This window comes from Corynebacterium sp. HMSC068G04, assembly GCF_001814885.1.
GTDB lineage: Bacteria > Actinomycetota > Actinomycetes > Mycobacteriales > Mycobacteriaceae > Corynebacterium > Corynebacterium hiratae.
Genome location: NZ_KV818328.1, coordinates 1 through 55778, shown reverse-complemented (window position 1 = coordinate 55778; position 55778 = coordinate 1). Strand labels below are relative to the sequence as shown.

Annotated in this window: 54 protein-coding genes, 1 tRNA gene and 1 pseudogene (1 of these 56 running past the window's edge); 29 read left to right on the top strand and 27 right to left on the bottom strand. The window is 61.3% G+C overall.

Annotated elements, in window-relative coordinates:
* The 4 genes from glpR to HMPREF2993_RS06425 all read right to left on the bottom strand — a co-directional run.
* A protein-coding gene (gene glpR / locus HMPREF2993_RS06440) for a divisome protein SepX/GlpR (RefSeq protein ID WP_049154213.1) crosses the window boundary here: on the bottom strand, positions 1 to 572 show its start. Its footprint begins 679 nt before the window's first position; the window shows 572 of its 1251 coding nt (coding positions 1-572); the start codon lies at positions 570 to 572; its stop codon lies beyond the left edge, outside the window.
* 216 nt (positions 573 to 788) lie between these two features.
* On the bottom strand, positions 789 to 1505 hold the full coding sequence (locus tag HMPREF2993_RS06435; protein ID WP_083318712.1) for a GNAT family N-acetyltransferase: 717 nt from the start codon (positions 1503 to 1505) through the stop codon (positions 789 to 791).
* 17 nt (positions 1506 to 1522) lie between these two features.
* Entirely contained in the window at positions 1523 to 2815 is a 1293-nt protein-coding gene (glp, locus tag HMPREF2993_RS06430; RefSeq protein ID WP_070510397.1) for a molybdotransferase-like divisome protein Glp, read from the bottom strand.
* A gap of 88 nt (positions 2816 to 2903) precedes the next feature.
* Entirely contained in the window at positions 2904 to 3833 is a 930-nt protein-coding gene (locus HMPREF2993_RS06425) for a UTP--glucose-1-phosphate uridylyltransferase (protein ID WP_046646956.1), read from the bottom strand.
* Between the two features lie 70 nt (positions 3834 to 3903).
* On the opposite strand from HMPREF2993_RS06425, the gene HMPREF2993_RS06420 reads away from it, so the two are divergent.
* From HMPREF2993_RS06420 to mscL, 3 genes are all read left to right on the top strand, one after another.
* Positions 3904 to 4470 (top strand): 5-formyltetrahydrofolate cyclo-ligase, encoded by a 567-nt coding sequence (locus HMPREF2993_RS06420; RefSeq protein WP_070701578.1) that lies wholly within the window; start codon positions 3904 to 3906, stop codon positions 4468 to 4470.
* 68 nt (positions 4471 to 4538) lie between these two features.
* Positions 4539 to 5183 (top strand): SAF domain-containing protein, encoded by a 645-nt coding sequence (locus HMPREF2993_RS06415; protein ID WP_070701576.1) that lies wholly within the window; start codon positions 4539 to 4541, stop codon positions 5181 to 5183.
* A gap of 376 nt (positions 5184 to 5559) precedes the next feature.
* Positions 5560 to 5988 carry a large conductance mechanosensitive channel protein MscL gene (gene mscL, locus HMPREF2993_RS06410; RefSeq protein WP_070510406.1) on the top strand — a complete coding sequence of 143 codons (429 nt, stop codon included), beginning with the start codon at positions 5560 to 5562 and terminating at the stop codon, positions 5986 to 5988.
* 91 nt (positions 5989 to 6079) lie between these two features.
* Here the strand turns inward: mscL and HMPREF2993_RS06405 are convergent, their stop codons facing one another.
* The 7 genes from HMPREF2993_RS06405 to HMPREF2993_RS06375 all read right to left on the bottom strand — a co-directional run bounded on the left by HMPREF2993_RS06405 (position 6080) and on the right by HMPREF2993_RS06375 (position 11739).
* A complete protein-coding gene (locus tag HMPREF2993_RS06405; protein ID WP_046646960.1) occupies positions 6080 to 6346 on the bottom strand; it encodes a hypothetical protein in 267 nt (88 codons plus the stop codon).
* The gene (locus tag HMPREF2993_RS06400; RefSeq protein WP_046646961.1) at positions 6346 to 6939 is read right to left on the bottom strand and encodes a MogA/MoaB family molybdenum cofactor biosynthesis protein; all 594 of its coding nucleotides are present in this window, start codon (positions 6937 to 6939) and stop codon (positions 6346 to 6348) included. Before HMPREF2993_RS06400 ends, HMPREF2993_RS06405 begins: the two co-directional genes overlap by 1 nt.
* Before the next feature lie 110 nt (positions 6940 to 7049).
* Positions 7050 to 8576 (bottom strand): S1C family serine protease, encoded by a 1527-nt coding sequence (locus tag HMPREF2993_RS06395; protein WP_070701574.1) that lies wholly within the window; start codon positions 8574 to 8576, stop codon positions 7050 to 7052.
* Between the two features lie 132 nt (positions 8577 to 8708).
* Entirely contained in the window at positions 8709 to 10319 is a 1611-nt protein-coding gene (locus HMPREF2993_RS06390) for a HAMP domain-containing sensor histidine kinase (RefSeq protein ID WP_049154199.1), read from the bottom strand.
* Positions 10316 to 11014: a response regulator transcription factor gene (locus tag HMPREF2993_RS06385; protein WP_070701572.1), complete on the bottom strand. Its 699-nt coding sequence runs from the start codon at positions 11012 to 11014 to the stop codon at positions 10316 to 10318. Before HMPREF2993_RS06385 ends, HMPREF2993_RS06390 begins: the two co-directional genes overlap by 4 nt.
* A gap of 266 nt (positions 11015 to 11280) precedes the next feature.
* Positions 11281 to 11454: a 50S ribosomal protein L32 gene (gene rpmF, locus HMPREF2993_RS06380; protein WP_010187615.1), complete on the bottom strand. Its 174-nt coding sequence runs from the start codon at positions 11452 to 11454 to the stop codon at positions 11281 to 11283.
* 15 nt (positions 11455 to 11469) lie between these two features.
* Positions 11470 to 11739 (bottom strand): type B 50S ribosomal protein L31, encoded by a 270-nt coding sequence (locus tag HMPREF2993_RS06375; protein ID WP_005530151.1) that lies wholly within the window; start codon positions 11737 to 11739, stop codon positions 11470 to 11472.
* 522 nt (positions 11740 to 12261) lie between these two features.
* Between HMPREF2993_RS06375 and rpmB the strand changes: the two genes are divergently transcribed.
* The 6 genes from rpmB (at position 12262) to HMPREF2993_RS06345 (ending at position 15062) form a co-directional block, all read left to right on the top strand.
* Complete coding sequence (gene rpmB / locus HMPREF2993_RS06370) at positions 12262 to 12498, top strand: 50S ribosomal protein L28 (RefSeq protein ID WP_010187623.1); 237 nt, start codon at positions 12262 to 12264, stop codon at positions 12496 to 12498.
* Between the two features lie 2 nt (positions 12499 to 12500).
* Entirely contained in the window at positions 12501 to 12665 is a 165-nt protein-coding gene (rpmG, locus tag HMPREF2993_RS06365; protein ID WP_010187624.1) for a 50S ribosomal protein L33, read from the top strand.
* A gap of 3 nt (positions 12666 to 12668) precedes the next feature.
* The gene (rpsN, locus tag HMPREF2993_RS06360) at positions 12669 to 12974 is read left to right on the top strand and encodes a 30S ribosomal protein S14 (RefSeq protein WP_010187625.1); all 306 of its coding nucleotides are present in this window, start codon (positions 12669 to 12671) and stop codon (positions 12972 to 12974) included.
* 15 nt (positions 12975 to 12989) lie between these two features.
* Positions 12990 to 13244, top strand: a complete 255-nt coding sequence (gene rpsR / locus HMPREF2993_RS06355; protein WP_010187626.1) for a 30S ribosomal protein S18 — start codon at positions 12990 to 12992, stop codon at positions 13242 to 13244.
* Positions 13245 to 13462: 218 nt separating this feature from the next.
* A complete protein-coding gene (locus HMPREF2993_RS06350; RefSeq protein WP_070701570.1) occupies positions 13463 to 14245 on the top strand; it encodes a hypothetical protein in 783 nt (260 codons plus the stop codon).
* 100 nt (positions 14246 to 14345) lie between these two features.
* On the top strand, positions 14346 to 15062 hold the full coding sequence (locus HMPREF2993_RS06345) for a TetR/AcrR family transcriptional regulator (RefSeq protein WP_070701568.1): 717 nt from the start codon (positions 14346 to 14348) through the stop codon (positions 15060 to 15062).
* On the opposite strand, the gene HMPREF2993_RS06340 is transcribed toward HMPREF2993_RS06345, so the two are convergent.
* Both HMPREF2993_RS06340 and HMPREF2993_RS06335 read right to left on the bottom strand, forming a co-directional pair.
* Positions 15059 to 15739, bottom strand: coding sequence for a hypothetical protein (locus tag HMPREF2993_RS06340; RefSeq protein ID WP_046646970.1), 681 nt, complete (start codon positions 15737 to 15739; stop codon positions 15059 to 15061). The genes HMPREF2993_RS06345 and HMPREF2993_RS06340 overlap by 4 nt on opposite strands.
* Positions 15740 to 15876: 137 nt before the next feature.
* Positions 15877 to 17124 (bottom strand): serine/threonine protein kinase, encoded by a 1248-nt coding sequence (locus HMPREF2993_RS06335; RefSeq protein WP_046646971.1) that lies wholly within the window; start codon positions 17122 to 17124, stop codon positions 15877 to 15879.
* Positions 17125 to 17268: 144 nt separating this feature from the next.
* Between HMPREF2993_RS06335 and HMPREF2993_RS06330 the strand changes: the two genes are divergently transcribed.
* Entirely contained in the window at positions 17269 to 17916 is a 648-nt protein-coding gene (locus HMPREF2993_RS06330) for a hypothetical protein (RefSeq protein ID WP_049154189.1), read from the top strand.
* A 6-nt stretch (positions 17917 to 17922) separates the two neighbouring features.
* Here the strand turns inward: HMPREF2993_RS06330 and HMPREF2993_RS06325 are convergent, their stop codons facing one another.
* Positions 17923 to 18789, bottom strand: a complete 867-nt coding sequence (locus HMPREF2993_RS06325) for a hypothetical protein (protein ID WP_070701566.1) — start codon at positions 18787 to 18789, stop codon at positions 17923 to 17925.
* A 14-nt stretch (positions 18790 to 18803) separates the two neighbouring features.
* On the bottom strand, positions 18804 to 19685 hold the full coding sequence (locus HMPREF2993_RS06320) for a hypothetical protein (RefSeq protein ID WP_070701564.1): 882 nt from the start codon (positions 19683 to 19685) through the stop codon (positions 18804 to 18806).
* Between the two features lie 226 nt (positions 19686 to 19911).
* Here HMPREF2993_RS06320 and HMPREF2993_RS06315 point away from each other — a divergent pair, with 226 nt between their 5' ends.
* On the top strand, positions 19912 to 20730 hold the full coding sequence (locus HMPREF2993_RS06315) for a flagellar basal body-associated FliL family protein (RefSeq protein WP_070701562.1): 819 nt from the start codon (positions 19912 to 19914) through the stop codon (positions 20728 to 20730).
* A gap of 219 nt (positions 20731 to 20949) precedes the next feature.
* Here the strand turns inward: HMPREF2993_RS06315 and purH are convergent, their stop codons facing one another.
* Genes purH through HMPREF2993_RS06300 form a run of 3 tightly spaced genes read right to left on the bottom strand, consistent with a single transcriptional unit; the run spans position 20950 to position 24792 of the window.
* A complete protein-coding gene (purH, locus tag HMPREF2993_RS06310) occupies positions 20950 to 22482 on the bottom strand; it encodes a bifunctional phosphoribosylaminoimidazolecarboxamide formyltransferase/IMP cyclohydrolase (RefSeq protein ID WP_070701560.1) in 1533 nt (510 codons plus the stop codon).
* A gap of 41 nt (positions 22483 to 22523) precedes the next feature.
* Positions 22524 to 23129, bottom strand: a complete 606-nt coding sequence (purN, locus tag HMPREF2993_RS06305) for a phosphoribosylglycinamide formyltransferase (protein WP_070701558.1) — start codon at positions 23127 to 23129, stop codon at positions 22524 to 22526.
* A gap of 40 nt (positions 23130 to 23169) precedes the next feature.
* Complete coding sequence (locus tag HMPREF2993_RS06300) at positions 23170 to 24792, bottom strand: cell division protein PerM (protein WP_239663570.1); 1623 nt, start codon at positions 24790 to 24792, stop codon at positions 23170 to 23172.
* 369 nt (positions 24793 to 25161) lie between these two features.
* On the opposite strand from HMPREF2993_RS06300, the gene HMPREF2993_RS06295 reads away from it, so the two are divergent.
* From HMPREF2993_RS06295 to HMPREF2993_RS06275, 5 genes are all read left to right on the top strand, one after another.
* Positions 25162 to 25914 carry a M23 family metallopeptidase gene (locus HMPREF2993_RS06295; RefSeq protein ID WP_046646979.1) on the top strand — a complete coding sequence of 251 codons (753 nt, stop codon included), beginning with the start codon at positions 25162 to 25164 and terminating at the stop codon, positions 25912 to 25914.
* Positions 25915 to 26102: 188 nt separating this feature from the next.
* Positions 26103 to 26645 carry a PadR family transcriptional regulator gene (locus HMPREF2993_RS06290; protein WP_049154180.1) on the top strand — a complete coding sequence of 181 codons (543 nt, stop codon included), beginning with the start codon at positions 26103 to 26105 and terminating at the stop codon, positions 26643 to 26645.
* Positions 26642 to 27358: an ABC transporter ATP-binding protein gene (locus tag HMPREF2993_RS06285; protein ID WP_049154178.1), complete on the top strand. Its 717-nt coding sequence runs from the start codon at positions 26642 to 26644 to the stop codon at positions 27356 to 27358. Before HMPREF2993_RS06290 ends, HMPREF2993_RS06285 begins: the two co-directional genes overlap by 4 nt.
* A gap of 1 nt (position 27359) precedes the next feature.
* On the top strand, positions 27360 to 30050 hold the full coding sequence (locus HMPREF2993_RS06280) for an FtsX-like permease family protein (RefSeq protein ID WP_070701556.1): 2691 nt from the start codon (positions 27360 to 27362) through the stop codon (positions 30048 to 30050).
* 399 nt (positions 30051 to 30449) lie between these two features.
* Positions 30450 to 31205, top strand: a complete 756-nt coding sequence (locus HMPREF2993_RS06275) for a M23 family metallopeptidase (RefSeq protein WP_049154174.1) — start codon at positions 30450 to 30452, stop codon at positions 31203 to 31205.
* 4 nt (positions 31206 to 31209) lie between these two features.
* On the opposite strand, the gene pcrA is transcribed toward HMPREF2993_RS06275, so the two are convergent.
* Positions 31210 to 33717: a DNA helicase PcrA gene (pcrA, locus tag HMPREF2993_RS06270; protein ID WP_070701554.1), complete on the bottom strand. Its 2508-nt coding sequence runs from the start codon at positions 33715 to 33717 to the stop codon at positions 31210 to 31212.
* A 112-nt stretch (positions 33718 to 33829) separates the two neighbouring features.
* On the opposite strand from pcrA, the gene HMPREF2993_RS06265 reads away from it, so the two are divergent.
* From HMPREF2993_RS06265 to pgi, 3 genes are all read left to right on the top strand, one after another.
* Entirely contained in the window at positions 33830 to 34192 is a 363-nt protein-coding gene (locus HMPREF2993_RS06265) for a chorismate mutase (RefSeq protein WP_070701671.1), read from the top strand.
* A gap of 67 nt (positions 34193 to 34259) precedes the next feature.
* Positions 34260 to 35162 (top strand): trypsin-like serine protease, encoded by a 903-nt coding sequence (locus HMPREF2993_RS06260; RefSeq protein WP_046646986.1) that lies wholly within the window; start codon positions 34260 to 34262, stop codon positions 35160 to 35162.
* A 101-nt stretch (positions 35163 to 35263) separates the two neighbouring features.
* Positions 35264 to 36898, top strand: coding sequence for a glucose-6-phosphate isomerase (gene pgi, locus HMPREF2993_RS06255; protein ID WP_070701552.1), 1635 nt, complete (start codon positions 35264 to 35266; stop codon positions 36896 to 36898).
* A 158-nt stretch (positions 36899 to 37056) separates the two neighbouring features.
* Here the strand turns inward: pgi and HMPREF2993_RS06250 are convergent, their stop codons facing one another.
* The 5 genes from HMPREF2993_RS06250 to HMPREF2993_RS06230 all read right to left on the bottom strand — a co-directional run bounded on the left by HMPREF2993_RS06250 (position 37057) and on the right by HMPREF2993_RS06230 (position 45758).
* Positions 37057 to 38124 (bottom strand): HNH endonuclease signature motif containing protein, encoded by a 1068-nt coding sequence (locus tag HMPREF2993_RS06250; protein ID WP_070701550.1) that lies wholly within the window; start codon positions 38122 to 38124, stop codon positions 37057 to 37059.
* A 52-nt stretch (positions 38125 to 38176) separates the two neighbouring features.
* Positions 38177 to 38590 carry a YccF domain-containing protein gene (locus tag HMPREF2993_RS06245; RefSeq protein WP_070680835.1) on the bottom strand — a complete coding sequence of 138 codons (414 nt, stop codon included), beginning with the start codon at positions 38588 to 38590 and terminating at the stop codon, positions 38177 to 38179.
* 10 nt (positions 38591 to 38600) lie between these two features.
* Positions 38601 to 39422 (bottom strand): DNA-formamidopyrimidine glycosylase family protein, encoded by an 822-nt coding sequence (locus HMPREF2993_RS06240; RefSeq protein ID WP_070680837.1) that lies wholly within the window; start codon positions 39420 to 39422, stop codon positions 38601 to 38603.
* A 27-nt stretch (positions 39423 to 39449) separates the two neighbouring features.
* On the bottom strand, positions 39450 to 40718 hold the full coding sequence (locus HMPREF2993_RS06235) for an alpha-hydroxy acid oxidase (RefSeq protein ID WP_070701548.1): 1269 nt from the start codon (positions 40716 to 40718) through the stop codon (positions 39450 to 39452).
* 87 nt (positions 40719 to 40805) lie between these two features.
* The gene (locus tag HMPREF2993_RS06230) at positions 40806 to 45758 is read right to left on the bottom strand and encodes an Lhr family ATP-dependent helicase (protein ID WP_070701546.1); all 4953 of its coding nucleotides are present in this window, start codon (positions 45756 to 45758) and stop codon (positions 40806 to 40808) included.
* A 34-nt stretch (positions 45759 to 45792) separates the two neighbouring features.
* Here HMPREF2993_RS06230 and HMPREF2993_RS06225 point away from each other — a divergent pair, with 34 nt between their 5' ends.
* The 5 genes from HMPREF2993_RS06225 (at position 45793) to HMPREF2993_RS06205 (ending at position 48375) form a co-directional block, all read left to right on the top strand.
* Positions 45793 to 46551 (top strand): 3'(2'),5'-bisphosphate nucleotidase CysQ, encoded by a 759-nt coding sequence (locus tag HMPREF2993_RS06225; RefSeq protein WP_210384594.1) that lies wholly within the window; start codon positions 45793 to 45795, stop codon positions 46549 to 46551.
* A 35-nt stretch (positions 46552 to 46586) separates the two neighbouring features.
* Positions 46587 to 47393 carry a thymidylate synthase gene (locus HMPREF2993_RS06220; RefSeq protein WP_070597462.1) on the top strand — a complete coding sequence of 269 codons (807 nt, stop codon included), beginning with the start codon at positions 46587 to 46589 and terminating at the stop codon, positions 47391 to 47393.
* A complete protein-coding gene (locus HMPREF2993_RS06215; protein WP_070701544.1) occupies positions 47393 to 47938 on the top strand; it encodes a dihydrofolate reductase in 546 nt (181 codons plus the stop codon). The genes HMPREF2993_RS06220 and HMPREF2993_RS06215 overlap by 1 nt, the downstream gene beginning before the upstream one ends.
* A complete protein-coding gene (locus HMPREF2993_RS06210) occupies positions 47938 to 48231 on the top strand; it encodes a mycoredoxin (RefSeq protein WP_010187687.1) in 294 nt (97 codons plus the stop codon). The genes HMPREF2993_RS06215 and HMPREF2993_RS06210 overlap by 1 nt, the downstream gene beginning before the upstream one ends.
* A 71-nt stretch (positions 48232 to 48302) precedes the next feature.
* Positions 48303 to 48375: transfer RNA gene (locus HMPREF2993_RS06205), tRNA-Arg, on the top strand.
* 21 nt (positions 48376 to 48396) lie between these two features.
* Here HMPREF2993_RS06205 and HMPREF2993_RS13155 read toward each other — a convergent pair.
* A pseudogene (locus HMPREF2993_RS13155) lies at positions 48397 to 48674 on the bottom strand (IS481 family transposase); the annotation flags it as partial.
* A gap of 140 nt (positions 48675 to 48814) precedes the next feature.
* Between HMPREF2993_RS13155 and HMPREF2993_RS06195 the strand changes: the two are divergent.
* Genes HMPREF2993_RS06195 through HMPREF2993_RS06175 form a run of 5 tightly spaced genes read left to right on the top strand, consistent with a single transcriptional unit; the run spans position 48815 to position 55159 of the window.
* Positions 48815 to 49450, top strand: coding sequence for an MptD family putative ECF transporter S component (locus HMPREF2993_RS06195; protein ID WP_012714931.1), 636 nt, complete (start codon positions 48815 to 48817; stop codon positions 49448 to 49450).
* Positions 49447 to 50172 carry an energy-coupling factor transporter transmembrane component T family protein gene (locus HMPREF2993_RS06190; protein WP_070529419.1) on the top strand — a complete coding sequence of 242 codons (726 nt, stop codon included), beginning with the start codon at positions 49447 to 49449 and terminating at the stop codon, positions 50170 to 50172. The genes HMPREF2993_RS06195 and HMPREF2993_RS06190 overlap by 4 nt, the downstream gene beginning before the upstream one ends.
* A complete protein-coding gene (locus HMPREF2993_RS06185) occupies positions 50169 to 51638 on the top strand; it encodes an ABC transporter ATP-binding protein (RefSeq protein WP_070701542.1) in 1470 nt (489 codons plus the stop codon). The genes HMPREF2993_RS06190 and HMPREF2993_RS06185 overlap by 4 nt, the downstream gene beginning before the upstream one ends.
* A gap of 7 nt (positions 51639 to 51645) precedes the next feature.
* Positions 51646 to 53394: an ABC transporter ATP-binding protein gene (locus HMPREF2993_RS06180; protein ID WP_070701540.1), complete on the top strand. Its 1749-nt coding sequence runs from the start codon at positions 51646 to 51648 to the stop codon at positions 53392 to 53394.
* The gene (locus HMPREF2993_RS06175) at positions 53387 to 55159 is read left to right on the top strand and encodes an ABC transporter ATP-binding protein (protein ID WP_070701538.1); all 1773 of its coding nucleotides are present in this window, start codon (positions 53387 to 53389) and stop codon (positions 55157 to 55159) included. Before HMPREF2993_RS06180 ends, HMPREF2993_RS06175 begins: the two co-directional genes overlap by 8 nt.
* On the opposite strand, the gene HMPREF2993_RS06170 is transcribed toward HMPREF2993_RS06175, so the two are convergent.
* Positions 55140 to 55352: a hypothetical protein gene (locus tag HMPREF2993_RS06170; protein ID WP_070701537.1), complete on the bottom strand. Its 213-nt coding sequence runs from the start codon at positions 55350 to 55352 to the stop codon at positions 55140 to 55142. The genes HMPREF2993_RS06175 and HMPREF2993_RS06170 overlap by 20 nt on opposite strands.
* 133 nt (positions 55353 to 55485) lie before the next feature.
* Positions 55486 to 55778 (bottom strand): transposase (locus HMPREF2993_RS06165; protein ID WP_141758264.1); only part of this gene is annotated, 293 nt, incomplete at its 5' end.

Below are 55778 nucleotides of genomic sequence, written 5' to 3'. Positions count from 1 at the left end.
GTGTCGATGGCTCCCGGATACATCAGATCAACCGGCGAGGTATAGGTCTCATCGAAGTCATAGGCATCCTCGGCCACGCCGGCGTTGGCAGGAGCCGTGAATACCTCCGCAGCATCCGCCTCAACGTTCTCAGCCTCCTGCTCCGACCCATGATCATCCTCGGCAGCGTCGTCGGAATCGTCCTCGAGCTCGAAGTCCGTCTCGGCGTCCTCAGCTTCTACGACTTCGCCATCAATCGTGTCCGCCACTACGGATTCGGCAGCGCTCTTTCCTTCGGCATCGCCCCGGAACGACTCCGCGGTATCAGCAACCCCCTCGGCCTCAACCAGCTCATACTCGGCTTCCTCATCGCTGGCCTCCGCTGCTGCCGGGGTGTGCGGGCGGATATCGTCCTTGCCCAGGCGCGGTTTACGGCGGCCCGGCACGGAGCCGGAATCTCCTTCGAAGAGCACGCGGGTCTCTTCAAAGGCCTCACCTGTGTGGCTCATCGGACGCTGCGAGCGCAAAAGCAACGGAGCGAGGATGAAGAGCCACAGCACGATTACGAGAATGATCGGCACGGCAGTCATCATGTGGCTGAGTCCCACTTTCAGGGGTCGACGAAAAAGGGAATATAACTAGGCCCCTACTCTAGCTGCCCAACCCCGCCCCGTGGGCACCAACGAACCCCTAAATTACAAGGTTGTTACTCAAGTGAAAGCAGAGGTAGTTGACCGAAACAATCCCCCAACCCATCACCGGCTTAGCAACAGCTAAGCCACCTGCTAAGCCAACTGCTAAGCCACCTGCTACGCCCCCGCGATTCGTCCCGCCGCACGGAGGCGCTCCACCGCCCCAGAGGCAAAATCCTCGCGATTAAGAGCCAAAAAGTGATGGTCCCGCCACGCGCCGTCGATATGCAGGTTGCGGCGCAGGAACCCTTCATCGCGGAACCCGTTGCTGTGCAGCACCTTGCCTGAAGCAGGGTTCTCTGGCAGATAGGTGGCCGTCACGCGATGCAGCCCCACACGATAAAAGGCATGGTCGACGCCGAGAGCACAGGCAGCAGTAGCCACGCCCGCGCCGTGCACTGCGGAATGCACCCAATAGCCAATCCAGCATTCACTGACCCCTCCGTGCTGGATATTGCCTAAGGTCAATTGTCCACGGAATTGGCCATCAACGTCAATGACCAGCGGCACCACCGTCCCAGCTCGGGCCGAGTCACGCAGAAACATCAGGTGATTCCACCAAGCCGACTGCGAGTGCGCCGCATCCCACTCCGTCGGCAGCGTCGGCTCCACCGGTTTGAGGAAATCCCTATCCTCGATGCGCTGCCGTCGCCACGCCGCACCGTCCCTCCGCAACAGCGGGCGCAAACGTAGCGTCGCCCCGCGCGGGAAGACACGAGACTCCCGCAGCCGTACCGCGGGTGTAGCTTCTGGCCAGCCCGGATGATCGGGGTTGACCCCACCGGTGGCGGGAGTAGAAAAGCGCCCCGGAGCGGTACCAAAAGGATCAAGCATGACGTGTGTGCCGGCGACTAGCTGCGCTGGGTCAGGAACAGGACGTCCACCACGTCCCCGGGACGGATCTCTGTCACTTCCTCCGGAATGCGGATCATCGCGTTCGCTTCCGAGAGCCCTGCGAGCAGGTGCGCCGGCGCACCCGCCGCACCGCCCAGTCCTTCCACCAGATAGTCGGAGGTTTCGGCATCCCGCATGAGCCGGGCGCGGATGTAGCCGCGGCGCCCCGGGCGGGATTCCATGTGGTTGAGCACGCGTGCGCGCACCACGCGGCGTTGGCCGCTGCGCTTGCCCAGGGAGAGACGGATCAACGGGCGCACAAAGACCTCAAAGATAACCAGCGCGGACACCGGGTTCGAGGGCAACAGGAAGGTCGGGATGCGCTCCTCCCCCAACAGACCGAAGCCCTGGACCGATCCTGGGTGCATGGCTACGCGTGAGGTATCCACATCTCCCAACTCATCAAGGACCTCGCGGATTTCTTCCGACCCCGCGCCACCCACGGCACCGGAGATCACCAGCACCTCGCTGCGCGCCAGGTAGGTTTCCAAAGCCTCGCGCACGCGACGCGGCTCGCCGGCGGCGATGCCGACGCGGTGCACGTCCGCGCCCGCCTCCTTCGCGGCCGCTGCAAGCGAATAAGAGTTCACGTCGAAGACTTGACCTAGGCCGGGCTCGCGGTCGACGTCGACAAGCTCCTTGCCAAAGGACACGATGGTCACGCGCGGGCGGGGGTACGCCAGCACCTTCGAACGCCCCACTGCCGCGAGCAGGCCAATCTGCGCTGGGCCCAAGATGGTACCGGAGGATACGGCAACATCCCCGGGCTGAATATCATCACCCACGCGGCGCACGAAGTCCCCCGAGCGCACCGGGCGGTGCGAGGTCACGCGCTTGCGGCCGCGGTCGGTCCACTCGAGAGGAAGGACGGCGTCGGCAAGCGTCGGCAGAGGCGCGCCCGTGTACACGCGCACCGCTTGCTTGGGCTGCAAACGCAAAGGCTGGCGCGACCCTGCAGGAACCTCCCCCACTACAGGCAGGGAACGCTCAATCTCCGTCTCCGTGGCGGGTGCATCCGCATCCTCAACGTCGTGGCGGGAGCGTGCCTTGAGGGCCTTTTCTCCCCCAACGTCCACGGCGCGCACGGCATAGCCATCAATGGCTGCTTGCGGAAACCCCGGGAGCGGCTGGTTTGCCTGCACCTCCTCCGCGCACTTGAGACCTAGGGCATTCGCGATGGCGATGCGTACCGGCTCGGGAGTCATCGCTGCATCAAGAATGAACGCCATCTGGTCATCGACCGAACGCATGTACCGCCTGCCTTTACTCTGGGGTATGTGGGGCCTAAAGGGATGGAAGTTACTGGAGTAGAGCTTAGCGCGCTAGGCGTGCGAAGGCTTAGCCCTTCAGCCCCTTTTCTTCTTCGTAGTCCTCCACAATCTTCTTGATCGCCTTGTAGAGTGCAGGACCGTACTTCTCATCACGCAGACCAAAGTCAACGTTGGCCGGGATGTACCCACCCGGGTTGCCCAGGTCATGGCGCTTACCCTGGTGGACTACGACGTGAACGGGGTGGCCTTCCTTGATAAGGAGCTCGATGGCATCGGTCAGCTGCAGCTCCCCGCCCTTTCCTGGCTTGATGCGGCGAAGGGCATCAAAAATCTTCCTGTCGAGCAAGTAGCGCCCAGTGGCCACGAGGTTCGAAGGCGCATCGTCCGGATCCGGCTTCTCCACCATGCCCACAACCTTCTTCACGCCCGGCGCGTTGGTGTCCTCGACGTCGAAGACGCCGTAGTTATAGGTCTCTTCGCGTGACACCTCGAAGGCGCACAACACGCTGCCGCCCAGGGCGGCACGAACCCGGGCCATCTCGCCCATGACGGTGGCCGGCAGGACAATGTCATCCGGCAGCATGACGGCGAAGAATTCTTCGTCATCCTCCAACACGGATTCCGCCAAGCCCACCGCATGGCCCAGGCCCAGCGGCTTTTCCTGCTCCACGGAAATCGGGTGGATCAACTGAGCAGCACGCTTGACCTTGGCCACTTGCTCGTCTTTGCCGCGGGCGTCGAGGGTCTCGACGAGATCGGGGAACTCATCGAAGTGCCGCATCACTTCCTGCTTGTTCGGCGCGGTAATCACCGCGAGGCGCTGGGCGCCCACGGACGCGGCCTCTTCTGCAATGAGTTCAATGCCCGGCGTATCAACGACGGGGAGCAGCTCCTTCGGTACGGTCTTGGTGGCGGGCAAGAAGCGGGTGCCCATGCCAGCAGCGGGGACAACGACCGTAGCGATCCCAGTGTGGGAATCCTCGTGTGCAATAGCCATAAGTTCCACTTTACAATGCGCCCTTCCCGCTCCCGTGCTGCGCTACGCCGTCCCGCTATGATTGACAACCATGACGACCTCCCCCAAGGACGCCTTAAGATCCTCACTCCTGAACGCTCGGCGCGAGCGCAGCGCCGAGCAGCGCGCTGATGACAACGCCGCGTGGTGCGCCGGTGTGGGTGAATTACTCACTCCTGCGATGCGTGTTGCCGCCTACCATCCCCTGGGCACAGAGCCGGGTGGCCCCGACTTCGTGGAGACCGTGTCCGCACTCTGCAAGGAGGTCTACCTTCCCATTTCAGGCAAAAACGGTGAGCTCTTGTGGACGCTGTATGGCGGGCCGGAGGCCATGCGCCCAGGGGCATTAGGGATTGCAGAGCCCGTCGGGCAGCGCCATAGCAGCGAAATCCTGGCGCACCTCGACCTCATCTTGGCGCCCGCAATGGCGGTGAGCGAGTCAGGCATGCGCCTCGGAAAAGGCGCCGGCTACTACGACCGCGCACTCACCCCGCTTCCCACTGGGAACCCGCCTGTCGTCGCTCTCGTCCACTCCAGCGAGGTCCGGGACGTCCCCTTCGAGGGACACGACCGTCCCGTCGATGGCATCCTCACCGAGCGCGGGATGCGCTGGCTTTAATCAGCCCCTTCTCAGATTCCATGCCGCCGCCTGGGAACCGTGCGGGTCGGAGCACAGTCTAAGAAGGTATGGACTTTCTTCACGTTCTGCGCACCCCCGGGCATCGCCGCAGCGTTCTCCTGCGCCGCGTAACGGCCGCAGTCTTGCTCGTGGCCGCGGCGGCAAGCGCGCTCGCTTCTACCCGCGAGCAGCCGCGCGTGGTGGTCATGGCCCGGGACGTCGCCGCCGGGGAGACGCTGGCGCTTGGCGATGTCTCCGTGGCCCGCGTCCCCTCCTCCGCTCTCCCCGCCACGGCGTTGGGGAGCAACCCGGAAGATGCGGTGGGGCGGGTTCTAGTGGCGGCGGCCAGCGCCAGCGAAATACTCACTACCACCCGGCTGCTCAGTTCGGATCTCATCGCGGACTTCGGGATGGAAGACGGCCACCTTATCCCGCTCACGCTCGCCGAGCCAGACGTTGCCCGCAACCTCCATCACGGCGATACGGTCAATATTGTCGGTGCCCTCGACGGTGGTGACGACGCTTCCCTCCCCGCCCGCGGCTCAACGATTGCCCGTGGCGCACGCGTCGTGTCGGTGGGTGCCGGCGGAGAGGATGCCCGCACGCACACACTCCTCGTTGCGCTACCAGCCGAAGCAGCCGAAGCTGTGGCAGCCGCGTCACTGGCACAACCGCTCACGGTTGTCATTGTGGGCGACCGCGCCCACAGTTAAGCTATGTTGTGAAGATCATCGCGTTTGCACTGGTAGGCCTCCATAAGATGTTGCCACGACACGCAAACTCTGCCTACTATAGGCACATCCACTCAGGCGCTTTTTGCTCTTGCAGTCTCGCGACTGCCGCGCGACCCCGCGGCACCACCTGCAGGATGGCGTACAGAAGTGGCTTTCGCTATTCCAGTATTTCCACATGCTTCGTCTTACGTTGGCGTCCCTGCGCATCTAGGGCCTCTCTTAGAGAGCATTATGGCTCTATGCCTGCTTTTCTCCGACTTTTCTGAACAGCGCGCCTGCGCAGAGTGCGGACTACGCAAAGCAGACGCTTAAGACACAGGAAGCACCTACCCCCGTAGATAGGACAACCACCACCATGCTCAAGGGCTTTAAAGATTTCATCCTGCGCGGCAACGTCATCGAGTTGGCCGTAGCGGTCATCATCGGTGCCGCCTTCACCGCGATCGTCACCTCCATCACCGATCACATCATCCAGCCGCTGATTAACTCCCTCGGCTCCCCAGACTTTGGTGGCCTGGGCTTCGCAATTACCGATAGCCCGGAGACCTTCCTGGACTTCGGTGCAGTCATCACCGCCCTTATCAATTTCCTCATCGTTGCCGCTGTCATCTACTTCGTCATCGTTGCTCCGATCAACGCCGTCACCGAGCGCGCTAAGCGCCGCCAGGGCGTTGACCCGGAGGAGCCGGCTCCGACCACCGAGCAGCTGCTCGGCGAGATCCGCGACCTGCTCGCTGCTGAAAACGGTGGCACCACCACCAACAAGCCTGGCTCCAGCATCTAAGCCAACAGCCCCACGCCTAAAAATCCCGCAGAACCGGCATTTCGCCGAAGTTCTGCGGGATTCTCTTTTGCCTCCGCCCGCTGCTCACGCACTACTGCGTGGTGCCAAAATGCGGCGGCATGTTCTCGCGGTAGAAGGCCTCTCCCGTGGCCTCGTCCTCGCTGTCACCACCGGGGCCGCCTGCGTCCGCATCTAAGCTCACGGTGCGCAGCTCATCGGCCCCTGCGGCGGAAGAAGAGCCAGCGGACCCTGACATTGGCCCGTGAGGAACATCGAAGCTGCGATCGTAATTCTCGGCCGTCGACGGACGCTTCACGCGACGGCGCGCCCGCGGGGTACGCGGTGTGGAATCAGCCATTAGACGCTGGACTTCTGCAGCTGATCGACGAGGTGGTGTACCAAGGGGGTCAGCGTAGCCATTCCATCACGTACCGCCGCGCGGGAAGATGCGACGTTGACGATCACCGTTGAACCAGACACTCCCGAAATGCCGCGGGATGTGCACGCATCCACCGCACCGCATGCTTGGCCGGAGGAGCGCAGGGCCTGGGCCACGCCAGGGACCATTTGGTCCAGCACCGCGCGAGTCGCCTCTGGGGTCTTATCGCGCGGGCCAACGCCCGTGCCACCAATCGTGAGGACCAAGTCAACGCCCCCAACCACGCCGGTTTCAATCGCCTGCCGGATCTTGGACTTCTTGGAACGAACGATTACTGCGCCGTCGACGGTGAAATCAGCTTCAGCCAACAGTTCGCCCGCCAAGCGCGACGTGTCCTGCGCTGCATCATCTGGGTGGTCGGTAACGATGACGACGAGCGCGCGGCGCGGTGCTTGCACACTTTGTTCTTGTTCGCTCGCGATGAGGAAAGCGTCATCTGGTTCGGTGACATCATCGAGTTCGCGTGAGGCATCGCGCCCCAGCAACTCAGTTGCGTCGGTGTTTTCTGCCACGGAGGTTCTCCTTAAAGGTAGGGGCGGAATCTTCCGGTAGTGGTTTCTTCACAAGGTCTCAGGGTGCGGTGTTCGTGCGGCGCTCACGCACCGCCCAAGTATTTGTTAACTTACTCGCTTGCCAGAGTTACCTCTACCTTTCTCACATCTTCGCTGTCTCGGCTCCGTACCTCCAAGGTCACGGTCGCGCCGAACTCCTGGGAACGGGTTGCCGCGATGAGGGCATCAGAGCTTTCAATAAGCCGATCGTTGACGCGGGTGACCACGTCACCAGACTTGAGCCCCGCCTTATCGGCTGGGCTATCGCGTTCGACATCGACGATCTCCGCACCAAGGGTGTCGCTTTGCGCGCGGACCTTAACGCCCAAGGTTGGGTGCTTGACCTTGCCATTGTTGATGAGCTCATCGGCCATCCGCTTGGCAAAGTTGGAGGGAATAGCGAATCCCAGACCGATGGAACCGCCCTCGGAATTCGAGCCACCCGATAGCGAGGCGATCATCGAGTTCATTCCAATGATGTTGCCTTCCATGTCCACCAAGGGGCCACCGGAGTTGCCGGGGTTGACGGCGGCGTCGGTCTGGATGGCGTCGATCAGCGAGGACTCCCCGCCTTCCTGCGAAGCACGGACGGGACGGTTCTTCGCCGAGACAATTCCGGACGTCACCGTAGCGTTGAGTCCCAACGGGGAACCTACGGCAACGACCTCTTGCCCCACCGCGGCTGCGTCCGAATCACCGAACTGCAGGAAGGGAAGATCGTTAACGTCATCAATCTTGATGACAGCAACGTCCGTGGTCGCATCCGAGGCCACAAACGTGGCGCTATGGCGGGAACCATCATTCATGGTCACTTCCAAGCGCCCGCCTTGATCCGCGCCGGCGACGACGTGGTGATTGGTCAACACGTAGCCGTCCGGGGAAATAATCGAGCCCGAGCCCTCGGCACCGCCGGAGCGGGTAATGGAGTAAATGGATACCACTGCTGGAAGTACCTTCGATGCCACGTCCTCGACGGAGCCGTCGGCAGGCTCTTTACCGGTGCTGTTGGCCACCGGCTGGCGCTCCAGGACCTCATTGACCGTCGAGGGGGAGGACTTGTCTTTGCCCACCGTTCCGACCACCACGCCGGTAACACCGCCGGCAGCGATGAAGGCTACGAGCATCATGGACAGCGCGGTGCCCAGGCCGACCTTGCGCTTGGCCTTAGGCTCATCGCTCGGTTCCACGACCCGTACGCCTGCCCCCTCTTGGCCCCCGAAGAACTGGTTCTGATTACCAGCATGCGCCGCAGTGTAGCGCTGACCGGCATAAGGCTGTGTTCCCTCCTGCGAGTGCTGCCCTGCCGAAGGCTGCTGTGCTGCCAAACGCTGCTGACCTTGTTGACCGAATCCATAATTCGAACCGCCATACGGCGCCTGCGCCCCGTAAGGTGCCTGGGAAGGCTGGTTGCCAAAAGAAGTAGGCCGGGCTCCCTGCCCCGCCTGGCTTCCGTAGGGCGACTGTCCGCCTTGCCTCGATGTATCCGACCGCGGCTGATTCCAGCCATTCGATTGGCTTCCCGCAGAAGGTACCTCGCCTCGCTGCTGTGATTGTCCCCGTCCGTCAGAGTTCTGCGGGCTATCCATGGGGTTATCCATGTTCGAATTCCTCATATTCATGTCAGGTAGTGTGCACCATCGCGCTGGCGCGTATCTGATACTAATCTGCCAGTGTGCTACGAGAAGCTGGACGTTTCCTGTGCGCCTTGAGCTGGGGTGATCCCTGACACACTAGCCCTGATTGAACCACCGCTCCGCAAAGATATGGCCACGGTCGTTGCGCTCTTTCGGTTGGCTCACCGCGGGGTCGTGTAGCTGCCCCGCTGACTGCTGCTCAGCGGAGAGTTCGGACTGGAAATCGTAGGGCAAGTCTTCCAGCCCGTCCACCAAGGCATCACCTTCGGTGGGGTGCCCGGGCAGGATAACCTCCATGCGCGTTCCGCCGTCCGCGGAATCCTTAATGGTGATCTCTCCGTTGTGCCTCTCCACCACGGATTTCACGATTGCTAGGCCCAATCCGGATCCCGGCATGGCACGGGCTTCAGCAGAACGGTAGAAGCGCTCAAATACTTTGTCCCGTTCCTCCGGAGCGATGCCGGGGCCAGAATCGTCAACGCGCAGGCGCACCTTGTCGGGGGCGATTTGCCGCATGGACACGCGCACGGTTCCCGTCGGCGGGGACCACTTCGCAGCATTGTCCATGAGGTTGAGGGTGGCGCGGCCCAGGGCAAAAGGATCGCCGTCGATCATCCACGGGATAAACCGCACGCGGAAGTCCACGTCAGGACGGCGGCGTTTGGCGCGGTTGAGCGAATTCTCCAACACTTCGTGCAGCTCAACGGGCTCCGGCTCCTTTTCAGTGGCGTCCTCGCGCGCTAGGTCCACCAAGTCACCGATCAGGGTGGCCAATTCCGACATTTGCGCCATTACGTCATCTTCGAGGTCGCGCCGGTCTTCCTCGCTGATGCCGAACCCGCCACCGGACTTATTGAGCATCATGAGAAGCTCAATGTTCGTCCGCATGGACGTCAGCGGGGTCTTAAGCTCGTGGCCGGCATCAGCCACAAACTGTGATTGCTGCACGCGCGCGTGCTGCAGGGCGGAAAGCATTCGGTTAAAGGACACAGTAAGTTGTGCCATTTCATCGTTGCTCTCCACGGCAATCGGCCGCAGGTCATTGGTCTGCGTCACGTAATCAGCAGCCCGCTTGAGGCGAGCGATCGGCTCCATGCCGGTCTTGGACACCACCATTCCCGCGAAGACGGAAAGCAGCACGCCAAAGGCCACGATGATCAGCAGCGCGGAGCCCACCGCGGACACAATCTCCTCGGTGGGACCAAGGTCCTTGGCCAGGACTACCGTGGCGCCACCTTCCTGGGACTTGGCCAGCACGCGCTCACCACCCAGGGTGCGGATGGAGCTTTCCATGGTGTCCCCGTCCGGTTTAAAGTCCCCACCCACCGGCAAAGCGTCACCATAGGAAAAGGTGGCTGCTGGCGGAGAGATAGAGACCCGAGTCGAAGGGTTGTAGAGCTTAAAAGAAGCGATCTCCTGATCGATATTCTCCACGAAGCGCGGATCCTGTGCCTGCTCCATCAGCACGTCCGCTTGCTGCATGATTTGCTTGTCGACGCTCGCCGTCATCGACGCCGCAACCAACCAGTAGGTCACCAACGTCATCACTGCCACCGAGACGGCGACAACGACACCAGTAACCAAAGAAAGGCGCCACCGAAGCGGCGCCCGCGAAGCCCAGCCGCGACGACCTGACAGGCCCAACCACGCCGTGGAATCTAGGTCTTCAGAAGGCACCGCGTCAGGCGCGGGCCTCCGCAAAATCACGCGATAGCCTCCCTCATGACATAGCCGACGCCACGCACGGTGTGGATAAGACGCGGCTCGCCATCTTCTTCGGTCTTCTTACGCAGGTAGCCGATGTACACCTCGAGAGCATTGCCTGAGGTAGGGAAATCATAGCCCCATACCTCTTCCAAGATGGTGTTGCGGGAGAGCACCTTGCGCGGGTTCTCCATGAGCAAGCGCAACAAGGCGAATTCGGTGCGCGTCAGGGAAATCTGACGGTCGCCACGAGTGACTTCACGCGTATCGGCATCGAGCTTGAGGTCCTCAAAACTCAGCTGGGTTTCAACGGGCTGCTGCTTGCCGATCGACTCCGCAGCAGCACGACGGACTAGGGAACGAACACGAGCCAAAAGCTCTTCAAGAGCGAAAGGCTTGGGCAGGTAATCGTCGGCACCCGCATCGAGGCCTGCAACGCGGTCAGACACGCCATCACGAGCCGTGAGCACGAGGATTGGACGGTCCCAACCCTCACTGCGCAAGGTTCGGCAGACTTCCAAGCCGTCCATGTTCGGCATCATCACATCGAGGATGAGCAGTCCTGGGTTCTCCCTGTGGACCATCTCGACGGCCTCTACGCCATCGGCGGCCAACATTACGTCGTAGCCATTAAACTTCAAGGAGCGGCGAAGCGATTCGCGTACGGCCTGCTCGTCATCCACGACAAGAATCTTCATGTTTCCAATTATGTCCTATCTAAGGCGCATTCACGAAGTGGGCCTAGTTCTTTCGCCCCCTTAAATCACCCCTTAAGATTTTATTCACCCCACTACCGGTGGCATCAGCGAACGCCCAGACAAGAAAGGCACCGCAGCCAAGCACTGCAGCCTCGAGAATGAGTCACTGCAGCGGGCAACTAGGCCAACACAAATGCCCCGAGGGATTCACTTAGAAAGGGTGAATCTCTCGGGGCAATAATTGCAGCCTTGAGGCTTAGAAAGCCTTAGAACTGCTCCACGTCGACCAGGCCGAGCTTGGCGGCCTTCACCAGACGGCGCGGGATGCGCACGGTCTGGCCGTCGATGGTGACTTCCTGGAGGGCGACGTTGTCAGCCTTCCACTGGGAACGGCGAGAGTGGGTGTTCGCGCGGGACTTCTTAAACTTAGGAGTTGCCATCTTTTCCTATCCTCCTTACGCGTTCTTCTTCTTGCGGCGAGCCATTGCACCGAAGCGCTGGTTGAACTTCTCAACGCGGCCAGCGGTATCCATAACGCGCTGGGCACCGGTCCAGAACGGGTGGGACTCAGCGGTGACGTCAACGACGATGAGCGGGTACTCGTTGCCGTCTTCCCACTCAACGGTGCGATCGGAGGTAGCGGTGGACTTGGTCAGGAAGGAGTGGCCGGTACCGGCATCCTTGAAGACCACCGGGTGGTAATCCGGGTGGATATCTTTCTTCATATGTCGATTCCCTCAGGGTTGAACTACGGGTCGGTTCCTTCCGCAACACATCTCCGGCGTGGAAGGAAGTGTGAAAGGATCGTGCCCGAGTTGGGTCTCTATACTTACAAACTGTGCGGCTCGTGCCGACAACTTGACATATCCTACAGGCCACCAGCATTAAAACCGAAATCGCTCTGGCCTCCACCGCCGCGCTCCGACGGACAGAATCCACAACCACACCCCTCACCTGCCCCTTCGGCAGGAACGCGCGGTAGATCAGGTATAGATCAGCCGTAGCTCAGGTATAGATCAGAGGTATCCACACCGGCCCGCACGCCGGCGGTGATTAGGTTCTGCAGGCTGTGGCATGTAAGATTTCCCCTTGCTGTTGTCAAAGTAATCGTTTTACGCCCTCATCAACTGGTGTTCAACGGATTAAGCCTCCTGCTCAACCTCACTTTTTCGAGCGCCGCGCCTCACCGCGGAAATAGGCACTCCGTTAGTCGCTTTCGATGTGGGCGGCTAGGAGAAAGAAGACCCATGTCGGCTATTTGCCAGGTAACGGGCCGCAAGCCGGAATTCGGCAAGCAGGTCTCGCACTCGCACCGCCGCACCTCGCGCCGTTGGAACCCCAACGTGCAGCGTCGTCGGTACTACCTGCCCTCTGAGGGCCGTACCATCACCCTGACCGTTTCCACCAAGGGCATGAAGATCATCGACCGCGATGGCATCGAGTCCGTCGTGGCTAAGATTCGCGCACGTGGGGAGAAGATCTAAAGATGGCACGTAATGACATCCGTCCAATCATCAAACTGAAGTCCACTGCGGGCACCGGTTACACCTACGTGACCCGTAAGAACAAGCGCAACAACCCGGATCGCATCACCTTGAAGAAGTTCGATCCGATCGTCCGCAAGCACGTCGAATTCCGCGAGGAGCGATAATTTATGGCTAAGAAGTCAAAGATCGCCAAGAACGAGCAGCGCAAGGAAATCGTCGCCCGCTACGCGGAGCGTCGCGCTGAGCTCAAGGCAATCATCAAGAACCCGAACACCCCGGACGAAGAGCGCCTCGAGGCGCAGTTCGAGCTGAACCGTCAGCCGCGCGACGCCGCCCGCGTCCGCGTCCGTAACCGCGACTCCGCTGATGGACGTCCGCGCGGTTACCTCCGCAAGTTCGGTCTGTCCCGTGTCCGTATGCGCGGCATGGCTCACCGTGGTGAGCTGCCGGGCGTTCGCAAGTCCAGCTGGTAAAGGGGTACCCATACAATGGCTGTCAAGCGTAATAACCACAAGAAGTTCCGTATGGAGCAGACCCGCCGCCCGAAGAAGAACCCGCTCAAGGCCGAGGGCATTGAGAAGGTTGACTACAAGGAGATCAAGACCCTGCGTCTGTTCATCTCCGACCGCGGCAAGATCCGCTCCCGTCGCGTCACCGGTCTGACCCCGCAGCAGCAGCGTCAGGTTGCTACTGCCGTCAAGAACGCACGCGAAATGGCTCTCCTGCCGTTCACGTCCCGCTAAACACTAGCTGGTTTCAACAGCGCACTTTTGCCGCTGTACTCGTGACTCACTAGGACAGGACAAAAGAGCTTTCAGGCCGCCGCCTCCTTCCCCACCTCGGGGCAGGTAGGCGGCGGTCGTCGTTTTCGCGGCTAGGGCGGTTGCTCTGCCGCCCCACAAATTCCCAGTGCTACATTGAAGAGCTAGAAAGCCCCTGACGGAAAGGCAACTAACACCTAATGCCGCTGCACGAATCCCTCACCGGTCTCAGCGAACTGGCCGCCCACTGCCACTCCCCCGCCCACGCGCGTGGACTATTGGAAGAAGCCCAGGACCTTCTGCGCAATGCCACCGCCCACCGGACCGACGGGGTCGAGCTTGCGGCGTGGTTTTCCCGCGTGGTCACCGATATTGTTCGCTCCCCGGGTCTGGCTAGCCCTGTGCGGCTGACAGGCGCAGCCGCCCGCGGGGATCTTCTCCCCTCACTTCCCATCACCTGGCTGGGCGCCGACGAGCAGCTGGAGCAAGTCATCATCGAGGCCGGATTGCCCTGCGGCGCGGTGGAGGAATGCGCCTCAACCCGCGCTGATGCCGGCCTGCCGCTGGGCACCGGCGGCGAGGAGGAACTCTATGCCGAGGCTGTTTCGCAGCGCCCAGCGCCCCTCAAGCTCGTGGATGGGCTGCCGGACCGCTCCGCCGAGGTGTCCATTCGCCGTTCCCTACTCGCCCCCGTTTCGGCCATCGCCCGCTGGGCAGCGCCGGCACCTCGGCCCACCCCTGACCGCCTTGCTATTGGCGTGGAGCGCGAATTGCTCACCGCAGCCGAAGCAGAAGGCCTGAGCCTGGCGTGGGGCACGGGCATCGCGCTGGAATTGGGGCGGTGGTACGACGGCGTCGACAAGCACAGCGTTATTCTCGAAGACCTTCCGCCATTGGACCGCACCGCCTACGGCTCGGCGTGCCGCACAGTCTCCGCTGCCGTCGAATCCATAATGATCCGGCACGGTAATGTGGTTAGCTGAAGTCAAAGCTACGCTTTGACGAACGCCGTTCGCGGCGGGGTGTACGATTACTGACTTGCTGTCAGTTATTGCATAAGTTTTATCGAAGGGAGTCCGCCTCATGGCAGGTAGCGTTGGCAGGCCAAGGAAGAATAGCCCACGCCGCCGGGGAAACACCGCGCGCGAGGAAATCCTGGATGCCTCATCCGAGCTCTTCACCACCCAGGGCTTTGCGACAACCTCGACGCACCAGATCGCCGATGCCGTCGGTATCCGGCAGGCATCGCTGTACTATCACTTCCCTTCCAAGACGGATATCTTCCTCACCCTGCTGAATTCCACCATCGAGCCCTCACTCGAGCTCGCGGAGGAGCTAGCGGCCTCGGATGCCGCGCCGGCGCAGCGCCTGTGGTCCCTAGTGGCCGCGGAGTCCCGCCTGCTCTTGACTTCAGCGTGGAACGTGGGCCGCCTGTACCAGCTTCCGGTGGCTAACTCCCCCGAATTCGGCGAATATCACGAGCAGCGTGACCGTCTCAAGGATCACTTCCGCACCGCTGCGGCTGGAATTGTGGGCGAAGATGACCCGCGCGTCGAGTTGCCTTTCCACATCGCGCTCTCCGTTATTGAGATGCGCCCCAACGATGGCACCGCGCCTTTCGACGCCTCGCAGCGCGTGCCGGAGCAATCCGCCATGCTTGCCGACGCCGCCCTAGCCGTCCTCGGCACCACCCCTCCCGACAACGCCGAAGCCACTACCTTGGAGCTGCTGAAGAACCGCAACGACTCCATTTCGGCAGCCGCCGATGCCGCGGCCGACCGCAAGAAGACGACGCGCTAACGACCGTGCCGGATGGCGTAATGCGCCAAGAAGGTCTTATACGGTTTATAGGCCTTTTCGCCGTCCGCCCGAAGACTGTCCACGAGGCGATCCATCTTGTGGTTGGTTTTCTTTTCGGTCCAGTCCAGAGCCTCAGCAATCTCGCGCACCGAGGGAATATCGGCATCAGTTGAGCCCGGCTTCTTGAGGTAGCTGGCTAGCTGGCAAAGCAGCTCCTCCTGCTCATCGTTGGGCACATGGCGGGTGCGGGTGCGCTCCTCATCGAGGTCCTGCTCGCGCTTAGTCCGACGCGAGTAGTTGCTGTTTTCGACATCGATGTAAAGCTCATAAGGGCATTCCGGGGTTTCAAACGTAATTCGTGACGGGCCCGGCGGCACGGCCGCCACCGAGCGCGGGCCGAGATCGATGCGGGAGAAACCCTTAACCCCGCGCAGCTCGATGCGCAGCGGAATGTGGCTGCCTACGTTGCAGATCATCCAGCCTTGACCGCCGTACCACAGTTGGAAAAGCTGACGGTGCAGGGTGAGATCCCCCTCGCCGATCCGGAAGTCACCAGCGCGGCCGACGACTACTTCCTCGCCTGGTGCCATGACCAGTACGCCGCCGATCAGGTCATCGATGCGCAGCCTGGGCCCCCGGGGCGCGTCGTGCGATGGGAGTGGCTGTTGCTGGCTCATGGACACCTCCGTAGGCGGCTGGACAATTCGCGCACATCGCCGTTCGGCTCGGCGATATGCCTCAACAATGCCCTACAGTGTAGCGACTCTCACCACAGTACTGCGGGGACAAGCCGCTTGCCCCAGCTTGTTGGGGACTAGGACACGATGGCCCATGTCACCACGAAAATGAGGATGATGACAACAACGGTGACTGTGATGATCAGAGCGTTCTGATTATCCTTTGTGGCTGGTTTGGCAGCTCTAGGCTCTGCCGCGGCACGCTTGTGAACGGTAGCCCCCGGTACCGCAGGAGTCACCGGCGTGGAGGGAGATACCGTCCCGGGTGAGGCGACAGGGTTAGCGGGAGCTACAAAACCGGTCGGCATAGCCTGCTCGACAGACCCAAAGGAACCGGCAGGTCGCGGCCAGTATTGCGTCGGCTGCCCAGGGGTTTTTGCCTGCCGTGGCTGCGCGGGTTCCGTCGCCTGGTTGGTGGTGGGCTGGGAACGGGAGACGTCGTCAAGCGCGGCAATGAAATCCCGGGCGCGCGCATAGCGTTGCATGGGCACGCTATCCAGCGCCTTGTTCAGGACAGTCTGCACCTGAGTCACCACCCGTGCGGTGTCCTTCGCCAGGAACGTCGTGAAAGCATCACTAGACAAGTCCGGGATGCGCCGCTGCCCTTCCCACTCACTGCGCGGCATCGTGTCCTTAAGGTGATGCAGCGTGAGCATCTCGAATGCAATAAGCGCTAGCGAGTAGTCATCCGCGCGCGCCGACATATCGTCATCGCCATAGGCATGACCATTATTTTCCGGGGCCAGGTACTTTTCAGTGCCCACGATGTGGCCAACCTTCGTCAGACGGGATTGCCCCTCTTCGATGCTGATCCCGAAATCGCTGAGCACGGCAGGCGGCAGGCTGCCCGGGGTCTTGCGCAACAGGATATTTGCGGGCTTGATATCGCGGTGTACCCACCCGGGATGTAGCTCGTGGTGCATGTAGTCCAGCGCCGAAGCAATCGGCGTGAGGTAGTAGACCACCTCAGCCACGCTAAACCCCCGGCCTTCCTGCGCGCGTTCCCGGATGGCGTGCGCCAGGGTTCCGCCGTCGATGAACGCCATCATCATGACGTCGTCACCGCGCGGCGTGGACTCCTTGGAATAGAACTGGACCACTCCCGGGTGACTGCCAATCTTGGTCAGCGCCTTCATTTCGTTGTTGAAGCGGGCGCGGGAGGCTTCATCGCGGACATCATCCAGCAGCACCTTGACGGCAAGCTCACGAGAAAGATCCGGATCGGTGGCATGGAAGACCTGCCCCATGCCGCCTTCACCCAGCAGGTACACGTTGGTGTACCGCTTCTGCTGGGTCAGCCATTGCACGAAGTAGGAATTAGTCACCGCCCCATTGCACCATATGCACAACCAAGCATGAGGGTGCCATGTCCCATCGCCCCCAAATGGAGGGGACTTCACCGTGGTTCAGTCAGGCATGCGGGAGCAAGTTATGCTACCTGTTGTTCTCTATAGTTTTCCAAGGACCCTATGACCACCCCAGGATTTGGCACTAACCCCTACGAGCACACGAGCCCTGTGCACGGTGGGCCTCAGCAGACCCAGCCCGACCAGCGCAACCTCGTTCCGATCATCTGCGCGATCGCCATCCTTATCGCACTCCTGATTTCCGGTGCCGTGATCTGGAATCACGTCCGCTCCACCGGCCAGGAAACCCCCAGTACCGCCGAATCCTCGGAGCAAGCGCAATCCTCCGCGGAAGAAACCGCACCAGAAGACGACGAAGAAGAGGACACGGAAGGCGCGCCGAGCGAGGAAGCACCAGAGACCTCAGCCAGCCCTGGAGCTGCTGACGTCCCAGAGGGCCTAACCGCGGCCGGCTGGTCCGACTACCCGGAGGCGCGTTGCCAGCAGGGCGAGGACATGGTCTTCGCCGCCGCAGGTTCCGATCCGGTTTCGCACATCGTTATCTGCGAAAAGCAGGACTCGCTCTTCTACCGCGGCGTGTGGTCTAACGGTGCCGCTTTCGGACCGGCCCGGGGTGAGGGCAGCTCCTATACCGCCTCCATCCTCGACCCCACCAGCGGCGAGGACACCGGTTCCGTACTCACCATCCGCGGCACGGACTATGACATCGATGGCGAGGCCGGGACCTTCGAGGATTACTGGCCGCGCTAGGGGTCCTTAGACCGCGCCTTGCTGACAGCCTGCATCGGGCCATTCCACCTCGGCGGCGGCGAGCTGCTTGACTAGGCGCGTGAGCATCTGCTGGGCTTCTCCGTAGTCCCCGGATTCGGCCTTGGCATAGATGGCCACCGCCACCGTGTGCCCGCCCAGTGAGACAAGCCCCATCTGGCGGGCTTCATAGGCCCCGTCCTCGGCTGGGCCCCAGCCGCCCTTCATGACTGATCCTTCGAGGGTGCCCAGCCCATACTGCTGTGCGGGATCGGGCTGTCCCATGGCTGCCAGAACGGGGTCAGTGCCCTGCTGGCATCCCAGGTCGGCGACAAACTCTGCTTGCTCGGCTACCGGCCACTGCGTTTGGCCAAATGCACTAAAGCCGGGGCGCGGCGGCGTGGCGGGGACAGTAGCCGTGCCAATGATCTCCTGGGTTGCCTGCGCGGCGTGCTCTCCCCCACCCAGTGCTTCCCAGAGGGAATCGGCCGCGGCATTATCGGAAAAGGTAATCGCCCGCGACACGGTCTCCGGATCGGCCACGCCGGCGCGCTCGGCGGCAATGGCCAGCGGCACCTTCGCCGTGGACCATGCGGACTGCGGGTCTGTGATGCCTGCTGCGGCGACGGTATCTGCGCCGGCCACCGCGATTCCGGTCCCCGGGTTGTCGGCCGCGATGGCTTCGAGGGCTTCGTGGATGTCGGAGGCCTCAATCACGGGTGGCTCCTTTTCGGGGGTGGACTCAGGCAGGGTGGGCTGGGGGCTGCTCGCTGCCGTGGGTTGCTCCGGCGCGGAGACATCGCCGATGGTGCAGGCGCTTAGCGACGCCACCGCAATCCCCGCGATCACCACTCGTGCTGCTGCATGTTTCATCATTGACCGCCTGCGTATTAGAGGATGTACACAACCGCATTGTTGCCACCTTTGCAGGTGACAAATTCACCGTTATCGGAGCAATCCATTGTGTAGTTCTGCTTGGTAGTTGGGCTGTAGGCCTCAATAGTGGCGTCGTACTCATGGGTATCCACCCAGTGCTTGACGTACTCGTCGCGCACAGCGTTGGCGAATGGTTCCGACGTCACCTCAGTGCCGCGGTAGACGCTGTTGAAGTTGCCGCCGGGCTCATTATTCCGCGCGGCGTCGTTCGCCGGAATCGCCCCCGCAGGCAAGTCAGGGTGCTCCGGGCGTTTCTGTGAGGCGGAGCTCGTCGTAGTCTCCTCCGTGGTCTTTTCCGCCTCATCCGCCGCAGAAACCGTCTCTTGGGTGTCGTCGTTGTCCTCGGTGAGCTGCGCCGCGGTGGTCAGGGGCGCATCAGCCTGAGTTCCCGTGCCGCTATTTTTGAAAAAGATAAGGTAGGCCAGCGCGGCAATGACGAGCAGCACCGCCAGGATCAGCACGGCGATGAGCACATACTTTCCGCCGTTGCCGGAACCACGGTGCGCCGGCGCGCTCTCCGGGTAGGCAGTGGAATAGGCAACCGGTTGTTGTTCGTACTGGCCGCCGCCCTGCGCTGCTGACTGGGGCGGGAATTGCTGGGTGGGAAACTGCTGCTGGGCGTAGTTGCCTTGCGCTCCGGAGTGGGCGAAGGGGTTGGAGTAATTGCGCTCACCTTCCTGTGGGAAGGCCCGAGGGTGCACGGGGCGTTCCTGGGTGGGCGGGGCCTCAAAATCCACAGTGTCCGGGTGAGTTTCCTTGCGGGAAGGCTGTGGCTGGCCACCATTTCCCTGCGAGTGCTGGGAGCCGAATCCGTGGTTGCGATCTGAATCAGTCACCGGGGCCTCCGTAGATCTAGACATGTCAAGTGCGCCCTGTGGGCACGTTTCTATCTTTACTATCTTTACACAGCCGCACTGGTGACGGTGGCGTTCGAACGTGGCGGGGAGTACTCCCACGGGAGTGTCCCTCACACCACACAGACGGTGTCACAGAGTTTAGATTGTTAGAGGTACCTCTTATACTCCACCTTCCTGCGCACGGAAAGGCTGTTATTCTCCCGCCATGACTTTTCCTACCGGCCCTTCGGGCACGCCGCCGCATAACTCCGGCCCTTCCGGCTTCGGTTCCCCCGGGTTTGGCCGCCCCGGCGGTTCTCCCGTTCCACCCGGCCAGCCACAGGCTCGCCCGGGTGGCTTTGGCAACACACCGCCGTTTGGTGGGCAGCCCACTGGCACCCCGGCGCAGCCTTCCTTCGGTGGTGGCGCGCCCACGCCACCGCCCCAACCCCAGCCGTCCCAGTACTCCGCGCCTGCTCCTCCACAAGGCAAGGGGCGCTTCAGCGGCGCTATTGCGGCGCTGATTTCCCTATTCATCGTGCTGGCCGTAGTCCTCGGTGTGGGCGCGTGGTTTATCTGGGGCCGCGAGTCCTCCGACGATGCGCAGACCGGTACCTCCCCTGAACCGACAGCGACAGCCGCGCTTTCGGGAACACCAATCGCCACATCCGCGCGCATCGATACCGACTTGGAAGCAGGCGGCGTAGTCATTGCCCGCACGTTCTTCCCGGATTCCTATGTCTCGCAGTCCGGCAGCACCAACATCGCTGACGTGCAGCTGAGCGAAGGACACAGCCAACTTATCGCTGTCTTTGGGTTCAGCGATGACCGCGCAAATACGAACGTTGCCAGCGCCACCGTTACCGTCAACGGCGCTGACGGTGCTGAGCTGGCCTCCTTCGAGGTTCCAGCAGAGGAAGCTCTCGAAATGCCCATCAACATCGCAGACCACCAGGAACTGCGCTTTACTTTTACTTATAAGGACGCCCGCGGCAATCCCGCGGACAACACTGGCTTCGCGGTGGCTTCCCTCCACGCGCAGTAGCGCGCACCGCCGGGCCATCACGCCGTGGCGCCGAAGCTGCCCTTGTTGCCAAAGTTATAGGCTCGCCCGGTGGCGGCGCATAACTTCGTCGTTTAGGGCAGTTGTTGTCCTCGAGGGAAAGCTCCCGTGTACGCGAAAGCCGCCTCCCGTTCCCACGCAGTGGTGCGCAGGAATAAAGGAAGCGGCTGTGTGCTGCCCATGGCAGCGCCTTTGCCAGGCTTAGTGGAAGAAGTGGCGAGTGCCGGTGAAGTACATGGTCACGCCAGCCTTCTTGGCGGCCTCGATGACCTCTTCATCACGGATAGAGCCACCCGGCTGCACGACGGCCTTCACGCCGGCTTCGAGGAGAACCTCCAGACCATCGGCAAATGGGAAGAAGGCATCGGAAGCAGCGAAGGAACCTTCGGTGCGGTTGGCGCCGTCGGCCAGCGTGTTAGCGCGCTCGACTGCCAGCTTTGCAGAGTCCACGCGGTTGACCTGGCCCATGCCCACGCCCACGGTGGCGTTGTCCTTGGCCAGCAAGATGGCGTTGGACTTCACCGCACGAACGGCGCGCCAAGCGAACTCCAGCTGCGCCAGGTCGGACTCATTCAGAGCCTCACCAGCAGCCAGGGTCCAGTTGGCCGGGTTATCGCCCTCTGCCTGGTAGGTATCCGGCTCCTGGGTGAGCATGCCGCCGGAGATGAACTTAACTTCCTCCTTGGGCGCTTCATGCTCTGCCTGCAGCACGCGCAGGTTCTTCTTGGCCTTGAGGACCTCGATGGCGCCTTCCTCGTAGGACGGAGCCACAATAACCTCGGTGAAAATCTCCTTGACCTGCTCGGCCATCTCCACGGTGACCTCACGGTTCACAGCGATGACTCCGCCAAAGGCAGACATCGGGTCGCAGGCGTGAGCCGCGCGGTGAGCAGCCGCGATGGACTCCTCAGACACCGCGATGCCGCACGGGTTGGCGTGCTTGATGATGGCCACGCACGGGCGCTCGTGATCCCAGGCGGCGCGCCAGGCGGCGTCGGCATCCTGGTAGTTGTTGTAGCTCATCTCCTTGCCGTTGAACTGCTTCGCGTTGGCCAAACCAGTGGTACCGATGCGGGTCACGGTTGCCTTCTGGTGAGAGTTCTCGCCGTAGCGCAGCGGGGTGGTCTCCTCGCCCTCGCTGAGCTGATCGACGAACCATGCGGACACCGCGGCGTCGTAATCAGCGGTGTGCAGGAAGGCATCGCGGGCCAGACCGCGGCGCTGCTCCAGGGTAAAGCCGCCGTTGGCCACAGCGTCAGCTACCTCGCCGTAGCGAGCCGGATCCACGACCACAGCAACAGACGGGTGGTTCTTGGCAGCCGCGCGCACCATGGACGGTCCACCGATATCGATCTGTTCCACGCAGCCATCAAAGTCAGCGCCGGAAGCCACGGTCTCACGGAAGGGGTACAGATTCACCACGACGAGCTGGAACGGATCCACCTCCAGCTCCTCCAGCTGCTTCAGGTGGTCCTCCTTGCGGGTATCCGCCAAGATCCCCGCGTGCACGCGCGGGTGCAAGGTCTTGACTCGACCCTCGAGGCACTCCGGGAAGCCGGTGAGCTTCTCGACGGGCGTGACCTCAATGCCCAAGTCCGCGATCTTCTTCGCGGTGGAACCGGTGGAAACGATCTCCACGCCGGCCTTATCCAGGGACCGGGCAAGGTCCTCCAAACCGGTCTTGTCGTACACGCTGATGAGTGCGCGCTTGATGTTCTTACGATCTTCGCTCATGGTACGGGGACTTAAGCCTTCCTTGCGGTAATGAGAGGTAGTTAGAGCTGAACACTGAGTTCCTCGCCCTTCACGCGCGTGGCGCGAAGAACAGCAACGATGAGTTCTCTTTCGACCACTTTGATGCGCTCGTGCAAGCTGGCCTCATCATCCCCCGGCAAGACCCGCACGGGCTCTTGGGCAATGATGGCACCGGTATCGACGCCGGCATCTACGAAGTGGACGGTCGAGCCTGTGACCTTGGCGCCATAAGCCAGCGCATCGCGCACGCCGTGCGCGCCTTTGAAAGCGGGCAAGAGCGCGGGGTGGGTATTGATGGTGCGACCTTCGAAGCGATCCAGAAAATCCTTCCCCAGGATCTTCATAAAACCTGCAGAAACAACAACGTCTGGTTGCGCAGAATCCACTGCGGCAACCAGACGCTTATTCCATTCGGCGCGGTCAGCACCCATCTCTACGACCTCGGTGGCGATTCCCGCCGCCTGCGCGCGCTCAATGCCTTGACAGGGCACGTCCGCGACGACCTTCACGACGCCATAGCGCTCATCCTGGCCATCGAGGATGGCCTGGAGCAAAGAGCCGGTTCCAGAAACAAGAACCACGACGTTAAGGCGGGCAGAAGCAGCGGGCTGGTGCGGTGTAGTCACGCGCTACAGCCTAGCCGCTGCCGCCCTGAACCGGGGAATTTTACTCCTTAGAGGGGGCCTCGTCCTCTGCCTCAGACACTTCCCCGGTCCCCGGTTCGGCATCCTCGGCTGGCTCTTCATCCTCATTCTCTTCTGCATTCTCGCTCTCGGCGTCGTCCGACTCGACGACCCCTGCGTCAATCACGTCAGCCTCGGTCTCCGTGTCAGCCTCGGCATCGGCTTCGGCCGCGTCTTCGGCCGAGGGTTCTTCGGTAACGGGGACGTCGTCAAGCAAGGCAGAAACCGGCACAGCATTCGCCGTGTTGACGGGTGTGTGCACGGTCTTTTCAGTCTCTGCGGGCGCTTCAGGAGCAGCCTCCGTGGCAGCCGCGCGGCGCGCACGCCACGATGTCACTGCCTGTGCCGTTGCGAATGCACACCCCACGACTAGGCACCACAGACAGCTCAGGCCCACCGCGGTCCATACCTCGGGACCGGTGTAGCCGTACACCCCCAGCGCGCCGGACACGCCGTACACAGCCACGAGAGCGGCTACCGCGGCGGTAGCGGTGGCCACGAGCGCAACCTGGAAGGAGGCCAGTGCACGGCGACGGTAAAACGCCACCACTGCTGCAACTGCTGGGATGATCAACAAGACCGCCGCCCAAGGATTGATAGATGGCGGAACTGCGGCAGCCAACGGCAGCGGTGGAAGCGGAACCACGTGGCCGCTAAAGAGGCTCACGCTGGTTCCTTCACCGATATGCAGCTCCGAACCGCTCAGGACCGCTCCCGCAGCAACGGCAGCGTTTGGGAGATAGAGAACGCTCAGCAGGAAAAGACCGGCGGTTCCCAGTGCATTAAGGACTGGATACTCGGCGAGCATCTCTGATTGACGCGACCAACCGACTCCCCACAAGACCACCACGAGAATGAAACCAGCAGCAAAAAGGTATCCGAGGTAGCTCAAGCCTATCTGGGCGGCATCGACGAACACGCGGGGGACCCCGCTGCGCTTGGCCAGGGCCTTCCACAAGCGCGGGCCCATTCCACCGATGAGGGCGACCGCATGCAATAACAACATGCGGGGAAGCACACGGTACAGCTCCGGAGGGGAAACATCGTAGACTTTGCCAGCGTCCCACAGCATCAGCCATGCGATGACAGTAAGGACTAAGGGAACCAGCAACACGCACGCGCTCACAACGATGAGGTCGTTAATGCTTGCCTTATCCTTGACCGCTGCCCGCACGCGCCGCCCCACCAGCCAGGCTAGGAGCAGCGCAGGCAGAACCGGGATAAAGCCCACGTCAATACCGCCCGCGCGAATAGGCGAAAGGTTAAAGACCATCCATGCTTCCCCGACGATGGTGGGCAGCCACGCCGACGGGGAACTTGTCAGAAGCAGTGCCGCGATAGCGACCACGAGAATGCCCAGCACGACGACGAGGTTCGGAACGCCGACGACGATGAGCATGCGGCGAAAACGCCCGCGGAGCGTGGTCGGGGCCTGCGCGCGGCGGGCGCGAGCCTTGTCGGACTCGACCCCTTTGATGCGCTGCGCTGGATCTCGACGATCTCTGCGGTGCCCGCGCTCAGAGTGCTCAGCACTATCACCGCGCCCACGCACGTGCGCGCGTGGGCGAGCTGACGACCTGGACTGGGGACTCGTGTTCTTATTCATCGGCGTCCACTTTGCCACGGCCCCCTCCCCCACCGGGGGTGGCGCGGCGAGGTAAGCGCTAAATGGTGCGGTACACCCCCGAAGGAAAACTTCACGAGTGCGCACTACTCATGCCGACAACCGAAAGCCCCGGCGACTCCCACGGAGATCGATTCACTTTATTCACAGGAATCAGCTGTCGTTTCATTATGTGCGGCTCTTCCCAGATATCCAGAAGAAAAACCGCAATCTGGGTTGCTCTGCATTCGCCGAGACGCTACTGTTACATCTCGTTGGTAACAGGAAGGTCACAATCGGATAACCTCCCAGATTGAAACGTAACGTTTACTCTGGGTAGGCGATAGTGAATTGAGGACGGAAGAAGAGTTCATGCGAAGCAAGACTCAGCGAAGCGTAGGACGCCACCGCAAAATCACCACCGCACAGACCGCGAAGGGACGTCTGGCAGTGATGACTGTTGCGGCAGGCGCCGTATCCACCGCAGGCGTTGGCGGCGCAGCAGCAGGTACCATCCAATCCGCTGGCGCCGGGGAAACCAAGGCACAGTCCGTCGACTACACCCTGCAGGCAGATACCGATCCGCTGAAGAACGCGCAGGCTGCCGTCGAAGACGCAGCACCGCAGATCCTCGCCATCGCCGAGTCCAAGCCGGTCGCCGACCTAGCTACGCAGCTCGATAAGGCCATCCAGGCCGCCGATGCCCGCGCCGCCGCCGATGAAGCGAACCGCGCGCCGACCATCGCCCGCCCGGCAGAGGGTACTTTCACCTCCGGCTTCGGCCCCCGCTGGGGCTCCTTCCACTCCGGCATTGACATCGCAAATGCCGTGGGCACCCCCATCCTCGCCGTTATGGGCGGCACCGTCATCGACTCCGGCCCGGCCTCCGGCTACGGCCAGTGGATCCGCATCAAGCACGATGACGGCTCCATGAGCGTCTACGGCCACATGCAGACCCTCGACGTCGCCGTGGGCGAGCGCGTCCACGCTGGCCAGAAGATCGCCGGCATGGGCTCCTTGGGCTTTTCCACCGGCTCCCACCTGCACTTCGAAATTCACCCCACCGGTGAGGGCGCCGTAGACCCGATTCCGTGGCTCGCAGAGCGCGGCATCAACATCAGCTAAGCCACGCTTTTAAATCCTTCCTCCAGCGCTAAGGCGGTATAGGGCACTGTTGCCCTATACCGCCTTGTGCATTCCCCCACCTTCCACCCCCGCCTGCACCAACCGTTGACCGGACATAAGGTTACCCAGTAACTTACTGGGTATGTACCGAAAGATTTCCTCCCTTACCCTCCGCCAAGGAGGTGACCATGTCCGTCAAACATTCCGTGCTTGCACTGCTGAGTGAAGAGCCCGCTACTGCCAGCCACATCAAAAACCGCTTTGCTGAGACCTTCGACAACCTCTGGCCGCTCAACATGGGCCAAGTCGCCCAAACTTTGAGCCGCTTGGAGCGCGATGGCCTCATCGCCACCGACGGTGAGCTCACCGGCCCCACCGGGCGGCGCGCCACCAGCTACGCCATCACCCCCGCTGGCCGCGAGGAACTCTCACAGTGGTGGATGTCCACCTTGCATAACGACGCCATCGAGCGCGATGAGCTCGTGCTCAAAGTATCGCTTGCTGCACGACGCTCCGACGTCGACGTCATTGCCGTCCTCGACGCCCAGCGCTTCGCCACCGTCCGCCAACTGCGCGAGCTCAACCGTCAGGCCTCTGAGTTGCCTGCGGAACGCAGCGCCCAACGTTTGGCTGTTGAGCGCCAAATCTTCGACCTGGAATCTCTCTCACGCTGGCTCGACCGCGTGGAGTCCCTAGCCAACCCAACCACCACCGAGGAGGACCCGCGATGACCCCCAACTCCGCGCCCACGACCCAGCACATGCCGTTTCCTCTCGAGCTCGAAAACATTACCTGCGTCTTCGGCAGCGGTGCCCGCCAGGTCACTGCCTTGGATTCCGTGAACTTGCAACTGCAGCCGGGCGAACTGGTAGCTGTCATGGGCCCCTCCGGTTCCGGCAAGTCCACGTTGCTCAACGTTGCGGGCCTGCTGCAGCCGCCAACATCAGGGCGCGTGCTTCTCGACGGCGCCGACGCCTCCCAGCTCTCCAAAGCTAAAGCGGCCATCGCCCGCCGCCGCCACTTGGGACTGGTGTTTCAGCACTTCAACTTGGTCTCCTCCCTCACCGTGGGAGAGAACGTGTCCCTGCCCCTCGAACTGGACGGACTTTCGCCTGCGCAGTGCCGCGAGGCCGCCGAGGAAGCTCTCAGTGAGGTCGGCCTCGACGGCACCATCGACCGCTTCCCGGAAGAAATCTCCGGCGGCCAGGCCCAGCGCGTGGCCATTGCCCGCGCGCTCATCGGGCCACGCAAGGTGCTGCTTGCGGATGAGCCTACCGGCGCCTTGGATACCTCGACGGGCGAAGAGATCATGAAGGTCCTGCGCGCGCGCATCGACGCCGGTGCCTCCGGCATTCTGGTTACCCACGAGCCGCGTTTCGCGGGCTGGGCCGACCGTGTCGTCATGGTTCGCGACGGGCGCCTAACCGGCGAGGAGGTGCGTTAGTATGTCCGGCATTAATGCCGCCACCCGCCCGACGAGGCGCGACCTGTGGCGCCACCCGTGGCGCACGCTAGCCGCCGTTTTGCTCATCGCGCTGCCAGTGGCACTCGTGATTGGAATGGCACTCTTTGATAATTCCTCCGGTCGGCTCTCCGCGGCCTTGAGCTCACCCGAGCGGCAGATCAGCGCCGAGCGCTCGGACATTAGCAACGAAGACGTACCACGCTTGGCTGCCGAGGTGCTTCCTGAGGGCCTCAGCGTCAGCCCGGTCGCCACTTTTTCTAGCACGTCACTAATCCATAATGGGAAGTCAACCAACTCCTGGGTAGATCAGTTCGACGCAGAGAATCCGCCAGAGCCGGCGCAGGAGGCCGTCGACAAGTTCAATCTTGGCCCCAACCAGGCAGTTCTGTCGCGTTCAACCGCGCGCAAGATCGACGCCTCCGTGGGGGATGTCATCACTGTGCGCACCAATGCCCTCAGCGGTGACCACCACGTCACGGTCGCGGCCATTGCTCCCGAAAACTACGACTTTGTCACCTCCCCCACCCTCAATGACGCTCTCAGCGACCCTTCATTTGCGACACGCACCACCTGGGTCATCGTTGGCGATACACCGCTGACCAAGGAGGATGCCGACCGCGCCCGTGAGGCCGGGCTGGAGATCTGGGCACCGGAACTGCGGGATTCGTACCAGCCCGATTCTGAGTCGGATTCCTTTGGCGGAATACTGAGCAGCATTCTTTTCGTGCTCTTCTTCGTTGGCCTCTACGCCATCGCCGGATTGCTCATCCTTTTCCTTCTCGCGCCCGTCTTCACACTAGCCACCGGACGTAATACCCGCCTGTACGCGCTGATGTCGAGCCAGGGTGCATTGCCGCGCCACATCATGTTCGCGGTGATGGCTTATGGCCTGCTGATGGGACTGATCAGCGCCACCATCGGCGTGGTTTTTGGCCTGGCAGCTTCGTGGGTGTGGTGGGCAGCCCGCTACCCGGATTTTGCCGCACGCCCGCCTTTCCTAGCTATTGGCCTCGCATGGCTCGTGGCGGTGGCAGGCTGTGTCATTGTCTCCATCGTTCCCGCGTGGTTGGCGCAACGTGGAGCCCTCTCCACAGCAATCCAGGGAGCTGCTCCCGACCGCCTCTTGCGCTTCCGTCGGTGGATGGCCATCGGCCCTGCGTTCCTGCTTCTGCTCGTGTTATTCAGCTTCACCCCCTGGGGACAGTACATCCCTACGGTGCTAGCCCTCTTCGGAGTCATCGCAGTTGCCGCGTCTGCCCCTGCCTTGGTCTTCCTATGCTCCCTGCTGTCTCGCCGCGGCCCACTCGCGTTGCGTCTGGCTGGACGCGGCCTGACTCGGCGCAGCATGCACGCCTTACCGACGTCCATCGCTCTCGTGTCAGTCGCCTTCGTCGCCTCCCTGTTTGGCGTGGGCATCATGACGGATAGCGCAAAGACCACCGCTGAGGAAAAACTCGTCATGCCGCCCACTACTGCGCTGATTGAGGAGACGACCTTTGACCAACCAGCGCAGGTTTCTACGCCAGAAGAACGCGCGGCGACGGAGGCGATCCTGCAGACCACCACTGCCCGCACGTACCCCTTCTATGTGTTCCCCTCGTGGACGACGTCTTTCAGCCTTCCGGAGGATGACACTTTTTACGAGCTCACCACCGAATTTGATTACCAGTGCGAGCAGGTCGATTTCAGCAAGCCGGTTGAGAGGGCTGTGTTCGTGGATAATCAGGGGCGGCGCACCGATGATTCCGAAGAGGCTCGCCAGGAGTGTGCGCACGAGTTGATGACGTCATTTCCTTATAACCCGTTGATCTATCAAAGCAGGATGGTTCAAACCGATTCTTCCCAGCTTGAGCTCTGGCAGTTCGACTCGGAGGAGGAACGACGCGCAGCGGCACAGACGTTGGATGCCGGCGGCATCGTGCTTCCCCACAGCAGCCACGTCGGCAATAACACACGCGGCACGGTGACCGTAAAAACCTATAACGGCATTGACAGCCCAGAACCGAGCGGGACACAGGACGCGGATCTGCCGGTTGTGGAGGCCCTGCCTACCGCGGCCCGCGATGTGGTCTTGATTAGCCAGCAGGCAGCAGAGAAGCTGAACATGGAGCCCTTCTACGTGGGCCAAGCCCTCGCGTTCGACGAACCACCGAGCGAGCCAGAGCGCGAAGAGCTGCGAGACCTGACAGCAAGCGCTTCGCAGTCGCAATACTCGCTAAGCTTCGCAGTCTCTACTCCCGAGAACTTCCGCTACTACCTGGGCCTCGGAATGGGGATCGTCTGCCTCATCGTGCTGGCGCTCATCATTGCCAACGCTGCAAGCAGCATGCGCCAGGAAAGCACCGTGCTGCAATCCATCGGCGCCCACCCTTCGCTGATGTCCAAGGTGGCAGCATGGCAGACGTGGATGCTAGCTACCGCAAGCATGCTCTTTGGTGTGGTCGCCGGACACCTCGGCACATACTTCTTTGCCGATAGCTCCGGATACACCTTCTCGACGCCGCTCCATGGCCTGCGCCCGCAGGACTACTTCACCCCGGATTGGTGGCAATTCCTCGCTGTGCTCGTCGTGCCGCTGTTGGCTGCCGCCCTCGCGGCTGCGATCAACCGCAGCGACAAGACGGCCCCACTCACCGCGCGGGATCGCAGCGAATCGCGTTCCCTAACTTAAAAGCGCTGACCTAGTAGCAGCGCCCACAACCCCAGCGCTCTTGGCTGAAAGATTGGCCGAGAGCGCTGCACTTTTCACCCCCCAAATCTCACCCCCATTCTTTAAACCTCTACTTTACCCCTGTAACAATTTTCACTTCTTTCACATGCGCAACACGCTGGGCTGTTCGATAGTTTTTCGAACAATCCCTGGATTTACCTGCATTTTTAAGCGTTGCGCAGGGTGGCCCCGCGGGATAGTTTGTATCTCGTTGCCACACAGCCTCAGCACTCGGTTGCAACCGCACCGGCGTGTCGCGGGCTTTAAGGCGCACTGCGGCTGATACGGCCGCTTCCCTATTGCTCACAGGCTTCCGCCGCATACCCAGCGGGCCACAGCAGGACTTAAGGACGTGAAGTTATGAAGCGCACGCTCAGCGCACTCGCCGCCGTGGCGGTCAGCACCGCCACCGTGACGACCCCAGCGTTCGCCGCCGAACCGGCAGCAAGCGTGGACGTCTCCGACGGGTCCTCCAAGGACCCGTCCGCTGCCGACGTCGAAGTCAAGGAAGAATCCAAGGCCGACCTCTTCAAAGCCGTCTCGGGGCTGCTCATCTCGACAGCCGGTGCCCTCAACGGGGCATCCGTCCCAGAGGTCAACACCACGCAGGACGGCTTCGAGATCGTCCTCGATCCCTCCAGCATTCCTGGTCTCGCCGAGGCCTTCGCCCCGCAGGGCGATCACTCCGGCCTCACCCCTACTCGCGGCCAGGACGCGGACGGTAACACCGTGGTCTTTCCGACCTCCGGAACTTTCACCTCTGGATTCGGCCCGCGGTGGGGTTCCTTCCACAACGGCATCGATGTGGCAAACCCCATTGGCACCCCCATCTACGCTGTCATGGACGGCGAGGTCATTTCCTCCGGCGCTGCCCAGGGCTTTGGCAACTGGATCCGCATCCAGCACGACGATGGCACCATCACCGTCTACGGCCACATGCCCAGCGACCAGCTGCTGGTCGACGTCGGTGACCGCGTCGAGGCCGGCGACCAAATCTCCGTCATCGGCAACGAGGGCCACTCCACGGGCCCGCACCTGCACTTCGAGGTCCACCCGGGCGGCGGCGCGCCCGTCGATCCGGTGGACTGGTTCAGCGAGCGCGGCATCCTCATCTAAAGCATCAGAGCTTTTCCATCGGCACTCCGCCGATGAGCATGAGGCGAACCTTGCCCGCTGAACCGAAGTCCACGGTGACCGTCGCCCGCGCGCCGGTCCCGGAGGCCTCGATGACCGTGCCCAGCCCGTATTTCGCGTGGTTGACGCGGTCCCCCACAACTAAATTGAGATGGTTATTCTTCGGCATCGACGTTGCCGAGGCCGGCTTGCGCGAGCGCTGCGAAGGGGAAGACGCAGCGCTCCGCGAGCCATAGCCGCCTCCACGGAAGAACCCGCTATCCGAGCCAAAGGTTCGCCCGTATTGGTAGGAATCATCTCCGCCCCACGCGCCAGACAGCGAGCTGTCTGGTTCTTCACGGCGCCAGTCGATGAGGTCCTCTGGGACCTCGGCGAGGAAGCGACTGGCCGGGTTCGTCACCGGGTTGCCCCAGGACGAACGAAGAATCGCGCGCGTGAGGTAGAGCTGTTCCCTAGCACGCGTGATACCCACGTAGGCCAGGCGGCGTTCTTCGCTCAGCTCCTTCGGGTCCCCCAGCGAGCGCATGTGCGGGAACTGTCCATCCTCCCAGCCGGTGAGGAAGACGACGGGGAATTCAAGGCCCTTCGCAGTGTGCAGCGTCATCAGCGTGACCACCCCGGACTCATGGTCCGGAATCTGGTCCGCATCCGCCACAAGCGAGACCTTCTCGAGGAACGCCTGAAGCGAGCCCGGCGCGGCTTCACCTTCTGCTAGCTCGGGCGCTTCTTCTGCGTCCGCACCCATGAATGCCATCTCATTGGCCGCCTCGGAGCTGAATTCGCGGGCCACCGAGACCAACTCGTTGAGGTTATCCAGGCGCGCACCATCCTGCGGATCGTTGGAGTTCTCGAGCTCCGCGCGGTAGCCGGTGGCGTCAAGAAGCGCGTTGAGCAACTCCCCCAAATCCGGTTGGCCCGTCACCTCATTGACCATGCCCGGAATCTGCGCGCGCACGCCCTCCATCATCTCGTTGAATTTGGTGACGGCATTCACTGCCCTTGTACCGAGACCCGCGACCTTGCCCTCTGCTGCATCCCGAAGAGCAGCCCCAAAGCTCACGCCAAGGTTTTCCGCGTGCAGAGCGATCTGTGCTTGTGCCTTGTCACCAATAGCGCGCTTCGGCACGTTGATAATGCGGCGCAAGCTCACCGTGTCATCCGGATTATCCATGATGCGCAAGTAGGCCACCATGTCCCGGATCTCGCGACGCTCATAGAAGCGCGTGCCACCGACCACCTTGTACGGGATGCCCGAGCGCACGAAAATATCCTCCAACGCGCGCGAGGCGTTATTGGTGCGGTACATCACTGCAATATCCGAATAAGCTGTGCCCTTATCCGCCAAGGAATCAATTTCCGAGGCGATATACCGCGCCTCGTCGTGCTCATTATCCGCGACGTAGCCGACAATCTGCTCGCCCTGGCCGTGGGCTGTCCACAGGTTCTTCTCGCGGCGGCCCTCATTCTTCGCAATGACCGCATTCGCCGCGTTCAGAATGGTCTGCGTCGAACGGTAGTTTTGCTCCAGCAAAATCGTGTGCGCCTGCGGGTAGTCCCGCTCGAACTCCTGAATATTCCTGATGGTAGCGCCACGGAAGGCATAAATCGACTGATCCGAATCACCCACCACGCACAGTTCCGGCGCATCCGGCGGCAGCTCGCCCCTGCCCACCAAAGCCGAGACCAATGCATACTGCGCGTGGTTGGTGTCCTGGTATTCGTCGATAAGCACGTGCTTAAAGCGGCGACGATAAAACTCCACCACCTGCGGGTGCTGATTAAAGATGCGCACTACTTCCCCGATGAGGTCATCGAAGTCCACCGCGTTCGCCGCGCGCAGGCGGCGCTGATATTCCTCGTACACGCTCGCCACGGTGAGCTCGAAAGGATTCTTCGTCCTCTCTGCCTCCGCGCGCGCCTGCTCCGGGGAGATGAGCTCGTTCTTGCGGTTGGAAATCTGATTAGCCAGAACACGCGCCGAATACTTCTTCAGATCCAGCTGCATGTCCTTCGCAATCATGGTGAGCAGCCGGCGGGCATCATCGCCGTCATAAATGGTGAAATTCGTGTTCAAGCCCGGTACGAGCTGGGCGTTATTGCGCAAGATACGCACGCAAATCGAGTGGAAGGTGGACACCCACATCCGCTCCGCGACGGGGCCGACAAGCTGGCCGACGCGCTCCTTCATCTCCGCGGCTGCCTTGTTGGTAAAGGTAATGGCGAGGATCTGCCAGGGGGCCACCCCGCGCTCCCGCATAAGGTACGCAATGCGGCGAGTCAACACTGCAGTCTTGCCCGAGCCCGCGCCGGCCACAATAAGCAGCGGCGAGCCCGAATGCGTCACAGCCTCTTCCTGCTGCGGATTTAAGCCCTCGAGCAACGGATCAGAGCCCTGACCGGAAGGGGCGTCGACGTTGCTCCCGGGCGCGGGAAACAGGCCGCCGGTGGAAGAATCGGAAGACGAACGGGGGACGAAAGGAGATTTGTTATTCATAATGCTCTCCAACCTACTAGCACCACCGGACATTGCCCCTCACCGCACTTCTGGTCGGCGTGAAAGCTGGTAATTCCCCTTTTCTCCCGGCATGGTGGCACAATCTGATGTCATGAGCTCTTCACATCCTGGCAACGCAGACTCTGGCTTGAGCCCTGAGCACCAAGACCCCAACGTCGTGGACAATAGGCTCGACATTCGCATGCCGTCGGGCACCGATGACCCGCTGAGTGATGCCGAGATTCAGCGCTACCGCGAAGAGATCAACCGCCTCGACCGCGTTATTCTCGACGCTATCAAGCGCCGCACCGACATTTCGCGCACCATTGGTAAGACGCGAATGAGCTCAGGCGGCACCCGTTTGGTGCATACCCGCGAAATCGCGATCCTCAATGAGTTCCGCGACGAGCTCGGGGAGGAAGGCCCCGCCATCGCCTCCGCCCTCCTGCGCTTAGGGCGCGGCAAGCTCGGCTGATCAAACGCCGCACGGACCAGTCCCCAGCACTCGCGCCCTTAAACATACGGTGGGTTAGGCTCGCGCCATGCGCTTTTCCTCTCGCCTGGCTGCGATTCTCGCCGCGGCCACCGCTGCGTCCGTGTTATCCGCCTGCAGCACCTCTTCTTCCGCTGAGACCACCATTTCCACCACGACGCTCGATCTTCCCGCCGTCAGCGACTCCGACCGCAGGCAGGGTTCCGCAGCATCCGGAACAACGCAAGGCTTCGAGGAGCCCCTCGACGGCGATGCGCTCTGGGATAACACCACCGAAATCCCTCAAGCGGAGCGACCGGAGCCCCGACGTAACCTGATAGCTCCTGAAGCTGCCGATTACTTCATGAGCCTGGGGGTGTTGACGCCGGGTGCGCCCATCTACAACGGCACAAACGGTGGCCGGTGCTCCACCGGTCATTTCGCTGGCGATGGGCAGCGCCTCTTTATCCTCACCGCCGGGCACTGCGGGGACACGGGCGACACCTTCTATTATGAGGATCAATCCGGCAGTACTGTAGAGATAGGCCAGATGGTAAAGAAGGCCCGCAACACCAACACCGATAGCATCAACTCGGCCGACATTGCACTGATCGAAGTGTCCAACCCAGCCGCCGAAGTATCTACCGCACCGGCCTTCAATGCGCCTTTGGCCGGTTGGATGAGCCTCGAGGATGTCACGCACAAGAAGCCCACGATGTGTTTTGCCGGTTCCGCGGGAGGCGCTGCCTGCGACGATTTCATTGACCGCTTCGAAAACCAAGGACTCTTCACCTTTGGCAGCGAGAGCGTACCCGGTGATAGCGGCGGTCCTGTCTACGCCTCCATCGACGGCAAACTGTACGCGGTAGGTGTCTTGTCCTTTGGCAACTACGATGATTACACCGGCCCCGAAACTGGTGCCATGGAGATCGGAAACACGATGGAGCAATTCAACCTGAAGCTCTACTCCTAGCTCAACGCAGTACGGTCTTCTGCCTCGGCAGCGAAGGGATTTCTGGACTACGGTGGACACAGTAAGTTTCATGTCTGCTACCTGCCAGAAAGGCTTTTGCAATGGACATCACCGCTCAGCCGCAGTGGGCCGCGCTCACCTCGCTTTTTGAAAGCAAGAAGGACCTCAACCTGCGTGAGCTTTTTGCTAACTCCGCTTCCCGCGCCGCAGACTATTCTTTCGACGCCGCGGGCCTGCACGTGGATCTGTCGAAGAACCTCATCGATGAGGAAGTAGTCACCGCACTGGTGGACCTCGCCCGGGCTGCCGACGTCGAGGGGCGCCGCGACGCAATGTTCGCCGGCGAGCACCTCAACAACACCGAGGATCGCGCCGTGTTGCACACCGCGCTGCGCCTGCCCGTGGAGAAGGACTTGAGCGTCGACGGCCAGGACGTCGCTGCCGACGTCCACGAGGTGCTGGGCCGCATGCGCGACTTCGCCACTGCGCTGCGCTCCGGCAAGTGGCTTGGCCACACCGGACACACCATCAAAAAGGTGGTCAACATCGGCATCGGCGGCTCCGACTTGGGCCCGGCCATGGCCGCGAAGGCCCTGCGCTCCTACGAAGTGGCGGGCATTAGCGCGGAGTTCGTCTCCAACGTCGACCCGGCGGATCTCGCCGCGACTCTCGACGGCCTCGACGCCGGCTCCACCCTCTTCATCGTGGCCTCCAAGACCTTCACCACCCAGGAAACCCTGGCCAACGCTCACGCCGCACGCCGCTGGCTGATTGAGCAGTTTGATGGTGACGAGTCGGCCGTCGCCAAGCACTTCGTTGCGGTGTCCACCAACGCGGAGAAGGTCGCGGAGTTCGGCATCGACACCCAGAACATGTTTGGCTTCTGGAACTGGGTGGGTGGCCGCTACTCCGTCGACTCCGCCATTGGCCTGTCGCTGATGTGCACCATCGGCCCGCTGGACTTCATGCGCTTCCTCGAGGGCTTCCACGCCATGGATGAGCACTTCCGCACCGCGCCTCTGGAGCAGAACGTTCCGGCGCTGATGGGTCTGCTCGGTGTCTGGTACTCCAACTTCTTCGGCGCGCAGACCCACGCGGTGCTGCCCTACTCCGAGGACCTCGGCCGCTTCCCCGCCTACCTGCAGCAGCTGACCATGGAGTCCAACGGCAAGTCCGTGCGCCGCGACGGCACCGCCGTGAGCGCCGGCACCGGTGAGATTTACTGGGGCGAGCCGGGCACCAATGGCCAGCACGCTTTCTTCCAGCTCATGCACCAGGGCACCAAGCTCATCCCGGCGGACTTCATCGGCTTTGCCCGCCCGAAGGAGGACTTCCCCACCGCGGACGGCACCGGTTCGATGCATGACCTGCTCATGGGCAACTTCTTCGCGCAGACCAAGGTCTTGGCCTTTGGTAAGACGGCAGAAGAGATTGCCGCTGAGGGCGTGGACGAAGCCCTCGTTCCGCACAAGGTGATGCCGGGCAACCGCCCCACCACCACGATTCTGGCGGAGGAGCTCACCCCGCAGACCCTCGGCGCGCTGATCGCGCTCTACGAGCACATCGTGTTCACCCAGGGCATCATCTGGGATGTCAATTCCTTCGACCAGTGGGGTGTGGAGCTGGGCAAGCAGCAGGCCAACGACCTGGCACCGGCAGTCTCCGGCAAGGAGGAGGCCGCATCCGGCGACGGCTCCACCGATGCTCTCATCGGCTGGTACCGCAACCACCGCTAAGCACTGCTTGGCGACGTCCCCCGGCCGAACGGTCGGGGGTTCACCCGTTTTTAACGGGCAATCAACATGTAGGATCGCCAACGCCGCGGAGGCCCTATGAGCATCCGCGTGAGGATTTACCTGTCGGGCGGCCCCTGTGGGCTCGCCCGCGTGGCGGTTTACACGCCGGGCGGTCCGAGTCCGCGTTGCGCGGCTTGATACGCAGCCTGGGCGGTTATCGGTTCTCCCCAGGGAGGGATGTAGTCCACACCGCCGCGAATCCTAAACACGTAGCCAGCACCTGTTGGTTTCTCTGGGTCGTCATCATTAATGCCGTTGTGATAGGCGCACAACATGGTCAGGTTCGGCGGGTTGGTAGTCCCTCCTGCCTTCCACGGCACAAGGTGATGCACCTGAGCATAATCAGCGGGCTTATTGCATCCCTTCCTGGCACAGGTGGGATGCTCAGCACTAGCCATCATGCGCTGCTCAAACCCGGCTAAGCGCTTCATCCGGTGCAGCCATACCGGCCCGATCGTGGGGTGGATGAGGGTGACGTAGCCGATCTCGGCGAACTTGTAGTTCAGAAATTCCGTGCCGGTCATACGCCCGCCGTTGGTCAGCTCAAGCACGATGTCATCGCCGTCGCCGGAGACAATCTTGTCGAGCTTGTCCAGGGTAACGACCACGCTGGTGAACACAGCTGGTTTGGTTCCGCCATGGGATTTGTTGAAGAAGACGTGGTTGGCTGCTTCCAGCAGGTTGTTCTGGTTGATGGATTCCAACACTCCACGCATTTCGGTGACTGTCATGGGGTCATCGGTAATGGTCAGCGAGTGCGGACCATCAGCGCGATAGGTCGTGCGCACACCAGGTGTGGGCACGCGTTTGGGCTTGAGCTCATTTAAGCGCTTGGCCGCCACGGCTGGGATGTTCGGTGCTGGTGTACCGGCGAGCTTGACCCGTAGGTTCCAGGCATGCAGCTGATTTTTCAGCTTCTTCGTGTAGGACTCAATAAGGCTCAGCGTGGCCAGGTCGTGGCCTTGTTCGGCGGCTCGGCTGCGGGCAGTGCGTTGCTTACCCGTGAACTTGGTAGCACCGAAGTAGATGTGGTTCAAGCCAGCCAATTCGGCGGCATCGGCAGGTGAAGCGCCGAGTGCGCGTAAATGTTTCTCTCCTCCTACCGCTTGCTCCACCAAAGAAATCCCCGAGTTGCGGTAGGAGAAATAGGTCTCTAAATCCCCCATGCCTCAGAACACTAAAGCACCCTAGGCAACCCCGCAACCGGAGACAGAGATTTTAGAGCTTGATCATCGACTCCCAGCCGAAGGGGATCTCATCAGAATCGACGATCTTGCGGCCGAATGGGAAGCACGTCACCGGGATCATCTTCAGGTTGGCCAGAGCCACCGGGATGCCCACGATGGTCACTGCCTGCGCCGCTGCAGTGGTGACGTGGCCGATAGCCAACCACAGGCCAGCGACAAGGAACCAGACAGCGTTAGAGAACCGAGACATGCCACCGGTGCCTTTGACCGGTTGAATGACGGAGCGCCCAAAGGGCCACAGCGCGAAATTCGCCATACGCATCGAGGCCACACCGGCAGGAATCGTCACGACGGGGATGCAGGCCAGGATGCCGAGGAGGAAGTAGCCCAGTGCGAGGACAAGGCCACCAGTTGCCAACCAGATGATGTTCAAAATGATCTTCATGCATCCCAGCCTAGCGACGCGGCTGGCAGTGCGGGCACCACCAGATGATGCGCTCTAACTCCCCTTCATCGCCGCCGGCGTCCACACCACCCAGCGTGGATTTCTCAATGAGCGTGCCGCAGCGTCGGCAGCGCTGACGGTTGCGTCCGAAGACATAGGTGGTCTCCCCTGCCCTTTTCACGCCGGTGGTCACACGTACCGGCGAGTCTCGATTGGCCCAGATGAGGCGGCGGGAGATGGTGAGGATCTGGGGGACGTCGACAAGCGCTACAGGTGTTGCTGGATGAACGCCGGCCAGGAAGCAGACCTCGGCGCGGTATTCGTTGCCCAAGCCTGCCACGTTGCGCTGGTCCAGGAGGGCCGCGCCGATGCTGCGCTCGGGGCGCAACTCGATGCGGTGTACGGCCTCCTCAAAGCCGCCTTCCGCCCATTCTGGCGCGAGGATGTCGGGGCCTAGGTGCGCCAGGCGCTGCTCAAACTCGCGGGCTGGAAAGACCTCGACCAGCCCTAGCCAGTGCCCCACCAGCTCAATATCACGCGGGGTGTTTTCCATCTGTAGCACCACGCGGGCGCTGTGGCCGGGCTTGCGCCAGCGGTCCCCGGCGTAGTGGATGGCCCACGTGCCTTCCATCTTGAGGTGGGTATGAAGGATGAGCTCGCCGCCGAAATCCATGAAGAGGTGCTTGCCATAGGGCCAGACTTCCTCGCACACCAGCCCGTCGAAGCGCACTGTGGCATAACGCGGCACGCGTAGGGAGGAGGAGGTCACGCGTCGGCCTTCCATGAACTGCAGCCGATTCGACAGCTGCAGTACGGAATCACCCTCGGGCACAGCAGAACCTCCTCACCAAACGGGTGCCTACTCTACCGGCGCATCCTTTCCCGCACCGAATGCCAGCGCACCCGGCTCCCACGGGGTGACCACGTGCTGGCGGGAAAGGTCTTCGATCTTCTTCACGCCGAGCAGCTGGAGGGTGTTCTTGAATTCCTCTGCCAGCAGCTCAATGACGCGGTCGACGCCTTCCTTACCGCCGGCCATCAACCCGTAGAGGTAGGCGCGGCCGATGAGGACAAAGTCCGCACCGAGTGCCAGCGCAATGGCGATGTCGACGCCGGACATGATGCCGGAATCGTAGATGATCTCCACGTCCGGGCCCACTTCCGCGCGCACGGCCTCAAGGGCCTGGAGGGTGTTGACCACGCGGTCGAGCTGACGCCCGCCGTGGGAGGACACCACGATGCCGTCAGCGCCGAGGTCGATGACCTTGCGTGCGTCCTCGGGGTTGACGATTCCCTTGACGAAGAGCTTTCCCGTCCACTGCTTGCGAATCCACGCGAGGTCCTCGAAGTTGAGGCCTGGGTCAAACATGGTGTTGACCAGCTCGCCTAGTGTGCCGGTGGTCGAGGTCAGGGAGGCAAAGGTGACCGGGTCCGTGGTGAGGAAGTTGAACCACCACTCGGGGCGCCACGCGGCGTCGAAGACGGTGCCGGCGGTCAGGCGTGGCGGGATTCGCATGCCGTTGCGGGTATCGCGCAGGCGCTGGCCCGCCACGGGCGTATCCACGGTGACGACGAGGGTGTCATAGCCGTTGGCCGCCGCGCGCTCGATGAGCTCCTGGCAGGCGGAGTGATCCTTCCACAGGTAGAGCTGGAACCAGCGGCGCCCGCTATTGCCTTGCGACGCTGCGACCTCCTCGACCGAGCGCGTGCCCATCGTGGACAAGGTGAATGGGATTCCCGCATCGCGGGCAGCCTGGCTGCCGGCGTCTTCGCCCTCGGCATGCATGAAGCGGGTAAAGCCGGTTGGCGCGATGCCGAAAGGCAGGGCCGCGGGCTCGCCGGCGATCTCGGTGCTCAAGGGGATGTCGTTCGCACCGTTGAGCACGTTGGGCATGAGGCGCACATCACGGAAGAAGTCGCGGGACTCTCGGTAGCTGACCTCGTCGCGGGCTGCACCATCGACGTAGTCGAAGGCCGCCTTCGGGGTGCGGCGCTTGGCAATCTTGCGCAGATCCCACACGTCAGCGGCCTCTGCCAGGCGTGCAGCCCGGCGGTCGAGGTTGGGTGCTTCGAAACGCATGAGGTTCTTCAACTCGGACACGTTGGGCAGTTGGCGCTTCAGCCGCATGGCAACAGGACTCCTTTTTCTATTGGGCTATCAACTTCTGAGGTTAGACCTCTGAAATGCCCACACCCAAACGCTGAGGTTTAACATTCAGCGGCGTCGCCGACGCGGGCGAAAACCGCCTGGGCTTCCCGGTGCAGTCGATGGGCCACCAGACTCAGTGGAATCCTCCGGATCATCGAAGGACAGCTCCTCCATCGCCTCGACGGCGCGGCGCCCACCGCGACGTGCGGGACGGTAAGGTTCAGCGGAGCGCGTGGCTTCTCCAGATTTGCCGTGCTGTCCTGCACGGCCGGAAGAGGCGGTGTGGGCAGAGCCAGTAATCCGCACGCCCTTCGGGGTCAGTGCCGCGCCCAGTGCGCGCAGCTCACCGCCCAGCTTCGACTCGAAGATGGGCCGCCCGTTCGCTTTCTCAATGACCAGCTTGTTCAAGCGCCCGGCGGCCACCAGCTCGTTGAGGCCTGCAAGCACTGCGGCTAGTACCTCGGTGCGCTCGATTCCCTCGGGCAAAGCGTTGAAGAACGTAGTCAACGTCTTCCCGCCCCGGGTCAGGTGAGCCACCGGCAGTCCATCTATAAGCACCACTAAGGCACCCGCGGCGCGGGTGGGGCGGGCCGCAGATTCGCCGGCATCAGTAGGCGGCCAGGGCAGCGCCGCGCCGTAGGGGTTCGCGGGGTCGGTCGCGGCGAGGACATAGGTCTGCGGCTCGCGGGTTCCGGAGGGCCAACCGGTGACGTCCGGCGAATCATCCACCCCGCGCAGGCGGTCAATGACCGCGGGTGTGGAGAACTGCGCGGCACCCAGTCCTTCAATGACATAGCCGCGCATCGCCTTGCCGGATTCCTCGAAACCGGAGAGCACCTTATAGGCCAGGGCGAAACCTCCCAGGACGTCCTCGGCAACCACAGAGCCACGGGTAAGCACGCCGTAGCGGTCCAGCCAGGCCTCGCCGTGCGCGATGGAACGCGACGTTGCATCCGTCGCGGCGGGCACGGACAGCGACCACCGCCCCACCACGTCGGGCGCGGCCTGCGCACCAGATGCGTTGTGCGATTGTGCAAAGGAAGTGCGCCCCATGCGCAGTCGTGAGCGCGAAGGTCTGCGCCGCGCGCGATGCGCCGCACGCCCGGCGGGACCGCCTGCGGCAAGGTGGGCCCGGATAGGAGCGAAGGAATCAGGGCTGACCAAGCCTGCCTCCACCAGTCCCCAGAGGGCCTCGCGAACCTCCTCAGCGGTGCCGCTGAGCTGCGGTTGAATATCGGAGATGAGGTAACTGCCGCCGCCCTGTAAAGCCTCCAGCAGTTGGGTTTGCAGCATGGAAACACCAGCCTCCTCGGCGGAGACCTGCAGGGCGAGCTGCGCGGCATAGTCCGCCGGCAACAGCATGATCCAGGGGTCATTGGAGCCAGCCTTGCCCGCGCCGAGGATGAGGACCTCGCCGCTGGCGGTGAGCTCATCGAGCATCGTCGGCGAATAGTCCCCCACTCGCGCAGGCAGGATGAGGCTCTCCCAGGCAGAGGCCGGCAGGCGCACGCCGGCCAGCTGCTCAATGACGGCAAAGACGCCGTCCACCCCGCGCAGCACAGGGCGCCGACCCACGGGGGCCACCTGCTGCCAGTCCGGGAGGAAGCGCGCGAAGGCCGCAGGCGAGACCGGCTGCGTGGCCGCCCGGGCTGCCGCCAGCGAGCGCGAGCGGATGACCTTGAGAACTTCAGCCGCGCAGTATTCCTGCTCCTCCACGCCTTGCCGGTAGTGCCCCGCCAGGATGGAGTCCAGACCGTTGAGCGTCGAGTGCGCCACCGCAGCCGAGAGGCCAAAGGCCTCCTGCACATCGCGCGCCACAAACGGCCCGCGCGTGCGCGCCCAGCGGCTGACCAGCTGATCGACGGCATCGGTAATCGTGGCCTGCTGTGCAGGAATACCGGGCGGGACGGGGATTCCCAGGCCGTCGCGAAGCAACGGCGCATCGAGCGCTTGCGCCACGTGCTCGCGGCCGTTGATGCGCACCCGCATGATCCGCGCACCGAGCGCATCGAGTGCGCTGGGTGGCACCGTGGCGTGCGCGCCGAATTCCTCGATCGGGATGGGGCCGAGCACGCGCAGCAGGTCCGCGACCTCCTCAGTGGTGCGCGCCTGGCGTTCCGGAGTGGTGCGCTGCAGCTGGGCGTGGACTTCGGCGATGATGGAGCCGTCGAGAAGCTCGCGCAGCTCCACCGTGCCCAACAGCTTCGCCAACAGCGCCGAGTCCAATGCCAAGGCCGCTGCGCGCTTTTCCGCTAGGGGCGAGTCCCCCTCGTACATGAACGCGCCGGTGTAGTTGAACAACAGCGAGGACGCGAAAGGCGAAGGCTGCTCCGTGGTGACCTCCGCGATGCGAATGCGGCGGTGCGCCAGCTCCCGCATGACCTCCGTGAGCGCCGGCAGGTCATAGACATCCTGCACGCACTCGCGCACGGTCTCCAGGATGATGGGGAAAGAGGGGTAGTTGCGGGCGACGTCGAGAAGCTGCTCCGCGCGCTGGCGCTGCTGCCACAAGGGCGCGCGCTTGCCCGGGTTACGCCGCGGCAGAAGCAGCGCTCGCGCCGCGCACTCCCGGAAACGAGAAGCAAAGAGCGCGGAGTTTCCCACCTGCTCGGTGACGATGTCGGCGATCTCATCGGCGTCGAAAAGAAACAGCGCGGCATCCGGGTCCGCCTCACCCTGCGGCAGGCGCAGCACGATGCCGTCATCGCCCGCCACGGCCTGGGCGTCCATACCGGTGCGCTCCGCCACGCGCTGGCCCACCGCCAGCGCCCACGCCGCATTCACCGGCCTGCCAAACGGGGTGTGCAGCAGCACGCGCCAATCCCCCAGCTCATCCGTGAATCGCTCTAGCAGCAGCGTCTTCTCATCCGGGATGAGCCCGGTGGCCTCGTTCTGCTCGTGCAGGTAGGCGGCGATGTTGCGCCGCGCGTTCTCATCGGCGCCGCGCACCACGGAGGGGTCCGAAAATGCTTCACGCCGGAATGCCCCCAGCGCCTTACCCAGCTCATAGGGCCGCCCCGCGGAGTCACCGTTCCAGAAAGGCAAACGCCCCGTGTGCCCCGGCGCGGGTGTCACCAGCACCTGGTCGCGCGTAATCTCCTCCACGCGCCAGCTCGTCGCGCCGAGGGTGAAGATATCCCCCACCCGGGTTTCATAAACCATTTCCTCATCGAGCTCACCCACGCGGCGCGGCGCGGAACCGGCCTCACCAGTTCCCACTAGGAACACCCCGAACATGCCGCGGTCCGGGATGGTGCCGCCGTTGGTCACCGCCACGCGCTGCGCGCCGGGGCGCGGGGTGAGCACGCCCGTCACGCGGTCATAGACCACCCGGGGTTTCAGCTCCGCAAAATCCGTCGAGGGATACACACCACTGACCAGGTCCAGCACGGAGTCGAAGACCTCGCGCGCCAGGTCCTTATAGGGCCAGGCGCGGCGCACGGTTTCGTACCAAGCGTCGGCCTCGAGTCCCTCACTCGTGCCCGCGCTTGCCGACGCCACCACCGCCGCCACCGTCTGCTGTGCCAAGACATCCAACGGGTTGCGCGGGGAATGCTTTTCCTCGATGAGGCCCTCCTCCATGCGGGCGACGGTGAGTGCTGATTGCACGAGGTCCGCGCGATGTTTGGGGTAGAAGGAGCCGTGCGACACCGCGCCGACCGAGTGCCCGGCGCGGCCCACGCGCTGCAGACCGGAGGCCACCGAGGGTGGGGATTCCACCTGCACCACCAGCTCCACCGCGCCCATGTCAATGCCCAGCTCCAGGGAGCTCGTGGCCACCACGGCTTTGAGCGTGCCTTCCTTGAGCATCGTCTCCGTCAGCGCGCGCTCGTCCTTGGACACCGAACCGTGGTGCGCGCGAGCAATAACGGCAGGTGCCTTCCCGGCGACGTCCACCTGCTTCATCAGCTGGGCCGGGTCGCGCCGGGTGGTTGGGCTCAAGGATTCCGGATCGTGCTCCTGGGCATAAAGCTCGTTGAGCCGGCTAGTAAGCCGCTCGGCGGTGCGACGCGAGTTGACGAAGACAAGGGTGGAGCGCTGCTCCATAATTTCGGCGTACAGCTCTTCTTCGATGAAGGGCCAGATGGACTTCGCCGTGGGCAGGGCGGAGTCTCCTACCCCGCCGTGTGTGTCCGTTTCCCCACGCTGCGCCTGCACGCGCAGGGCGTCTTGGGGGCCTTGGGTGATGCCCAGGGGGTCGTCGACAGTCGCCTCCCCGATGGGGGATCCCTGCTCCGGGGTGGGCAGGTCCGACATGTCCTCGACCGGCACGTGGACGTCGAGCTGCCAGCGCTTCTTGGCGGGTGGTGCGATGATGTCGACGGGACGGTCGCCTCCCAAGAAGTTCGCGACAGCACTCAGCGGCCGCACCGTGGCCGACAGCCCGATGCGCTGGAACTCCCCGGCGATAAGCCCGAGGCGCTCCAAAGTCAGAGCTAGGTGCACGCCGCGCTTGGTGCCGGCTAGGGCGTGGATCTCATCGATGATGACGGTATCCACGGTCTTCAGAATCCCCGCCGCCTTGGAGGTGAGCATCAAGTAGGCCGATTCCGGCGTGGTGATAAGGATGTCTGGCGGCTTGCGTACCTGGCGGGCGCGCTCTGCCTGCGGGGTATCCCCTGAGCGCACGCCGACGGTAATATCCGGCACCTCCAGGCCCAGCCGCTCGGCGGTGCGGGCAATGCCGTTGAGCGGGGCACGCAGATTATTCTCAACGTCCACGCCCAAAGCCTTGAGCGGTGAGATATACAGCACTCTCACGCCATCATGAGCTCCCTCGCGGGAGGGTTCATTGCTCAGCGGCAGCGCGGTCTGGCCTTCGCGCTCCACCAGGGAATTCAAGGCCCACAGGAAAGCCGCGAGCGTCTTACCGGAGCCAGTTGGCGCTACAACCAGTGCATTCGCGCCGCCGGAAATCGCCTCCCACGCCTGCTCTTGGACCGGGGTGGGGGCGGCGAAAACGTCCTGGAACCAACCGGCCACCTGCGGGCGGAACTTCGCCAGAACGTTTTTAGACATGCCCTACTGTATCGCGCGCGCTAATCTGGTCACTATGACCGTTGAGATTTCTGATTCCCGTCTAACCAACTCCCTCGCCGATGGCTGCGGCGAAATCCTCAAAGGCGTGCGCAACGGTGGCCTGCTGCGCGGCTTGGCGCTGGGTGATGCCGGCGATGAAGCCGCTCAGGAGTGGATCTCCCGCGTCCTTGAGCAGCACCGTCCCAAGGACGGCGTCCTGTCGGAAGAGGCTGCCGATGACTTGAGCCGTTTGAAGAAGGACCGCGTGTGGATCATTGACCCGCTCGACGGCACGAAGGAGTTCGCTACCGGCCGCCAGGACTGGGCCGTCCACATCGCGCTGGTAGAAAACGGCACCCCCATCCACGCGGCCGTCGGCATGCCGGACATGGGCGTGACTTTTAAGTCCTCCGATGTGCGCGCGGTAACGGGCCCGCTGTCAAAGAAGTTCGTGGTCTCCCGCAACCGTCCGCCGAAGGTGGCGGATTACATCGCGGAGAAGATGAGCTTTGAGACCGTCGGCGTGGGCTCCGCGGGTGCGAAGGCCATCCACGTGCTCTTGGGTGACTATGACGGCTACATCCATGCCGGCGGCCAGTACGAGTGGGACCAGGCCGCCCCGGTGGGCGTGGCTTTGGCCGCGGGCCTGCACTGCTCGCGCCTGGATGGCTCCCCGATCAAATTCAACAATGAGGACACCTTCATCCCGGATCTTTTGATCTGCCGCCCGGAGCTGGCAGAGGAGATTCTGGAACACGCCGCCGCCTACGCGGAGGCCAACGGCGGGTACTAACCCCACGCGCGTGGCACGGGCGCAAGAGCGCTATCATGGCGACCATGATTGAGACTCCGTACGAGGACCTCCTGCGCCGCGTCCTGGAAGAAGGCGCTCCCAAAGGCGACCGCACTGGCACCGGCACCCTCTCCCTGTTCGGTGCCCAGCTTCGCTATAACCTGGCGGAGTCTTTTCCCCTGCTGACCACCAAGAAGGTCTACTTCCACGGCGTGATTGGTGAGCTGCTGTGGTTCCTGCGCGGTGACTCCAACGTGAAGTGGTTGCAGGAGAACAAGGTCCGCATCTGGAATGAGTGGGCCGATGAGGACGGTGAGCTAGGCCCCGTCTACGGCGTGCAATGGCGCTCCTGGCCCACGCCGGATGGCCAGCACATCGACCAAATCCAGGTCGCCCTGGACACGCTCAAGAACAACCCGGACTCGCGCCGCAACTTGGTCTCCGCGTGGAACGTTTCTGAGTTGGACAAGATGGCGCTCATGCCCTGCCACCTGCTGTTCCAGCTCTACGTCGCTGACGGGAAACTCTCCATGCAGGTCTACCAGCGCTCAGCCGACATGTTCCTCGGTGTCCCCTTCAACTTAGCCTCCTACGCGGCGCTGACTCACATGTTTGCGCAGCAAGCAGGCCTTGAGGTGGGCGAGCTCATCTGGACCGGCGGGGATTGCCACATCTACAACGACCATATTGAGCAGGTTAAGGAACAGCTCTCCCGCGAGCCGCGCGAGTACCCGCAGCTCAAGCTCCACAAGGCTGAGAGCCTCTTTGACTATGACTTCGATGATTTTGAGGTCATCGGCTACGACCCCCACCCCACCATCAAGGCGCAGGTGTCCGTTTAATGCTGGGCGCAATCTGGGCTCAGTCCCTCGACGGGGTCATTGGTGACGGCGTGGTCATGCCCTGGCACGTGCCGGAGGACCTGAAGCACTTCAAGGAAGTGACCATGGGCGCGCCCGTCATCATGGGCCGCAAGACGTGGGCGTCCCTCAACCCCAAGTTCCGCCCGCTGCCGGGCCGGGAGAACATCGTGCTGTCCAGCCATGAACCCGGCGAGTGGTCCGCGGGTGCCACCGTGGTGGATAACCTCGACGCGGCACTCGACGCCACGCTTGACGACGCCTGGATCATCGGCGGCGGCCAGCTTTATAGCTCCGCCCTCGACCGCGTGGATACAATCGAGCTCACCCTCATGGGCGTGCAGGTGGGCGATGCCTACGGAGCAGATGCCGTCCTGGCCCCGCAAGTGCCGGAGGAATTCAGCCTATCTGCCGATACCGACTGGCTCACCTCCGAATCTGGCCACCTCACCATCCCCGGGCAGCCGCCGAGTGAGCTGCCCATGAAATACCGTTTCCTCACCTACGACAGAAAGGCTGCTGCTTAATGAGCACCAACGTTGCCACTCCCGAAACCACTGAGCACGTCACCATCTTCTTCGCCGATTGGTGCCCGTTCTGTGCCAAGCTGATCAAAAACCTGGACCGCACCGAAACCCCATACGAGCTCGTCAACGTCGAAGCGGATTCCCCCGACACCGCCGACATCAACGCCTGGATCGAGTCCGTCAACGACGGCAACCGCATCGTGCCCACCGTCCTCTACTCCGACGGCACCCACGCCACCAACCCTTCCGCCAGCGAGGTCCGCGCCAAGTACGCGGAGCTGGCCGGCGAATAAACGAAAGGCGACGCATTTAACGCCGCCCCACGCGGGGCTGCTAGTCTTACCTAGGTGCGCAACGCACCCCCGCCCCAGTAGCTCAGGGGATAGAGCACGGCTCTCCTAAAGCCGGTGTCGGAAGTTCGAATCTTCTCTGGGGCACGCTGTGAAGTCTCGAGACATCGTTCCGGTCGGTGTCTCGAGATTTTTTAGTTGCCCCGACTGGGGTTGAGTTCGTTGTCTTTCTAGTTGTAGTAGATCTTTTCTTCGGTGAGTGTGTAGGCGGCGATTTGTGCCCCAGTGATGGCTATTTTGACGTCGACGTGGTTGTCGATGCAGACCATGGTGATTGGTTCCCCGCCCCATCTGCGTCCGATGTAGAGGCGGCGTAGTTTGCCTCCCCATCGCAGGGTTGTCTTGCCGTTGGTGCCGATTTTGTCGGTACTTAGTCGGTAGTCGTGGTCTGGTTTGATGTCTACTTATCTGCATTCACCCCCATTAAGGGTGAATCTTCAGATCAAAACTTGAAATGTTTTATAAACAGTATTACCTAACTTAGGTAAGCCTTACCTTTCCTGCTGTTCATAAATCGAGGTTTACTATGACCCAACAGTCCTCTACGCCCGCACGGAGTGCAAGCTCATCCAGTGGGTCGACGGCACGTTTAAACACCAGAGATCTCATCAACGCTGGCATCTTTGCTGCACTTTACTTTGTAATCACCTTTGTAAGCGGAATGATTGGATTCGCAGGACCACAATTCATGTTTATTGGATGGTTCATCGCGGCAATCGCAAACGGAATCGTGCTAGCGCTTTATGCCGCCCGCACGCCCAAAATGGGTGCTTTCACCCTCGTCGGTGGTATTAACGGACTAGCATTCATGCTCACCGGACACTACTTCTGGACCCTGCTGGGAAGCATAATTCTAGGGTTTATCGCGGATTTGATTATTACAAAAAGCCACCTCAGTATTGCCAAATCCTTCCCTATTGCCTACAGCGTCTTCTGTGTCTGGATTTCTATGCCTTTTATCCCGCTAATTCTGGATACGGACTCCTACTACGTCGATATCGCAGACCAAATGGGTCAAGAATATGCCGATGCCATGTCGGATATCTTCCAGCCATGGACCATTGGAGTACTGGCCATTTGTGCGCTCATCGTCGGCTTTATCGGAGGAAAGGTCGGAGTTCGCGTCAGCCGCAAACACTTTGAAAGCGCTGGTCTCCTGTGAGCCTGCCAAAACAGGGCGTGCTTCATCGATCTTCGATCGATCCACGGACCGTGCTGCTTTCTGTTCTAGTAATCAATGCGGTAGCTCTCAGCCACGGCCACCTACCGACACTGCTGATTTCTATCGCTTTCAGCTCCATCGCACTAGCTACAGTAAAGCCACACTATGGTCTTATTTGCCTGTTCGCTTTTGCATTATCCTATCTAGGGTACTGGGGCCTATTACAGCTTCCTGGCTCCACATTTTTCGCTTTTTCAGCGGCAATTTTTTCGTGGCTAAGCCGTTTTGTCATCAGCATGTCCATCGGCACATTCGGCTTGCTCACTCTCACACCATCCACGTTGACCTCAGCACTGCGGGACCTGCGTTTACCAGGCTGGGCCACCATTCCACCGGCGGTATTCCTGCGCGTTTTGCCGATCATCGTGGCAGAAGCCAAAGCCATCCGCGATGCCATGGTCCTTCGGGGTCTCCAGCCTGGAGTAAAAAGCTGGATCACACAGCCCACACAATCGTCCGCGATGTTGATCATCCCCTTATTAGGTGCCGTCGTCCGCGCTGGTGATGAGCTCGCTGCCTCTGCTCTTGTCCGGGGATTGGGAGGACCCGCACGCCCAACCACCACCGCCGATCTTTCCTTCAAGCTTGTCGATGCAACTGCACTAGCTGGGTTGGGCCTCGTTGTTGCCTCTGTCTGGCTTCCCACGGAGGTCCACTTATGAACGAACGCAGTATCGCAACCAGTGTAGACGCCCACAACGTTTCTTTTACATATCCATTGGGAGCTCGGCCAGGTACTCAAGGTGTATCTGATGTGTCTTTTTCTGTCTCTCCAGGACAGTGTCTACTGATTACCGGTGATTCCGGATCGGGAAAGTCCACGGTACTCAAGTTGATCAACGGACTCATCCCCCATTTCAATCCAGGAGAGCTACTAGGCACCATCACTATTATAAAGGATGACCAGGCTTTTACCCCTGCGGAAGAACCGCTGTCCCGAGCCATCGAGTTCAGCGCCTCAGTATTCCAGAATCCAAGGACACAATTTTTCACTGAAAGCGTCAATGCAGAATTGGCCTTCGGGCTAGAAAACCTTGGTGTAGATCCCAAAGAAATTGAGTCGAGGATTCAATCAGCGGTCGAGCTACTAGGCATTAACGATCTTCGGGGCCGGCGATTCAAAGAATTATCCGGTGGGCAGTTACAAACCGTGGCATGCGCATGCGCGCTTGTGTCCCCGGGCAGTCTCGTGCTTCTCGATGAACCCACGTCCAATCTCTCTATGGAAAGCATCGATATTCTTGCACGCGTGCTACACCGCTTGAAGGAATTAGGCACAACGATCATTATCGCTGATCACCGTCTCTTTTTCTTAAAAGATATCGCTGACCAAGTTATTTACTTGACTCAGGGAAAAATAACGCGGAGTTTCCGCGCTCAGGAGTTTTATGCCTTAGACGAACCCGAACGCAAACAATTGGGGCTACGCAGCTTACACCATGTTCCCCTGCCCGCGAGCGTGCCGGTACCACCCACGCTCGAAAACGCCGATCCCCAGCGGAGCGGACTCGAGCTAAGCAACATCTGTTTTTCTTATGGCGCACATGAGGTATTAAACATTGACCACGCATTTTTCCCCAGCGGCGAAGTCACCGCCTTAATCGGGCCCAACGGCGCTGGAAAAACCACCCTCGCCAGGATCATTTGTGGTCTTGCTTCTCCCAAACGCGGCGGTAGTCTCCGTTTGAACAGCAAACGAGTAGGAGCGGCTGCCCGCAGACGTGCCGCGTATATGGTGATGCAAGATGTTGGCCGCCAATTATTCGCAGCCACCACCGAAGAAGAAGTCACGCTCGGACTGGCAAAGAAGAAGCGGGACCACATCGATGTCAATGAGATTCTCCATCGCCTCGATCTGGCAGGAATGGCCCAACGGCATCCGCAGTCTCTGTCCGGTGGGCAACGGCAACGCTTAGCCATAGCTTCAGCCCAAGCCAAGCAAGCAGCGATCTACATCTTCGATGAACCTACCTCTGGCGTGGGCTGGCGCCAACTGCAATCCATCTCTGCGCTCCTTCGATCTCTTGCAGCAAGCGGAGCAGTGGTCATCGTCATCACCCATGACCACGAATTCATCCAAGAATCAGTCACCAGAATCATCGATATGACTGACATCAACAAGAATTGAGAAAGAAATGTCTGAACTAAAACAAAGTTCCACAGAATCAAGCGGAACCCACGCACCAGAATCACACGGTGCGTCACCGGAAGAAGAGGCTCGCGCAAAACAAAAAGCCGGCCAGGTCGCTCTAAAAAAACTACTGGCCCCAGTGCAAACAACCATCTACTTCGCACAGTTTCTCGCGCTTATATCCTCGGTACTCGCCGTAGCACCCTACGTCGCGTTGGTGGCACTGGGAAATGCTCTAATCGACGGCAATACTGATGACGTCGCGTCCATTGTGAAATGGCTACTTGCTGCATTTTTGGGCCAGCTATTCTTCTATTTCCTTGCCCTTGTAATCACCCACTTCGCTGATGCAAAGCTGGTGGGGATTAACCGGCGCCGAATTATTACCGCTATTGCGAAAGCACCACTCTCGTGGTTTAGCCAGACTAATTCCGGCAAAGTCCGCAAAGCCGTCGAGGACGATACGTTAACTCTGCACACCCTGACAGCCCACGCTCCTGTAGAGAAGGTCGCCGCGATCTTTACGCCCCTCGCGCTTCTGGTTTATGCCTTTATCTTGGATTGGCGCCTTGGTCTACTTTCTATTGCCACTGTGCCCATTTTCCTAGCAATCCAAGCATATTCAATGAAAGATATGGGCACAAAAACTGCGGAACTGGATAATTATCTGGGTGAGGTCTCTGCGACTGCGGTGGAGTTCTCCGAAGGTATTTCCGTCGTCAAGGCTTTCGGCACCGTTGGCAAAGCCCACGCTCGATATCGCGAAGCTGCCCAAAAATTCGCGGAATTCTATTACGAGTGGCTACGTCCGCTTCTGCGTGTTTCCGCAATCTCAGAGTCTGTGGTGGCGGTTCCTGTACTCATCCTTATCAATCTAGGAGTCGGTTCCCTGCTGATAGCTGGTGGCTATGTCACGGTCGCTGAAGTCATCGCAACAACGTTAATTGCGCTGGTGCTCCCGGGCACGATTCAAACCGTCGGCCAAATGATGTGGTCTTACCAGCTCGCTGGCAATGCGGCGTTGCGCCTTGATGAAGTCATGACAATTTCCCATGTGAAAGAAGGCCAAAAGAGCCTCGATGCCAGTAGTCAAGACATGGAGGTGGAGTTCCATAAGGTCAGCTTTAGCTACGCCCCAGACACACCAGTCCTCCAAGACTTTTCTGCGCAACTAAATGCAGGCACTGTCACGGCATTGATTGGCCCCTCCGGGTCTGGCAAATCCACAGCAGCAACGATGCTGGCGCGTTTCCAGGATCCAGATTCGGGCACAATCACTATCAACAACGTGGATATCCGTGATCTCACTTTCGACAGTTTGTACCGCATTGTGGCTTTCGTCTTACAAGACCCTCACTTACTGCGTATGAGTATTCGGGAAAACATTCGCCTTGCACGCCCAGAAGCCCGCGATGAAGAGATCTGGCAAGCCGCAGAGGCTGCGCACATAGCTGCTGATATTCGCGCTTTACCGGCTGGGCTCGACACCGTTGTTGGTGAGGACACCTCTTTATCCGGTGGACAACAGCAACGCATTTCTATTGCCCGGGCAATTATTACCAATGCCCCAATCTTGATCCTGGATGAAGCTACTGCGGCAACTGATCCTGACTGCGAAGCAGAAATTCAAGCAGCTCTAGCCACACTCGTCAGAGGCAAGACCGTCTTAGTCATCGCCCACAAGCCGGAGTCCATCCAAGGAGCAGACCAAATAATCTGCCTCAAGCCTATGAAGGATAATTCTCATGTCTAATGCCACTACGCCTGCTAGTTCGCGTCTTCGTGATCCGCTACTCACTCGCAGTGTCAAAAAGCTGCAAAGTCCTGTAGGCCATAAGCTCAATAAAAGGTATGCTTGTCTATCGCTTATCGTTGGCGTGCTTGATGGCCTCGCCGTTCTCACGCTCGTGCCACTTACAAAGGCACTCGATGGGGATACGACGATCGCACCATGGATGTGGACGCTTTTGGCAATTGCGCTCGTAGCTTTTGCGCTACGATTTTTCGCAACCATGGCCTCTTACCACACGGCCTTGGATTTCATCCGAGCCGCGCACACGACTGTGGGCGATAAATTAGCAACGCTACCGCTCGGCTGGTTCGTACCGGCTAATACCGGCGGCCTATCTCGCCTCGTTTCAGATCGCTTTATGGTGGCGGCCGAGACCATTGCGCATATTCAAGGAACGATATACCGCGATAGCGCGGCACTTGTCACCTTGTTAGTAGGAGCGTGTTTCTGGAACCCGAAGCTGGGCTTGGTCCTTCTTATCATCGCACCATTGGCGCTCGTGGTGATGCAGTTGGCTGCATGGATTCGTGAGAAAGCATCGAACCGCGCACTGGGGCCGAGTAAAGAGCTCTCCCAGCGCATCGTAGAATTTGCTAACCGTCAACCAGCCCTGCGCGCGGCAGGACAATCACAAGTTTTTGCGCCACTAGAGCAAGCGCTAGAAATCGACCATAAAGCACGAATACGCGAGCTATGGGTATCCACATTAGCTTTGCTACTCAACGGCATAGTAGTGCAGATCTTCATTGTGGCTCTCATTATGGTCTCCGCGGATCTTGCCGTTGAAGGCGCCCTATCGCCACTAGAAACAATTGCGATCATCGGAATCAGCTTGAGGTTTACCCGCACGCTTGAGCAGCTGGGTTCTTCTTTCGTCGGTTTAGATGCCGGCCGTATCGCGCTTGCAGAAACTGAGCTCATCACCGATGCTCCTTCCCTGCCAGAACCCACTACTCCGCGCCTAGGCGATGGTTCGGGAAATGTAGAGCTGCTTAATGTCACGTTTGGATACGGCGATACACCAGTATTGGTAGATGTCACTTTCCATGCTCGACCAGGCACCGTTACCGCCATTGTCGGTCCTTCTGGCTCCGGAAAGACCACAATTGCGCGCCTTATTTCGCGATTCTGGGATGTAGATTCCGGGGCGGTGATGGTTGACGGCGTAGATATCCGCGAGCTTGGAACCGAACAGTTAATGTCCAGGCTGTCCATGGTCTTTCAGGACGTTTACCTCTTCGACGACTCGTTAATCGCTAATATCCGCGTTGGTCGTCCCGACGCCTCCGATGAGGAAGTCTTCCGCGCAGCTGATCTTTCAGGCGTGACTTCTATTGCCAACCGCCTAGGGTGGCATACTCCTGTTGGTGAAGGCGGTCGGCTTCTATCCGGTGGTGAACGCCAGCGCGTATCTGTAGCTCGCGCGCTTCTCAAGCAAGCGCCGATTGTACTCTTTGATGAGGCTACCTCCGCACTCGATGCAGAAAATGAGGCAAACATTCTTGCTGCGATGGACGAGCTACGGGAGCAATCTACTTTTATTGTCATCGCCCATAAGCTGGATACAATCAAATCTGCTGATCAAATCGTAGTCTTGGATGAACACGGGCAAGTCAGCCAGCTGGGCACGCATTCTGAGCTTTCCGATGTCCCCGGTATCTACCGTCACTTCTGGCAGCAACGCAAAGCAGCACGCGGGTGGAAAATCAGTTCGGGACGCGATTAACGCGGGCACCGAGATCGGCGTTGTTTGCGGGGGCACCCTTCTCCCCCGCAGCACGGAGCACCCTAAGTGCACCGACAAAGCTCAGAGCGAAGAATGCGGTAGCGGCTACGAGCGACCACTGCGCGGCGTTGGCCATGCCTTCGCCAGTTTGTTGTTCATGATCGTTCTCCTTAATCTTCAGTTCCTTGCGCACGGGCAAGCACATGCTGCCCTAGCGATTTCAGGCCCACGAAGCACTGTGAAGCCGAATCAGTCAAGCGACCTTTCTAACAAATAGAGGCCGCTGCGAAACGTGCCAACACAATAGAAAACCGGCCCTTCCGGTTTTAGAGTGCGTTGATTTTCTCCTGCAGTTGTCCAGAGTGGATCAGGCATCGCAAGATGTAGTGGTTGAGGTTTTTAAATCCTAGGGCGATGCCGCGTAGGTGTTCGAGTCTGCCGTTGATTGCCTCGACGGGGCCGTTGGATGCACCGATATCAAAGTAGGCGAGCACATCTTTGCGTCGACGCCACAGGGTGCGCCCCAGTTGGGCGAGCTCTTCTAAACCTTTCGGTAATCCTTTACGCAGCGTATGGATGATGCGTTTCATGAGCTTTTTGCCTTCCGATTTCTTCGGAT

Excerpts from the sequence above, each read along its gene's own strand:
- HMPREF2993_RS06435 (WP_083318712.1), bottom strand. The coding sequence starts at position 1,505 with ATGCTTGATCCTTTTGGTACCGCTCCGGGGCGCTTTTCTACTCCCGCC.
- glp (WP_070510397.1), bottom strand. The coding sequence starts at position 2,815 with ATGCGTTCGGTCGATGACCAGATGGCGTTCATTCTTGATGCAGCGATG.
- HMPREF2993_RS06425 (WP_046646956.1), bottom strand. The coding sequence starts at position 3,833 with ATGGCTATTGCACACGAGGATTCCCACACTGGGATCGCTACGGTCGTT.
- HMPREF2993_RS06420 (WP_070701578.1), top strand. The coding sequence starts at position 3,904 with ATGACGACCTCCCCCAAGGACGCCTTAAGATCCTCACTCCTGAACGCT.
- HMPREF2993_RS06415 (WP_070701576.1), top strand. The coding sequence starts at position 4,539 with ATGGACTTTCTTCACGTTCTGCGCACCCCCGGGCATCGCCGCAGCGTT.
- mscL (WP_070510406.1), top strand. The coding sequence starts at position 5,560 with ATGCTCAAGGGCTTTAAAGATTTCATCCTGCGCGGCAACGTCATCGAG.
- HMPREF2993_RS06405 (WP_046646960.1), bottom strand. The coding sequence starts at position 6,346 with ATGGCTGATTCCACACCGCGTACCCCGCGGGCGCGCCGTCGCGTGAAG.
- HMPREF2993_RS06395 (WP_070701574.1), bottom strand. The coding sequence starts at position 8,576 with ATGGATAACCCCATGGATAGCCCGCAGAACTCTGACGGACGGGGACAA.
- HMPREF2993_RS06385 (WP_070701572.1), bottom strand. The coding sequence starts at position 11,014 with ATGAAGATTCTTGTCGTGGATGACGAGCAGGCCGTACGCGAATCGCTT.
- rpmF (WP_010187615.1), bottom strand. The coding sequence starts at position 11,454 with ATGGCAACTCCTAAGTTTAAGAAGTCCCGCGCGAACACCCACTCTCGC.
- HMPREF2993_RS06375 (WP_005530151.1), bottom strand. The coding sequence starts at position 11,739 with ATGAAGAAAGATATCCACCCGGATTACCACCCGGTGGTCTTCAAGGAT.
- rpmB (WP_010187623.1), top strand. The coding sequence starts at position 12,262 with ATGTCGGCTATTTGCCAGGTAACGGGCCGCAAGCCGGAATTCGGCAAG.
- rpmG (WP_010187624.1), top strand. The coding sequence starts at position 12,501 with ATGGCACGTAATGACATCCGTCCAATCATCAAACTGAAGTCCACTGCG.
- rpsN (WP_010187625.1), top strand. The coding sequence starts at position 12,669 with ATGGCTAAGAAGTCAAAGATCGCCAAGAACGAGCAGCGCAAGGAAATC.
- rpsR (WP_010187626.1), top strand. The coding sequence starts at position 12,990 with ATGGCTGTCAAGCGTAATAACCACAAGAAGTTCCGTATGGAGCAGACC.
- HMPREF2993_RS06350 (WP_070701570.1), top strand. The coding sequence starts at position 13,463 with ATGCCGCTGCACGAATCCCTCACCGGTCTCAGCGAACTGGCCGCCCAC.
- HMPREF2993_RS06345 (WP_070701568.1), top strand. The coding sequence starts at position 14,346 with ATGGCAGGTAGCGTTGGCAGGCCAAGGAAGAATAGCCCACGCCGCCGG.
- HMPREF2993_RS06340 (WP_046646970.1), bottom strand. The coding sequence starts at position 15,739 with ATGAGCCAGCAACAGCCACTCCCATCGCACGACGCGCCCCGGGGGCCC.
- HMPREF2993_RS06330 (WP_049154189.1), top strand. The coding sequence starts at position 17,269 with ATGACCACCCCAGGATTTGGCACTAACCCCTACGAGCACACGAGCCCT.
- HMPREF2993_RS06325 (WP_070701566.1), bottom strand. The coding sequence starts at position 18,789 with ATGATGAAACATGCAGCAGCACGAGTGGTGATCGCGGGGATTGCGGTG.
- HMPREF2993_RS06315 (WP_070701562.1), top strand. The coding sequence starts at position 19,912 with ATGACTTTTCCTACCGGCCCTTCGGGCACGCCGCCGCATAACTCCGGC.
- purH (WP_070701560.1), bottom strand. The coding sequence starts at position 22,482 with ATGAGCGAAGATCGTAAGAACATCAAGCGCGCACTCATCAGCGTGTAC.
- HMPREF2993_RS06300 (WP_239663570.1), bottom strand. The coding sequence starts at position 24,792 with ATGAATAAGAACACGAGTCCCCAGTCCAGGTCGTCAGCTCGCCCACGC.
- HMPREF2993_RS06295 (WP_046646979.1), top strand. The coding sequence starts at position 25,162 with ATGCGAAGCAAGACTCAGCGAAGCGTAGGACGCCACCGCAAAATCACC.
- HMPREF2993_RS06290 (WP_049154180.1), top strand. The coding sequence starts at position 26,103 with ATGTCCGTCAAACATTCCGTGCTTGCACTGCTGAGTGAAGAGCCCGCT.
- HMPREF2993_RS06285 (WP_049154178.1), top strand. The coding sequence starts at position 26,642 with ATGACCCCCAACTCCGCGCCCACGACCCAGCACATGCCGTTTCCTCTC.
- HMPREF2993_RS06280 (WP_070701556.1), top strand. The coding sequence starts at position 27,360 with ATGTCCGGCATTAATGCCGCCACCCGCCCGACGAGGCGCGACCTGTGG.
- HMPREF2993_RS06275 (WP_049154174.1), top strand. The coding sequence starts at position 30,450 with ATGAAGCGCACGCTCAGCGCACTCGCCGCCGTGGCGGTCAGCACCGCC.
- pcrA (WP_070701554.1), bottom strand. The coding sequence starts at position 33,717 with ATGAATAACAAATCTCCTTTCGTCCCCCGTTCGTCTTCCGATTCTTCC.
- HMPREF2993_RS06265 (WP_070701671.1), top strand. The coding sequence starts at position 33,830 with ATGAGCTCTTCACATCCTGGCAACGCAGACTCTGGCTTGAGCCCTGAG.
- HMPREF2993_RS06260 (WP_046646986.1), top strand. The coding sequence starts at position 34,260 with ATGCGCTTTTCCTCTCGCCTGGCTGCGATTCTCGCCGCGGCCACCGCT.
- pgi (WP_070701552.1), top strand. The coding sequence starts at position 35,264 with ATGGACATCACCGCTCAGCCGCAGTGGGCCGCGCTCACCTCGCTTTTT.
- HMPREF2993_RS06250 (WP_070701550.1), bottom strand. The coding sequence starts at position 38,124 with ATGGGGGATTTAGAGACCTATTTCTCCTACCGCAACTCGGGGATTTCT.
- HMPREF2993_RS06245 (WP_070680835.1), bottom strand. The coding sequence starts at position 38,590 with ATGAAGATCATTTTGAACATCATCTGGTTGGCAACTGGTGGCCTTGTC.
- HMPREF2993_RS06235 (WP_070701548.1), bottom strand. The coding sequence starts at position 40,718 with ATGCGGCTGAAGCGCCAACTGCCCAACGTGTCCGAGTTGAAGAACCTC.
- HMPREF2993_RS06230 (WP_070701546.1), bottom strand. The coding sequence starts at position 45,758 with ATGTCTAAAAACGTTCTGGCGAAGTTCCGCCCGCAGGTGGCCGGTTGG.
- HMPREF2993_RS06225 (WP_210384594.1), top strand. The coding sequence starts at position 45,793 with ATGACCGTTGAGATTTCTGATTCCCGTCTAACCAACTCCCTCGCCGAT.
- HMPREF2993_RS06220 (WP_070597462.1), top strand. The coding sequence starts at position 46,587 with ATGGCGACCATGATTGAGACTCCGTACGAGGACCTCCTGCGCCGCGTC.
- HMPREF2993_RS06215 (WP_070701544.1), top strand. The coding sequence starts at position 47,393 with ATGCTGGGCGCAATCTGGGCTCAGTCCCTCGACGGGGTCATTGGTGAC.
- HMPREF2993_RS06210 (WP_010187687.1), top strand. The coding sequence starts at position 47,938 with ATGAGCACCAACGTTGCCACTCCCGAAACCACTGAGCACGTCACCATC.
- HMPREF2993_RS06195 (WP_012714931.1), top strand. The coding sequence starts at position 48,815 with ATGACCCAACAGTCCTCTACGCCCGCACGGAGTGCAAGCTCATCCAGT.
- HMPREF2993_RS06185 (WP_070701542.1), top strand. The coding sequence starts at position 50,169 with ATGAACGAACGCAGTATCGCAACCAGTGTAGACGCCCACAACGTTTCT.
- HMPREF2993_RS06180 (WP_070701540.1), top strand. The coding sequence starts at position 51,646 with ATGTCTGAACTAAAACAAAGTTCCACAGAATCAAGCGGAACCCACGCA.
- HMPREF2993_RS06175 (WP_070701538.1), top strand. The coding sequence starts at position 53,387 with ATGTCTAATGCCACTACGCCTGCTAGTTCGCGTCTTCGTGATCCGCTA.